The sequence below is a fragment of the Neorhizobium galegae genome (assembly GCF_017877135.1).
GTDB lineage: Bacteria > Pseudomonadota > Alphaproteobacteria > Rhizobiales > Rhizobiaceae > Neorhizobium > Neorhizobium galegae_A.
In genome coordinates this window covers 509,257-566,927 of sequence record NZ_JAGIPH010000002.1, presented here as the reverse complement: position 1 = coordinate 566,927, position 57,671 = coordinate 509,257, and the positions used below count along the sequence as shown (strand labels likewise).

The following is a 57,671-nucleotide window of genomic DNA, read 5'->3' as shown; positions in this document are numbered from 1 at the left end:
AGCGCATGGATGACGCCGAAGGCCTGATTGTCGAGGGTGGTCGGAACCTTGGCCAGCCGCACTGTGCCGTGGGCGGCGTCAAACAGCACCAGATCGGTAAATGTGCCCCCGACATCGATGCCGGCGACAACCGATTGACGTGCGGGTGCATTCCGGGAGTCATCCCCCCGGGGCAAGTGCTGAGACACGGCTGTTCCTCGTTATTTTTATCGTTTGTATACGAACGAGTTAAAGCCGCTTTTTGCTGCCTGTCAAGCTGCAAGACCGACAACCAAAACGACGAAGGCCGCTGCATCGGCAGCGGCCTTCGAACGCGATCCGGTCTGCTCCCGGCGCTCAGGCAACCTGCACCAGATGCCCGTCGGACACCTCGCGATACTGCCGCACCGGCGGCTTGAAACCGACAGGACGGACGGGGCTCTTCAGCTCGTCATTGGAAATGCCGCGGCGGATACCGCGACGGGCGGGATCCGGCACTGGCACCGCCGCCATCAGCTTCTTCGTATAAGGATGCTGCGGATTTTCGAAGACGGCGGCGCGCGGGCCGATCTCGACGATCTCGCCGAGATACATCACGGCGACCCGGTGGCTGACGCGTTCCACGACCGCCATATCATGACTGATGAACAGGAAGGCGAGATCGAGGCTTTCCTGCAGGTCGAGCAGCAGATTGCAGACCTGCGCCTTGATCGACACGTCGAGCGCCGACACGCTTTCATCCGCGACGATCACCTTGGGATCGAGCGACAATGCGCGGGCAATGGCAATGCGCTGGCGCTGGCCACCGGAAAACTCGTGCGGAAAACGCCCCATGATATCGCCGGACAGGCCGACGCGATCCAGCAGATAGGCCGCCTTTTCACGCGCTTCTGCCCGGTTGCCGAGACGATGCTTCAGAAAGGGTTCGGCAATCGCCTGCCCCACGTTCATGCGCGGGTTGAGGCTGGAGAACGGGTCCTGAAAGATCATCTGGATGCTTTTGCGCATCCGCTGCAGTTCCATCGAACCGAGACCGCGCACGTTATACCCATCGAGCTGGATCTCACCGGAGGTCGGCTCGATCAGCCGCATGATGGAGCGCCCGGTGGTGGATTTGCCGCAGCCGGATTCCCCCACCAGCGACAGGGTTTCGCCCTGGCGCAAGTCAAACGAGACGTTTTCGACCGCGTGGATCGCACCGGTCTGGCGGCTGAAAAGGCCCGAGCGCACCGGAAACCGCGTCACAAGGTTCTTCACCTCGAGGATAGGCTGCTGGGTGGACACGGTTCCCTTGCTTTCGACAGGCGCCACCGAAATCCCGGTCTTCGTATCGACCACCGGAAAGCGCAAGGGTGCCGTGCGGCCTTCCATAGAGCCGAGTTTCGGTACCGCCGACAGAAGTGCGCGGGTATAAGGATGCTCGCCGTGGTGAAAAATTTCGGAGGTCGGGCCGGTTTCCACCGCGTCGCCACGGAACATCACCACGGTGCGGTCGGCAATCTCGGCCACCACGCCCATGTCGTGCGTGATGAAGAGAACCGCCATCCCCTCCTCGTCCTGCAATTCCTTGATGAGGTCGAGGATCTGGCCCTGGATGGTGACGTCCAGCGCCGTCGTCGGCTCATCGGCGATCAACAGTTTCGGACGCGAGGCAAGCGCCATGGCGATCATCACGCGCTGGCGCATGCCGCCGGAAAACTGGTGCGGATATTCGTCGAAACGGGTGTTGGCGTTGGGGATGCGCACCCGCTCCAGCATGCGGATGGTTTCCGCCCGCGCCTGCGTCGCCGTCATCCCCTTGTGGCGCGTCAGCACCTCGGAAATTTGCCGGCCGATGGTGAAGATCGGGTTGAGCGAGGTCATCGGCTCCTGAAAAATCATCGAGACCTCGTTGCCGCGCACCGCCCGCATTTCTTTTTCAGAGAGCGCCAGCAGGTTGCGGCCGTTGAGGATCACCTCCCCCTCGATGCGGCTCGAGCCTTCCGCCAGAAGCCGCATGATCGACAGCGACGTCACGCTCTTACCCGAGCCGGATTCGCCGACGATGGCCAACGTCTCTCCGGCAGAGACGTCGAAGGACACGTTTCTCACCACCGGTTTCCAGCCGCCATCGGCACGGAAGGCAGTGGTGAGGTTGCGCACGGAAAGGATCGGTTCTGCGGTCATGACGGGTTCCAGGGCGTGGCAAAGGACGCGCTGTCGCGGCCGCTCGCGATGCGTTCGGCCTCCAGCTTTGCGATCTTGCGGTCGATTTCGCTGCGGTCGATCAGGCCATGCGGATTATCCCGCGTCGGCATGGTCTCGGCCACGTGGATGTAGCGCTCCTGCGCCACATTATAGAGCCGCCAGAGTTCTTCCAGCGGATCGGGATGGTCGTCGGCGCGAAGGCTAAGCCAGGCGTAATCCTGATCGCGGTAGATGGTCAGCGCCGCAGACTGCTTGCCGCGCTTGTCGCCGCCGGCCGCTTCGCCCGCCTCCATGGCGCCGAGCAACCGCTCGGCAAAAGGCGCGCTGGCCAGATCCTTATAGGCGGCCAGCGTCTTTTCGATCACCTGCGGCCCCGCCAGCATATTGCCGGCAACCGAGACATTGTCCTCAATGAGATGGCCGGCCCAATCGATGCATTTGGCGCCGGTGAAGACGGCATTGCGGCCGGTTGCATCGATGAGGTGCAACTGCCGCTGCTGGGCGCCGTCGTCGCGCGCCGTGAGCGTATCGATGATCTCTTGCGGGCTTTTGCCTTGCCCGAGCATCGCAAGCCCATCCGTTCCATAGAGCGGGCTCACAAAGGCTTGCGTGGCGACGGCACCGACGCCGCCGCGCATATAGGGAACGGCCGAACCAACGGCAAAGAAGCGGCTGGCAACGGCAATGCCGAGATGGCCGGTTTCAGGATCGCGTGCAACAATGGACCAGGTCATGGCTCAGCGCCCCACAGCATAGGCTTGCATCAGGCGCGGCGTGGCGGCGGCCCGCAGCAATCCGTCCGCATCCCGGCGCGCCGCCGTCAGGCGTCCTACCGTCCAGTTGTCGGCAACCGTCACCTGATGGCCGCGACGGCGAAGGTCGGCAATGGTCGCTTCGCCAAAGCCTGCTTCCACCATGATATGGCCGGGCTCGGACGTGCGCGGATAAAACGAGCCGGGGAAATGCGTGGTGTGGAACAGCGGAGCATCAATGGAGGCCTGCAGGTTCTTGCCGTGATGGACATAACGCAGGAAGAAGGGCAGCTGCCACTGATCCTGCTGGTCACCGCCGGGCGTGCCGAAGGCAAGCGTCGGGCGGCCCTGGTGGAGGGCAAGCGAGGGGGTCAGCGTCGTGCGCGGGCGTTTACCCGGCGCAAGCGAGGTCGGCAGACCGTCCTTCAGCCAGAACATCTGCGCACGCGAGTTCAGTGCGAAGCCGAGGCCGGGCACGATCGGCGAGGATTGCAGCCAGCCGCCCGACGGCGTGGTGGACACCATATTGCCCCAGCGGTCGATGACGTCGATATGGACGGTATCGCCCTTTTTTTCGGTGAGATGCGACATGGTCGGTTCATAGACCGCGCCCTTGCCGGAAAATTCGGCGAGCATCGCCATGGTCGCATCGCGCTGATGCTCGTATCCGGGCACGGTACCAGGGCGCAGTTCCATGGAAGCGTCCGCCCCCATCAGCTTGCGACGCTCATTGTTGTAGCCATCCGACAGCAGCGTATCCGTCGGGATCTGGCCGAAATCCGGGTCGCCGTAATAGACCTCACGGTCGGCATAAGCGAGCTTCATCGCTTCCACCACATGGTGTACGAAATCCGGGCCGGTCGGGTCCATCGCGGCAAGGTCAAAGCCTTTCAGCAGGGCAAGCGACTGCAACAGGACCGGCCCCTGCCCCCAGGCCGGGGTCTTGGCGACCGTCCAGTCGTTATAATCAAAGGTCTGCGGCGCCTCGATGGTGGCGCTCCAGTTTGCCATGTCGTCTGCCGTCAGCACACCCTTGTGGCGGATACCGCTTGCATCCATCACTTCGGCGGTCTTCAGGTAGGTGTCGATGCTCTCCGCCACGAAGCCGCGATAGAAGGCATCGCGCGCGGCCTCGACCTGCTCTTCGCGGCCAGATTTCGCTTCCGATTCGGCAATGATGCGTTTCCACGTCTCAGCAAGAACCGGGTTCTTGAAGTTCGAATGCGGCTCCGGCGCAGAACCGCCGGGGAGCCAGGTCTCATGCGAGGTCGGCCATTCCTTGGCAAAGAAATCTGCCAGCCCCTTGATGGTGGCCGACACGCGCGGCAGCACCGGATGGCCATGCTCGGCATAATAGATCGCAGGCTCCAGCACCTCGCGCACGGACATCGTGCCGTAGTCGCGCAGCATCAGCATCCAGCCGTCGAAGGCGCCAGGAATGACGGTGGAGAGCAACCCGTCGCCGGGGATGAGTTTTAAGCCTTCCGATGTGTAATGCTCGATGGTGGCGCCGGCGGGAGCCGGGCCCTGCGCACAGATCACCTCAACCTTGTCGGTCTTCTTCGAATAGATGATCGCGGGCATATCGCCGCCGGGACCACAGAGATGCGGCTCGACGATCTGCAGCACGAAGCCGGTGGCGACGGCTGCATCAAAGGCATTGCCGCCCTTTTCCAGAATGCTCATGCCGACGGCGGAGGCAATCCAGTGAGTGGAGGTGACGACACCGAATGTGCCGAGAATTTCGGGCCGGGTGGTAAAGTCAGTCATGTCTCTTGCCTTTGACTATCAATGTTCGCGCGGGTCGAGCGCATCGCGCAGCCCGTCGCCCAAAAGGTTGAAGCCGATCACTACGAGGAAGATCGCAGCCCCCGGCCACATGGCCATCCAGGGCGCCTGGGACAGAAAGTTCTTCGCCACGTTCAGCATCGAGCCCCAGCTGGCCGCCGGCGGCTGCTGGCCAAGGCCGAGAAAGGAGAGGCTTGCTTCGGCGATAATGGCAGTCGCAATGGTGAGCGTCGCCTGCACGATGATCGGCGCGGTCACGTTGGGCAGGATGTAGCGCACCATGATATCCATGTGTCCGAGGCCGACGGAACGGGCGCCTTCGACATATTCCTCCTGCTTGACCGACAGCACCTGACCGCGCGTCAGCCGCACGAAGATCGGCATGGCGGAAAGCCCGATTGCGATCATCGCATTGGTGAGGCTTGGGCCGAGGAAGGCGGCGAGCGCAATGGCCATGATGAGGAAGGGCATGGCCAGAAGCGCTTCGGTGATGCGCGAGATGACAAGATCCACCCAGCCACCGAAATAACCGGCAAGAATGCCGAAGGGCACGCCGATGCCAACGGCAAGCGCCACGGAAAAGACGCCGGCCATGAGGGACGCCTGCGCGCCCCAGATCATGCGCGAGAGAATGTCGCGGCCGAGATCATCGGTGCCGAGCCAATGGGCGGCAGACGGAGCCTTGCGGATGGCAGACCAGCTTGTCGCCACCGGATCAGGAATGGGCAGGATGGGGGCCGCAGCGGCAAGGATCACGAAAAACAGGATGATGACGAGGCCGGCCAGCGCACTGCGGCTCGCCTTCAACTTCTCCCAGGCGCGACTTTTCTCGCGTTTGGCGGTGAGCGGCGCCTGTTCGATCATGGTCATAGGCTTGCCCTCAGACGCGGATTGAGGAGAACATAGAGAATGTCGGCAATGAGGTTCATCAGGATGAAGCCGACGGCGGTGCACATGACGACGCCCTGCACCACGGCGTAATCCCGGTTGAACACCGCATCGACGATCAGCTTGCCGAAGCCCGGAATGGTAAAGATCTGTTCGGTGAGCACCGCACCCGCCAGCAATTCGCCAAACAGCAGCGCCGTCAGCGTGATGACCGGCAGAAGCGCATTGCGAAAGCTGTGGCTGAGGATCACGTCGCGCGGCGACAGGCCCTTCGCACGGGCGGTACGGATATAATCAGCCGAGAGCACGCCGAGCATGGCCGAGCGCGTATGGCGCATCAGGGTGGCGGCAAGTGCCGTGCCGAGCACGAAGGACGGCATGATCATCGTCTGCAGCGAACGCACCGGATCGACGAAGATCGATTCGAAACCGGAGGCCGGCAGCCAGCCGAGATTGACCGAAACGAGAAGGATCAGCATGATGCCGAGCCAGAAATTCGGCACCGACAGGCCAGATAGCGCCACAAGGCTTGCGACGTAATCCAGCACCGTGTTTTTCTTCACCGCCGCCAGAATGCCCATGGGCACGCCGATCACGAAGGCAAAGATCATCGACATGATCGCAAGCTGGATGGTGACCGGCAGTTTCTGCGCAATCAGTTCCGTCACCGGCTGGTTGGTGCGCAGCGAAATGCCGAGATCACCGGTCAAAACGCCGCCGATCCAGGTGACATATTGCACGGGGATCGGGTCGTTCAGACGGTATTTTTCCCGCAGCAGTTCCAGAACCGCCGGATCGCGCTCCTCGCCGGCCATGGCAAGGATGGGATCGCCGGGCAGAAGCTTCTGCAGCGAAAACACGAAGATGGAGATGATCAGCAGGGTCGGGATCGCGACCAGCAGACGTTTTCCGATATAGACAGGCATCAAGGCCATCCTTCACGGGGACTGGGTGGGATGGAGGGCGCCGCAGGCTGAACTCCGCGACGCCCGGAAGGCCGTTCGGCCTCCCTCTTGTCTTTCACTTTAAGGCGATCAGCCCTTCTTCAGGCCGACGAGGCGGATCATGCCGTCCGGCGAGGCGGTGAAACCGGTGACCGACTTCTTCATCGCCCAGATCCACGACTGGTGGCCGAGATAGATGATCGGCATGTCGTCGTTGAGGATGACGCTTGCCGCATCATACTTTTCCTTGCGCACGGCATCGTCCGTCGAGGCACGCGCCTCGTTCAGCAGTTCGTCCACCTTCGGGTTGCAATATTTGGTATCGTTGATGCCGCCCTTGCAGGTGATGAACTGGTGGATATTGCCATCGGGATCGACACGGCCCGACCAGTCGGAGCGCGACAGCTGGTAATTGCCGCGCGTCTGCTCATCGAGCAGCGTGGCAAATTCGGTGGACTTCAGCTGCACGTCGAAACCGGCTTCCGCCACCATCGACTGCACCACCTGCATCATCTGCTGGGCGACGGGGTTGTTGGGGATCTGCATCTCCACGGGTACGCGATCAAAACCGGCTGCCTTCACGAGCGCCTTTGCCTTGTCCACATCGCGGGCCGGAACGGGAAGAGCCTTGTTGAACCAGGGGCTGTTCGGGGGGAACGGCTGGTTGCCGCCGACGGCCGTGCCTTCATAGACGATCTGGTTCAGCGCATCGCGGTCGATGGCGAGCGAAAAGGCCTGGCGCAGGCGCTTGTCCTTGCCGAACGGGTTGTCGGCGCGCGGGCCGTTGCCGATATTGGCGTAAAGCGCCATGTAGCCGATGTTGACGACGTCGGCATAGGTGAGCTTGCTGTCGGACTTGACGGCCGCCGCATCGGTCGGTGCCAATCGCTCGATGAAATCGAGGTCACCCGACTGCAGGTTGGCAAGCCGCACGGTCGAATCCGGGATCGGCAGGTAGGTCACCTTGTCGATGAAGACATTGTCCTTGTTCCAGTAATCGGCGAACTTCTGAAGGACGATACGGTCCTGCTGCACGCGCTCGACGAACTTGAACGGACCGGCGCAGACCGGCTTGGAGCCGAAATTGGCGCCGAGTTCCTTGGCAGCCTTCGGCGAGACGATCATGCCGGCGCGGTCCGACAGCTGGGCGAGAAGCGTCACGTCAGGCTTCTTCAGGGTGAACTTCACCTCAAGCGGCCCGGTCGCCTCGACCTTTTCGACGGAGGACAGCTCGCTCTTGCGGCGCGATTCGGGAAGCGTCAGGTTACGCTCGATAGTGGCAACGACGGCTGCGGCATCCATCAGCGTCTCGTCATGGAATTTGACGCCGTCGCGCAGCTTCATGGTCAGAACCTTGCCGCCTTCCGACCAGGCCCATTCGGTCGCAAGCTGCGGCACGATCTTCAGGTCCGGCGAGACATCCACCAGCTTGTCGCACATGGCGGTATAGACGATGCGGCCAACGAAGGTGCGCGACTGCGCGGGGTCCAGCACGTCGGCATCGTCCTGCAGGCCGATCTTCAGCTCGACGGCGGCAGCTGGCAGCGCTGTCAGCGCGGTGAAGGCAAGCGCCGTGGTAAGGCGCAGAAAACGGGACATGGTCATTCTCCTCTGATCCATTGCAATGGGTTTCTGGCATTCACGGGTGCCGGCTTGTGCCGCCGGCTTTCCCAACCCCGGGCGAGCCGTCCGGGACATGTTCAGGACGCCACTTCCACCGGTTCGGCGGATAGTGCGGGTTCGATGCCATCGAGCGACGTGGCACGGATGAGCCGCTCTTGGAGCATCAGCAGATGCTGGCGCATGGATTCGCCCGCCCGCGCCGGATCGCGCGAAGCAATGGCGTCGATGATGTCGGCATGCTGGGCATAGGCCAAGTTGATGCCATTGTCGGTGCGGGCGCGCTCGCGAATGTTCTGCCAGGCCTCGTTCTGGCGCACATGATTGATCACATCGAAAATGGTGAGGAACAGCCGGTTGCGCGCGCTCTGGGCGATCTGCCGGTGCAGCGCGCCATCCCAGAGCTCCCGCGCATCCGCGTCATCGCTCTTGGTGATCTTGACGGCCAGTTCGCGCATGCGAACCAATTCGGAGGGCTTGGCGCGCAAGGCGGCAAGCTGCGCCAGCTGCGGCTCGATGCGCAGGCGCACCTCCATGATCTCCATGAAATCGGTGCCGGCAACAATTGCTCCGACCTCGCCCGCCAGCGTATCCGGCCGCTGGCCGACAAACGTGCCAGAGCCCTGGCGGCGCCAGACCGCGCCTTCCGCCTCGAGCACCTCGAGCGCCTGACGCACGGCGCGTCGACCAATGCCGAGACGCTCCGACAGCGCCCGCTCGGTGGGCAGTTTGCCATCGGCTCCGAAGTCGCCCTCGTGCAGCAAGGCGCGCAGCTTTTCCAGTGCGTAATTGGCATTGTCGAGGGGTGGCTGCGTCTGTACCATTGTGTGAACCAATTGGCGATTGGTTCATCTTCGGGCAAAGGTCGCCCGGAAGTCAAGCCAGAATCTGAGCACAATCGGATTTGCTTAAATAATATGCATCTGCCTGTGATTATTTTTCTGGAACGTCGTCGCCAGAAGAGAAATTGGTCAGATATCGACGTTATCATTTGACCCAAATCATTTGTTGCGCTGCAATAAGCATCACACCGGAAGACGAGGCACCCTCATGTACCAATACGATCTCATCGTCATCGGCAGTGGCCCTGCCGGCCGCCGCGCCGCGATCCAGGCGGCCAAGCTGGAAAAAAAGGTTCTGGTCATCGAACAGGGTCGACGGGTGGGCGGTGTCTCCGTGCATACCGGCACGATCCCGTCGAAAACGCTGCGCGAAACCGCGCTCAATCTCACCGGCTGGCGCGAGCGCGGCTTTTATGGCCGCTCCTACCGGGTCAAGCAGGAGATCAGCGCCGAAGACCTGCGCCGCCGCCTGCTGATCACCCTTGATCATGAAGTGGAAGTGCTGGAGCACCAGTTCGCCCGCAACCGCGTGCAACAGATGCGCGGCCGCGCCCAGTTCGTCGATCCGCATACGATCGAGGTGGAAAAGGTCGACGGAGAAATCCTGCGGCTGACCAGCGCCTCGATCCTGCTTGCCGTCGGCACCCGGCCGTATCGCCCCAAACACATTCCCTTCGACGGCGATGCCGTGATCGACAGCGACGAGCTTTTGGAAATCAAGGCCGTGCCGCGCTCTCTCGTCGTGGTCGGGGCCGGCGTCATCGGCATCGAATATGCCACGATCTTCAGCACGCTGGACACCCAGGTCACCGTGGTCGAGCCGCGCGAGTCCATGCTCGACTTCATCGACAAGGAAATCGTCGAGGATTTTGCCTACCAGCTGCGGGACCGCAACATGAAGCTGATCTTTGGCCAGACGGTGGAAAAGGTCGAGCGCGAGGATCCGAAAGGCAAATGCCGCGTGACGCTGAAGAGCGGACGCGTTCTACAGGCCGAAATGGTGCTGTTTGCCGCAGGCCGCGTCGGCGCCACCAGCACGCTCAACCTCGCCGCCTGCGGGCTTGAGGCCGACAGCCGCGGCCGCCTGAAGGTCGATCCCGAGACCTTCCAGACGGCAGTTCCCCATATCTATGCCGCCGGCGATGTCGTCGGCTTCCCAAGCCTCGCCTCGACCTCGATGGAACAGGGCCGCATCGCCGCCCGTCATGCGGTGGGCGCCGAGGCCAACGAGCCGCCGCAATATTTCCCCTATGGCATCTATGCCGTACCGGAAATCTCCACCTGCGGCCTCACCGAAGAAGAAGTCATCCAGCGCGGCATTCCCTATGAGGCCGGCATCGCGCATTTTCGCGAGACCTCGCGCGGCCACATCATGGGGCTCGATTCGGGGCTTCTGAAGATGATCTTCTCGCTAAAGACGCGCCGGCTTCTCGGCGTCCATATCGTCGGCGAAGGCGCAACCGAACTGGTGCATATCGGCCAGGCGGTGCTGAACCTCAAAGGCACGGTCGAATATTTCGTTGAAAACACCTTCAACTATCCGACGCTTGCCGAAGCCTACAAGATCGCCGGACTGGATGCCTGGAACCGCATGGGCGAAGGACCGAAGGAAGCACCGGTCGCAACCTCGCAGTCGCTCGACCCGGCAACCCCAAACGATATTCCAGCACCGGCCAAGACAGCCTGACAACAGTCAGCGGATCAGATCAGCCTCGCAGCCTCCATGAGGCTTGCGGGGCTTTTTTATGTCTGGCCCGGACAGGCATAAAAAAAGCCGCCTCGCAGAACGAGACGGCCATTTGAAGAGAAAAGCCGGCGACAGGCGCCGGCTTTCCGAAACGATTAGCGCGAATAGAATTCGACGACCAGGTTCGGTTCCATGATGACGGCGTAAGGAACGTCCGACAGCGTGGGAACGCGAACGAAGGTGGCAACCATCTTGGTGTGGTCGGCGTCGATGTAGTCCGGAACGTCGCGTTCAGCGAGCGACACCGATTCGAGAACCGTGACCAGCTGCTTGGACTTCTGGCGCACTTCGATTACGTCGCCGGCCTTGCAGCGGTACGAACCGATGTTGACGCGAACGCCGTTGACCGTGACGTGGCCGTGGTTGACGAACTGGCGGGCAGCAAACACCGTCGGTACGAACTTGGCGCGATAGACGATGGCGTCCAGGCGCGATTCGAGCAGGCCGATCAGGTTTTCGCCGGTATCGCCCTTGCGGCGGTTGGCTTCGTCATAGGTGGCGCGGAACTGCTTCTCGCGGATATCGCCGTAGTAGCCCTTCAGCTTCTGCTTGGCGCGCAGCTGCACGCCGAAGTCGGAAAGCTTGCCCTTGCGGCGCTGGCCGTGCTGGCCGGGGCCGTATTCGCGACGGTTGACCGGGGACTTCGGACGACCCCAGATATTTTCGCCCATGCGGCGATCGATTTTGTACTTGGATGCAGCGCGCTTGCTCATCGCATTTCCTTTCACAGTTTGGCAGGCCGGACCTTGCGGCGCCAGCCTTCAGGAAACACGCCCTCCTAAGAAGCGCCTCTTTCAAGGCCACCTCTGACAGGTTTCTCACGGAGCGTCCGGAGACAACCACGGGACATGTCGTTGAAACACAGGACATTGCTATCCGGTGCTGGCGCGGTCTTTAGGGGCAAGTCATGAGATTGTCAACATCCGTAGCCATTGCCGACGGGGATAGGCACACCTGTGGCTTGGCACATTCAACAGGACAGCACGATGGCGATGGATGGTGGAAAAAATTGTGCCCGCCCTCTTGAACCACAATTTTGCCATCCCCAGATTTTCGCCAGCACCGGGCCCCTCTGACGTGTACTGCCGGATCGACCCGTGATGTCGGTGCTTCATCAATCAACCTGATCCGGCATGGAAAAATGTCATGGATTTTCTCTGGGTTGATGTCCAGGGGGCCGCCGTCTGGATGTGGCTCACCTTTCTTGCCATCGTGATTGCTCTGCTTGCACTGGATCTCGGCGTTCTTCACAAGAAGAGCAAGGAGATCGGCATCAAGGAGAGCCTTCTGCTCTCCGGCTTCTACATGACGCTTGGCGTCCTCTTCGGTGGCTTCGTCTGGTCGCAGTTCGGCCAGCAGGCCGGCCTTGAATATCTCACCGGCTTCGTCATCGAAAAAAGCCTCGCGATGGACAATATCTTCGTCATCGCGATGATCTTTGGCTATTTCTCGATCCCGCGTGAATACCAGCACCGTGTCCTGCTCTGGGGTATTCTGGGCGTCATCGTGTTGCGCGGCATCATGATTGCAGCGGGTGCGGCCGTCGTCGAAAACTATGGCTGGGTGCTTTATCTCTTTGCGGCCTTCCTCATCGTCACCGGCATCAAGATGCTGTTTTCGAGCAGCGAGCCTTATGATGTCGAGGCAAACCCGATCCTGAAAGTGCTGCGCAAGCGCCTGCCGATCACCGAGCGCCTGCATGGCGAAAAGTTCTTCGTGCGCCAGCCGGACGAAAAAACCGGCAAGCTGAAGACCTACCTTACCCCGCTGATGCTGGCGCTGATCCTCATCGAATTTGCCGACCTGGTCTTTGCGGTCGATTCGATCCCGGCGATCTTTGCCATCACCACGGACCCGTTCATCGTCTACACCTCCAACATTTTTGCGATCCTTGGCCTGCGTGCCCTCTATTTTGCGCTGGCCGCCCTCATCCACCGCTTCGCCTACCTGAAATACGCGCTGTCGGTCGTGCTGATCTTCATCGGCTCGAAAATCTTCCTGGCCGACATGCTGGGCCTTGCAAAAATCCCGCCGCTTGTGTCGCTGAGCGTCACGATCGCCATCCTGGCCACCGGCATTATCGGCTCGCTCTGGGCGACCCGCAACACGCCGGCCACGATCGACAACGGCAAGGTCAAGGCCGACAACTAACACTGCCCAGACCTCTTCAAGCCGCGCCGGTTCCCCCGGCGCGGTTTTTTGTTGCCCCGCGTTCACGGCAAGACGTTCACGCCAAGGCGGATGCGGTCTATAGGTTGGGCTCGCTCCCATGCCAAAACAGGATGCCGCCCATGTCTCTTCCCACCGATACCGTTCTTGATCGTTTCCTGCGTTATGTCGTGATCGACACCCAGTCGGATGCGACATCAACCACGCAGCCTTCGACGGAAAAGCAGAAGAACCTCGGCCGCATCCTTGAGCAGGAACTGAAACTGCTTGGCCTTGAGGACGCGCATCTGGACGAGCACGGCAATGTCTATGCGACCATTCCGGCCAATACCGACAAGACCGTACCGGTCATCTGCTTCTGCTCGCATATGGACACGGCACCGGATTTTTCCGGCACCGACGTCAAGCCGCAGCTCGTCCCCAATTACCAGGGCGGCGATATCCGCCTTACCGGCGACACAAGCCAGGTGATCCGCGTTGACGATCATCCGGAACTGAAGGCGCAGATCGGCCACACGATCGTCACCACCGATGGCACGACGCTGCTTGGCGCCGACGACAAGGCGGGCATTGCCGAGATCATGACGGCCGCCCAGTTTCTGCTCGCCAACCCGCAGATCAAGCATGGCGCGGTGAAAATCCTCTTCACCACCGACGAGGAAATCGGCCGCGGCGCAGACAAGGTGGACCTCCAGAAGCTTGGCGCCCGCTTTGCCTATACGCTCGACGGTTCGACCATCGGCGAGATCGAGAACGAGACCTTTTCCGCAGACGGCGTGACCATTGCCATTTCAGGTGTTGCCATGCATCCCGGCACAGCCAAGGGGAAAATGGAAAACGCCATCAAGATCGCAAGCGCCATCGTCGCCCGCCTGCCGCAGGACCAGGCGCCGGAGACCACCGAGGGAAAGCAGGGTTTCATCCACCCCGTCGGCATCGAAGGCGCAATGGAAGGCGCCAAGCTCTCCCTCATCATCCGCGATTTCGAGGATGAGGGTCTGGCGGAGAAGGAAGAGCTTTTGAAGGCCATCACCGAAGAGGTCATGACCGCCTATCCCGGCTCCACCTACACCTTCACGGTCAGGCAACAATATCGCAACATGAAGCGCGTGCTCGACCAGCATCCGGAAATCATCGAGAACCTGATCGACGCCACCCGACGCGTCGGGCTGGAGCCGCAGATCCACAGCATCCGCGGCGGAACCGATGGCTCGCGCCTCTCCTTCATGGGCCTGCCCTGCCCCAACATCTTCACCGGTGGCCATGCCTATCACTCGCCGCTCGAATGGGTGAGCGTTCAGGATATGGAGACGTCGGTGAAGACGATCGTGGAACTCGTGAAGGTGTGGGAAGAACGGGCAGCCTGAGGCTTGCGATCCGCGGGCAGCCTTTTCCGGCTGCCCTCAACGGACGTTATTCCGCCGCGAACCGATCGACGCGGGCCGGCTCGTCATCGGTCGCATCCGCCATGCCCGGCGCCGTCTGCACGTCGAGATCCGGGAAGGCGACGATGCGTTTGCCGGAAAAATCCGCATGCACCACGACAAGGCCCTGCTCCTCGAAATAGCCGAGCAGCCGGCGGGCGCGGCGCGCCGAATGCGTGCCATAGGCTTTGGCGATGCGCATGTCGGAGGGGCATGGCTCGCCAAGCAAGGCGGCCTTCGCCATCATCAGGAAGACGCCCTGCAGATCGTCCGACACCCGGGCCGACAGCTCGAGCGCCGTCTGCCAGCCGGGGCTCTGGGCGGTATCCTCGTCGACGCCGGCGCGCGAAATCGCCACGCGGCGGCGAAACTCGCCCATCGCCATCGGCGGTCCCGGCAGGCGGCGCATGCGGGCGCGCACCAGGAATTCCTGATAGAGAACCGCATCGGTGCGATAGGCGGCCTGCGGATCGTCGATGATTTCTGACAGCACGGCGGCCACCCGCTCCTCGCGCTCGTCGGCGGTGAGTTCCGGCGGAGACGGGCGCGCGGGATCCGGCGTCATCGGGCTTGCCGCAGGCGTCGAGCGTGACAGTTCGGCCAGGATATCGGTGGTCGGGCGCGGTGCTGGGGGCGCGCGGCGCACGATCGGGCGGGTAAATTCTTCCGGGTCAGGCGTGAAGATCAGGTCTTCGACATCGGCCACGCTATCCGGCAGCGGCATCAGTTTGGGCGAGGACGAGCGCGCCGAAGTTTCCACCTCGCCGATGACGATCGGCAGCGGCCGGCGCGAGAGCGCAGGTCCGAGGGCCACGAAATTCCCGCGCTTCAGGTCGCGGAACATTTCCGCCTGCCGGCGATCCATGCCCAGAAGATCGGCGGCGCGCGCCATGTCGATATCGAGAAAGGTGCGACCCATCAGGAAGTTGGAGGCTTCGGCGGCCACGTTCTTGGCCAGCTTTGCCAGGCGCTGCGTGGCAATCACGCCCGCAAGCCCGCGCTTTCGGCCGCGGCACATCAGGTTGGTCATCGCCGAAAGCGACATCTTGCGCGCATCTTCGGAGACATCGCCGCCGACGGAGGGCGCAAACATCTGCGCCTCGTCCACCACCACCAGAACCGGATACCAGTATTCACGGTCGGCATCGAAGAGGCCGTTCAGAAAGCCGGCGGCCGCCCGCATCTGGTCCTCGATATCGAGGCCCTCGAGCGTCAGCACGCAGGACACGCGGTGCTGGCGGATACGCGTGGCGATGCCGAGCAGTTCGGCCTCCGTGCGCTCGCCATCGACAACCACATGGCCATATTTGTCGGCCAGTGTGACGAAATCGCCTTCGGGATCGATGATCACCTGCTGCACCCAGGGTGCGGACTGCTCCAGCAGGCGACGCAGCAGATGCGACTTGCCGGAGCCGGAATTGCCCTGCACCAGAAGGCGGGTGGCCAGCAGCTCCTCGATATCGAGCTTGGCCGGCTGCCCGCCGGACAGAGTTCCCATATCGATGCCTACCTGCACTGCAAACCTCATCCTCTCTGCGGGCAATGACCCGCTCATCGGCAAGGGCTTTAGCAAATCTTCACCGAGTCGGCGCGCTGAAAGACACGCCCATCAACAGAGAATTCCAGGGCGCGCCTCAGGCCGCACGCCGGAAGCCGAAGGTGATGAGCCCTGCCCCGATCATCAGCGAGCCGCCGGTGCGGTTGACGATGCGCTGCACCTTCGGTTTGCGGATCGTGTCGCGCGCCATGGAGGCCAGCAGCCCGTAGAGCGCGGCGTTGAGGCTGGCGAGAACCAGGAAGGTCGTCTCGAACACCACCATCTGGGCAAACAGCGGTTCATGAAGGTTCAGGAACTGTGGCAGGAAGGCGACGAAAAACACGATGCTTTTCGGGTTGAGCGCCGTCACCACATAGGTGTGGAGGAAAATCTTCAACGGACGCTCGTCCGCCTCCTCAGTCTCCGCAGCCGCCAGCCGTTCCGACACGGGCGCCCGCCACAGCTTGATGCCGAGATAGATCAGGTAGGCCGCGCCGAGCCATTTGAGCCCGGTAAACAGCATGGAAGACGTGGCGAGAAGCGCACCGAGCCCCAGCATGGAGGCGGTCATCGCGGTAAAATCACCCAGGGCGACGCCGGCAACCGTTGCCATCGCCACCTTGCGGCCATGCGACAGCGCATAGGAAATCACCAGCAGGATTGTCGGGCCGGGAATGGCCAGAAGCACCGCGGATGCGGCCACAAAGGCAAGCCAGGTTTCAAGAGACATCGTTTTTCCCCCTCTCGATGAAGGACCAGCAAGCCACCGCGGCGACAAAAGCGCAAGTCCCTGCGAGGGCGATGGCGCCAATCCTTCGATGCGTCGCTATTCGTTTGCGTCATCCTGCCGTAAAATGGCAGCAGTGTTTTCACACGAACCCGGGGACTGGCAGATCGATGGCGCGAACAGACAGGCTTCTCGATCTCCTGCAGATCCTGCGCCGGCACCGGCATCCGGTGAGCGGTGAAGTGCTTGCCGACGAACTTCACGTCTCCATCCGCACGCTCTACCGCGATATCGCCACGCTTCGCGGACAGGGCGCCGATATCCTGGGGGAACCCGGCATGGGTTACGTGCTGAAACCGGGCTTTCTGCTACCGCCACTGATGTTTTCGCAAGACGAGCTGGAGGCGCTGGTGCTTGGCATGCGCTGGGTGTCGAAGCGCACAGGCGGCGCACTGGGTCAGGCGGCCGACAGCGCGCTCGCCCGGATTGCCGCCGTGCTGCCCGATGAACTGCGGAACCGGCTGGATGATAACCATCTTCTTGTCGGACCGGCGCCAGATTCTGGCACTGATACCGTCTTGCTTACCCCGATCCGGCTGGCGATCCGGCGCGAACACACGCTTGCAATGGCCTACGAGGATCAGTCCGGCGCGCTGACGCAACGGATCGTGTGGCCCATTGCCCTTGGCTTCTTCGATCATGTGCGGGTGCTGATCGCCTGGTGTGAAAAGCGGCGGGACTTTCGCCATTTTCGCGCGGATCGCATCGTCAGTCTTGAAGAGACCGGGCAACGCTATCCGCGCCGCAAGACGGTGCTGCTGAAGGAATGGCGCGCGTCCCAGTCCATCCCCTGAGAAGGGTCAGGCCTGCTGCCGGCAGCGATGCACGATCCTGCCACTTTCTGTCAGCAGCCTGATCTACAGGTCTTCTCGTCCACACAGAAGGAGACACTGATGAAACCCGCCAACTTCGTCCTGCTGCATGTTGCTGATCTTGCCGCAAGCGCCGCGTTCTATCACCGGCTGTTCGATCATCGCCCGGTCGAACACTCATCGACCTTTGCCATGTTCGTGATGCCGGGCGGCTTCCGCCTCGGCCTCTGGAAGGCCGACTGCGTAGCCCCGAAGACTTCGGGAGACAGCGGAGCCTCGGAAATCGTCTTCACCTGCGATGAGGATGCCGAAGTCGAGGCGGTTCATGCCGACTGGCGCGGCAAGGGCGTTACGATCCTGCAGTCGCCGGAAATGATGGATTTCGGCCACACGTTTACGGCAGAAGATCCTGACGGCCACCGCCTGCGGGTCTATCACGTGGCCGCCAATCCAGCCTGAAGACCGTCATCCGCAAGGCGCTGCCAGCGATAGCGCATATCAGGCGCCCGTTCCTCGTTGCCGCGCCCGTCGGTTTCCTCGATCGCCACGAAGCCGTGTTTTTCATAAAACAGGCGGGCGCGGATGTTCTGTTGAAAGGTCCAGAGGTCGAGCAGATCATGCTCGGCCTTGGCCTTTTGGAGCAGGATCGTGCCGATCCCCCGCCCCTGCGTCTGCGGCAGAACATAGAGCTGCTCGATGGCGCCTTGGCGGAAGGCGATGACGCCAAGCAACAGCCCGCCGGCCTCGACGCCCCAGATGCAGCACGTGACGAACAGATGTTCGCACCAGTAGGCGCAGTCTTCGGCCGGCGTGTGCAGCCCGGCAAGATCCGGCAATCGCGCATCGAAGGAGGTTCGGTGCACCCGGGCGGCCTTGGCCATGTCGGCAAGGGTCAGTCGTCGAAGGCACGTCATACTGTTGATCTCTTCAGGGTCATGACCGCTTTGATGCGCATCCCCGGCCAGGCGATGGCCGGGGATGCGCGTCCTCAGAGCTTGATCAGCCACAAGGGATGGCGGGGCATCAAGGGCTGCTCCCTCTTCACGTCGAGACCGATGTCCTGACGCATGCGGTCCGAGAGGTGTCGGGTGCTGTTGACGCGTTCGCGCCTTCTCCACACCACCATGGCGACGGTGCCGAGAAGGCGCCATATGCCGACATGCGACAGAAGGTCCTCGACCTTCGAGAACAGGCTTTGCTCAACCACTGATTGATTTTTAGACATAGAGGTTCCGCCCCGGCGCCATGAGGCCGCCAGGTCCTTTCGAGGTTTGAAAAGACGCAAGGCGCTGCAGACAGGAACCCCACGGATTCCGGGCGTCAACAGGTTACGTCATGCAGGTTGGAGAAACGCCAAACGGCCGTGATTTAGGGCCTTATCAGGCCTGGAGACCGTAATGTGGGTGCAGGCCCGCGACACGCGGCAACACCGTTACGGACACACCGCGAGAGAGGCGCATATACGCTGAAATGGTCTTCATCGGTCGCCTCCTGTGTTTGAAATTGCGGATGGCGGCAAAATGCCACGGCTCCAAAAGCCAGACAAGCACACAATTTCGAATTGCAGAGATTTACTCATATTTGTTGCTGAAAGGCAACAAAGGCAAGCGAGGCTCAGAGAACGCGCAGTCCAAAGCCCTGCATCAGCCGCCGCGTTGAAAAATCCGGCTGGCCGGAGGTGAAGACGGCAAAATCCGCCTCCTCCGGATGCACCGCCCCCTCGGTCAGCGGCACGAGCCGGCGGGCCTGGCGGGCGATCGCCTCGGCCGGATCGAGCCAGTCGACCGGCCACGGCGCAAGACGGCGAAAGACATTGGCCATGAACGGATAATGCGTGCAGGCAAGCACGACGATATCGGTGCGGGCTTCGTCCTTCTCGACAAAGCAAGGCGCGATCTCCGCCTTGACCGCCACATCGTCCAGCGCATCACCGCGTATATAGGCTTCCGCCATGCGCGCGAGGTTTTCAGAGCCGACCAGCCGTACATGGCACTGGCTAGCGAAGGACTGGATGAGATCGCGCGTATAGGCGCGCCTGACGGTGCCGGGCGTTGCAAGCACGGAGACAAGCCGCGAGCGTGTGCGCTCGGCAGCCGGCTTGATCGCTGGCACCGTGCCGACGAAGGTCATCTGCGGAAATGCGGCTCTCAATGCGGCACCGGCAAGCGTGAAGGCCGTGTTGCAGGCAATCACGCAGATTTCAGGCTCATAAGTGTCCAGCAGATCGGCAAACAAGGACAGAATGCGCGCCTGAAGCGCTGCCTCCTCCCAGCCGCCATAGGGGAAGCCCATGTCATCGGCCACATAGATGAAACCGCGCTCCGGCATCAGCACGCGCGCCTCGCGCAGGACCGTCAGGCCACCAATGCCGGAATCGAACACCAGCACGGGCTTTGCTGTGGCGGGCGCCCTGGCCTGCGTGTCATCATTCGGATGCCGTGTCATTCCCGTCATCCTGCCCCTCGCCCGATTGCGGCCCCTTGCCCTTGGCCCAGCGTCGCGAGAACCGGTCGAGCGAGGTGAACACGCCCCGCAGAAGACTGATTTCCGGCTCGGTAAATCCCGGACGGGACAGCACGGCGCGCAGGTTATCGATCATCTTCGGCTTCTTCGTCAACGGGTGGAAGTAATTGCGCGCGTCGAGCGCTTCCTCCACCTGCTCGATCATCCCCAGAAGCTGCGATTTGGTGGCAGGCTTCTGATCCACCTGCTGGAAGGGCGTCGCTTCCACATCCTCCATACCGCTCTTCATCCATTCATAGGACATCAGAAGCACGGCCTGGGCGATGTTGAGCGAGGCAAAGGCGGGATTGACAGGAAACGTCACGATCTCGTCGGCAAGCGCCACTTCCTCGTTGGTCAGCCCCCAGCGTTCGCGCCCGAACAGGATGCCGGTCTTTTCGCCGGCGCCGAAGCGAGTACGCAGCGTGGCGGCGGCCGTCACAGGCGCACGCACGGGCTTGAAGCCGTCGCGGTTGCGCGCGGTCGTCGCATAGACGAAATTGAGGTCGGCCACGGCCTCTTCCAGCGTTGCAAACACCGTGGTGCCGGCAATCACATGGTCGGCCTTGGCGGCGGCGGCCTCAGCCTTCTCGTTCGGCCAGCCGTCGCGCGGATTGACGAGCCTCAGTTCCGCCAGCCCGAAATTGGCCATGGCGCGCGCCACCATGCCGATATTCTCGCCGAGTTGCGGCTCGACGAGAATGACCGCCGGGCCTTCGGCAAGAAGGATGCGTTCGCTATTGGTGCCTGCCATGGTCGTCCTGTCCGATCTGCGAGTGCTGCGGGCGCTATATCGCCCTCCGGCCGCCAACTGCAAGCGTTAAGCCTGTGGATCCTGCCATCAGCTGGACAGGCGCAGAAGCGTAATGCCGATCATGTCGAGGCCCTGCTTTGCGCCGCGACTGAGGCTCGGCAGATGGTCGAGAACCTCGCGTCGCGCCTTGAACCCTTCGTAGAACGGCTTTGCCCGCACCTCGCGCGCGGCCGGCAGCTTGGCAATCAGATCGTCGATCACCGCCCGGTCGCGCTCCGGCATGGCCAGTTCCGGCAGCGTCTGCCCGCGGGCAAACATGCGCGCCCAATAGGTACAGGCCAGAAACACCGCAAGCGTCTGGCGCACATGCCCGGGCTTCGTGACGATGGACCAGGCGGCACCCAGTGGGCGGGCAGCCTGGGAGAGATCCGCATAGGCCATGTCCAGCCGGCGCGAACGTTCGATCAGTTCCGCGCCCGGCGCGCCGTTGCGGGCAGCGTTGAGCAGATCGCCTAGAACGTCGTACCAGCGGGCAAGCGCCAGTTCCAGCGTCTCGCGGGTGCGCGAAGGAAACACCACGAAGGCAACGGCCGTGCCGGCCACCGCCCCGATCAGCGTTTCCTCGACACGCAGCAGCAGAAGCTGATGGGTGAGAACACCGATCAGGCCATAGATCACGCAGATGACGATCGACAGGAAGAAGGTCATCACCGCATAGGAGGCCTGCAAGGCATAGAAGGCGAGAAAGATGCCGATGCCGGCAACAATGATGCTTCCGGTCAGATCGCCCTGCAGCATCGAGGCAAGGAAAAGGCCGACGCCGATGCCGGCCAGCGTCCCCGTCGATCTTTGCAGCGCCCGCACGGCCGTATCGCCGCGCGATTTCGTATTGGTGAACACAAGAAAGGCCGTCAGCACCGCCCAGAACCAGCGCTCGCGTGACAGCATCAGGCCGAAGACCATGGCAATGCCGGAGGCGATGGTGATCTGGAGCGCGGCGCGCACCAGCGGGTTGTTCAGCGAGAAATCGCGTGGCTGGCGCTGGCGGCCTTCGCGCGTCGGCGACAGCGAACGGAATTGGTCGCGGGAGCCCTCTTCAATGAGGGCTGCAAAACGCACCCGGATCCGGTGCAGCAGCGCGAAGACGGAAATGTTTTCGCGCAGATGCCGGTCCGGCGTGTCATCCACGATGCTCGTCCATTCGGCAACAGCCTCGTCCTTGCCTTCCAGCACCGCATGGACGAGGCCGAAGGGCGCCGAATTGTAGACGCTGAGAACCACGGCACTTTCGGTTGCCAGATGCAGGTCGAAAATCGCCATGGCGATGTCCATGACGTTCTGGTCGCTCTCGTCCAGCGTGCCGTCGCTGCTGCGCGGAAGAAGCGCTTCCGCCATCAGCGAGACTTCCTTCAGCCGCTCCTGCAGCGCAATCAGCTCGGCGCGGTCCTCGTCCAGCGTCACCTGCGCGCGCGCCAGAAGTGCCAGCCGCACCAGGATGTCGTTGACGCGCCCCTGCATGGCGATCATCGCCTGCAACAGGTCACGGCCGCGATCGTCGGGCAGCAACTGTGTACGCACCACGTGTCCCACGAGCACGGCCACCACCAGGGCAAAGGCCGCAAGCGGCAAGTCGTCCAGCCCCGGCCGCAGATAGGCACTGAGGAAATAGGAGGTGAAGGCGAACATGCCGATGGCAAAGCCGCGCGGACCATAGACGCGCGCAAGGCTTGCGAGAAACACGATGGCCAGGAATGCGAGATCGGAGAGGTAGCGGTGATCCTCCAGCGAGCTTGCCAGCGCAATGCTGCCAAGGCTCGCCAGCCCTCCGAGAAGCCGCGTCACCATCTGGCCGCGGGGCGTGCGATCGCGCACCGCAACACCGCCCTCGATGGAGAGGATGATCGCAAGTCCGAAGGCCATGGGCGGCAGCGGCAACAACAAGCGGTGGATGGCGACCAAGGCCGCCACCGAAAGCCCGATGCCAAGCGTCACACGACCGCCCATTCTGGCGCGCGACAGGGCCGGATCGATCGAATGAAGCCAGTCGATCAGGGAGATTCTCGATGCCATATCGTCTTTTGTGCCATGTGCTGTTGAACGCGACGGCCCGTCAGCCCGTCGCGCATTGAAATCGCGCCTCCGCGCGACGCCGGGGACATCGCGCCCCTGCGCGACGCCGGCAAGGCCGACGTTAAAATACTACTGCTGGCCTTTCGCCAGGCTTTGCATTTCAGCGATCACCGAATCGCGCTCATTGTCGGCAACGCGGTGAATATCATCGATGACCGGCTTGCCGCCTTCCGTCACGACATCGAAATCGACCTCGCTCACGGAGTTCTTGATATCCTCCTCATCGATGCAGGTCCACTGCTTGAAGCGTACCTTCACCGGCGTCACGCCGTCCTTGGCCGCGCCTGGAACGATGGATATGTCCTGCAGCGGGCAACCGTCCTGCGAATTGGTCACCACGTCATAGCCGAAGGGATCACCCGGCTCATTGTTCTCGGTGTCATAGGCCGGATGCTTGGCCGCTTCCTTGTAGGCGGCCTGAAACCGCTTGCTGAACAGTTTGGCGAGCGGATCCGGATCAAAAATGAATTTCCAGCCCGCGTCGACACTTTCCCAGTTCGTCTTGGTGATGGCCATCACCTGGCGCACGGGCTCTGCGACGTCCGCGGCGCCCGCGGTTTCGGTGCTGACAACGGTGGCAAAGGCTGCGAAAAAGAAGGCGAGCGGTGCGGTCCGCATGTGCGTGGTATCCCTGAGTGGCGGTGCCCGGAGATTATCCGGGCCGGTTGATTTGACAATGGCAATTGTTCCACCACGGCTTTGCGTTCGGCTGCGGCAATGCTATAGCGCACGGGACTTCATTCCATCCTATCAGGGGCTTCGGTCCCGTCCATCAAAGAGGCTGATACATGAACAAGATCAAGGTTGCCAACCCGGTCGTCGATCTCGACGGCGACGAGATGACCCGCATCATCTGGCAGTTCATCAAGGAAAAGCTGATCCTGCCCTACCTTGATCTCGATATCGAATATTACGACCTCTCGGTGGAAAACCGCGATGCCACCAACGACCAGGTGACGGTCGATGCCGCCCACGCCATCAAGAAGCACGGCGTCGGCATCAAGTGCGCGACCATCACGCCGGACGAAGCCCGCGTGAAGGAATTCAACCTCAAGGAAATGTGGAAGAGCCCGAACGGCACGATCCGCAACATCCTCGGCGGCGTGATCTTCCGCGAGCCGATCATCTGCAAGAACGTGCCGCGCCTCGTTCCCGGCTGGACCAAGCCGATCGTTGTCGGCCGTCACGCCTTCGGCGACCAGTACAAGGCAACCGATTTCAAGTTCCCCGGCAAGGGCAAGCTGACGATCAAGTTCGTCGGTGAAGACGGCGAAGTGATCGAAAAGGAAGTCTACAACGCACCGGGCGCCGGCGTGGCGCTTGCCATGTACAACCTCGACGAGTCGATCCGGGAATTTGCCCGCGCCTCGATGATGTACGGCCTGATGCGCAAGTGGCCGGTCTACCTGTCCACGAAGAACACCATCCTGAAGGCCTATGACGGCCGCTTCAAGGACATCTTCGAAGAAGTCTACCAGACCGAGTTCAAGGCGAAGTTCGACGAAGTCGGCATCGTTTACGAACACCGCCTGATCGACGACATGGTTGCCTCGGCCCTGAAGTGGTCCGGCGGCTACGTCTGGGCCTGCAAGAACTATGACGGCGACGTCCAGTCCGACACGGTTGCCCAGGGCTTCGGCTCGCTCGGCCTGATGACTTCGGTTCTTCTGTCGCCCGATGGCCGCACGGTCGAAGCCGAAGCCGCTCACGGCACGGTGACCCGTCACTACCGCCAGCACCAGAAGGGTCAGGAAACCTCGACCAACTCGATCGCCTCGATCTTCGCCTGGACGCGTGGCCTTGCCCACCGCGCCAAGCTGGACGACAATGCGGAACTTGCAAAGTTCGCCTCGACGCTGGAAACGGTCTGCATCGACACCGTCGAAGCCGGCTACATGACCAAGGACCTGGCACTCCTCATCGGCCCCGATCAGCCGTGGCTCTCCACCACCGCCTTCCTCGACAAGGTGGACGAGAACCTGCGCGCCGCCATGGCCGCCTGAGCCATCGCAGCCTGAATGCCTTTCTGAAACCCGGCCTTGTGCCGGGTTTCTTTTTTCCGCGGCGTTTCCAGGCCTGCGTCAATGCAGCCGTCCGCATCACCTTTTTGCCAATCGGCTCCCATCGCAGCAGCGGAAACGAATTCGCCTTTGCAGTTGGACGCCAAGCCGGGTCGTGGTAATGACCCGGCCATGAACACGACCTCCTTTTCCCCCATTCACGTCATTGGCGGCGGCCTTGCCGGCTCCGAAGCCGCCTGGCAGATCGCCGAAGCCGGCGTGCCCGTCATCCTGCACGAGATGCGCGGCGTGCGCGGCACGGATGCCCACAAGGGCGACGGGCTTGCCGAACTCGTCTGCTCCAATTCATTCCGCTCCGACGATGCAACGGCCAATGCGGTCGGCGTCATCCATGCGGAAATGCGGATGGCCGGCTCACTGATCATGGCCTGCGCCGACCGCCACCAGGTGCCGGCCGGCGGGGCGCTTGCCGTCGACCGTGACGGGTTTTCCGATGCGGTGACGCGCGCCCTGCATGAGCATCCGCTGATCACGGTTATACGCGAGGAAGTGCAGGGCCTGCCGCCCGCCGACTGGGACCTGACGGTGATTGCGACCGGCCCCCTCACCTCGCCGGCGCTGGCTGCCGGCATCCAGAGCGAGACCGGCAAGGATGCGCTCGCCTTCTTCGACGCCATCGCGCCGATCGTCCACCGCGATTCGATCGACATGGATATCTGCTGGTACCAGTCGCGCTACGACAAGGTCGGCCCCGGCGGCAACGGCCGCGACTATATCAACTGCCCGCTCGACAAGGAGCAGTACGATGCCTTCGTCGATGCCCTGATTGCCGGCGACACGGTGGGCTTCAAGGAATGGGAAGGCACGCCCTATTTCGACGGCTGCCTGCCGATCGAGGTGATGGCCGAGCGCGGTCGCGAAACGCTGCGCCACGGGCCGATGAAGCCGATGGGGCTCACCAATTCCCATAACCCGACGGTCAAGGCCTATGCGGTGGTGCAGCTGCGCCAGGACAACGCGCTCGGCACGCTCTACAACATGGTCGGCTTCCAGACGAAGCTGAAATACGGCGCGCAGGCGGAAATCTTCCGGATGATCCCGGGCCTGCAGAATGCCGAATTTGCACGGCTCGGCGGCCTGCATCGCAACACCTACATCCACTCCCCGACCCTGCTCGACCACAGCCTTACCCTGAAGAGCCGGCCGGGCCTGCGCTTTGCGGGCCAGATCACCGGCTGCGAAGGCTATGTGGAAAGTGCCGCCATCGGGTTGCTCGCCGGCCGCTTTGCCAGCGCCGAGCGCAAGGGCGACAGGATTTCCGCCCCGCCCGCCACCACGGCGCTGGGCGCCCTGCTCAACCACATCACCGGCGGCCATATCGTATCCGAGGATGAACCGGGAAAACGTTCTTTCCAGCCGATGAACATCAATTTCGGCCTGTTTCCCGATCTTGCCCCCGGCTCCATCGTGCGCCCCGAAGGCCTGAAGCGCTTTCGCGGCAAGGATAAGACGATCATGAAACGCCAGCTGATGGCGCGCCGGGCACTTGCCGACTGCGCCACCTGGCTCGGCAAGCCGGCGCCGGTCGTGGACGCGGCCGCCGCCGAAGAGGAAGACGCGGTCGTCTGACCCCTGTCTGACAAGGGTCGGGCCGAAGGGCCCGCCTCAGCGGCTCTCTTCCAGCTGCTGCAGTTCCGGTGCCACGTAATTTCCAAGCAGCCAGAGCGAGACTTCGGCCGCTTCCTGCGCCGTTGAAAAGACAAAGCTGTCGTCCTGGCCCGGTGCGTCGAGAAACTGGATGGTGAGGCCCCGATCACTCTCCATCGGCGTCACCCGCACGCGCCCCGGCTGGATCAGGTGGCAGGCATAGTGGGAGCGGCGGTTGCGCATGATGCCCGCCTTGTTGTCGTGCAGGCGCACGAAGATGGCAGAACCATCCGCCGTCTCATGCAGGTTGCGGATCGCCTCGGTCGGATAGGCGCGGCCGAATTCCAGGATGGCCATGCTCGGATCATGCCGATCGGCGTCCTCCCGCTCGCGGGCCATGCGCGTCGCATAATAGGCAATCAGAATGACCAGAAGGCCGATGATCGCCCAGATTGCCAGTGCCACAGTGCTCTCCTGCTCAGGCCAGCCTTGGGCTGCATATCGCAGACCGTCACGAGGACCGCATTAGCCGGCGAGGCTTGCGCCAGCGTGACAGCAGATAGAGTGGATCAAATTTTCTTCAAGACAAGCGTACGCGCCATGCGCAGCTGTCGGCGCCACTGCGCCTGCTGTAAACCTGCCGTGAGAACACCCGCCTTCAGCTTGACGGCACGCCGCAGCACCGGCTCGACAATGGCCGCCGGCAGGAAGGCGGGAAGCACCGGCGCCGGGATCTGACCGGCATTGCGGGCCTTTTCCAGGTGATCAAGACCAAGCCCCGCAAACGCCTCGATGGCGTGGCCGATATTGTCGCTCTGCCCACCGGCCAGAAACCGGTCCCGGTCAAGCCCGGTGGCGGTGAGGATATCCTGCGGCAGATAAAGCTGGCCGCGCCGTTGGTGCAGCGGCATCAGCAACAAAAACCCGGCAATCGCCTGCGCCACCCCGGCATGTCCGGCAATTTCCGAGCTTGCCATGGCAGACGGCGCGTCGAGCACAAGACCTGCAAGCTGGATCAGGGCGGATGCGGTTTCGCCGGCATAGCCTTCGAGCGCATGGCGGTCCGGCATCGGATCATCATAGAGATCGAAGACCCGTGCTTCGATCATCGCCAGGAGCACCGTGCGCGGCAGGCTGTAGCGCTCGATCGTGTCCATCAGGGCAGCCGCCACCGGATTGGCGCTTGCCTCGCCCTTGGCATCGCCCTCCAGCAGATCACGCCACCATTGCAGGCGGATCTCGCCGGCAAGCGGTTGCTCGGTGACATCGCGCACGCGCGCAATTTCGGCGTGGAAGGCATAGAGGGCCGCCAGCGCCCCGCGCTTGTCTTCCGGCGACAGGAGACAGGCAAGGTAACGGTCGCGGTCGGTCTCCCGCAGTGTCGACAGGCAGATCTGGAAATTATCGGTTGGCGCAGCCGTCACATCGGTCTCCGAACCCTGGGGTCTCCGACCCTTAAAGTTTGCCCCGCGACCGGGGATTTGGCTCAGACGGCGATGAGGGCCGCAGCGACCGGACGCATTTCACCGAGCATGATGTTATACGTGCGCACCGCCGCGCCGGTTCCCATCGAATCCGATGAAATGCCGCGTCCCCTGAACGCCGCCTTCAGCGGCGCCGGTAAGGTACGCAGATCGCGCCCCGTGCCGACGAGAAGAAACTCCACGCCCGTTTCCTGAAGAACGCGCGCAAATGCGTCCACCGTCAGCGCGGCGCCCTCCTCCATGTCCCAGCCATAGATGCCGGAAGGCAGGCACAGCAGAGATCCGCGATGCGACATGTCGGCAAAGCGAAAACCGCCATTGCCATAGGCATCGATGGGTGCACGCCCGGGAAAATGGGCATCGCGGATTTCAGGCGCGCGGGCCAAGGATCAGACGCCCGGCTTGCCGGAGGGCAAGCTCTTGTCCGTCTTGGTCTTGCGGTTCTCTTCCGTATCGAACGCATCGGTGCGCAGCCTGAAGGCAATCAGCACCGGTGCCGCGATATAGATCGAGGAGAAGGTGCCGACCGCCACGCCAAACAGCATGGCGAAGGTGAAGGAGCGGATGACTTCGCCACCGAAGAGATAGAGCGCCGAAAGCGCGATCATCGTGGTGAGGCCGGTCAGAACCGTGCGCGACAGCGTCTGGTTGATCGAGATGTCGATCAGGTCGGACAGCGGCATCTTCTTATAACGCCGGAGATTTTCGCGCATGCGGTCGTAGACCACCACCGTATCGTTCAGCGAATAGCCGACGATGGTGAGGATGGCCGCGATACTCGTCAGGTTGAACTCGATGCCGGTCAACACGAAGAGGCCGAGCGTCAAGATCACGTCGTGCATCGTCGCGATGATGGCGCCGACGGCAAACTGCCATTCGAAGCGGAACCAGATGTAGACGAGGATGAACAGAAGCGCGATGCCGACGCCAAGCGTTGCCGTATAGGTCAGATCGCTCGACACGGAGGGACCGACCACTTCGACGCGACGGAATTCGTAATCGCCCTCCAGATCGCCACGGATACGGGCGAGCGCCGACTGCTCGGCATTTTCGCCGCCGTCCTGCGCCTGCACGCGCACCAGAACGTCCTGCGACGTGCCGAAACCCTGTGCCTGGACTTCACCGAGATTGAGCTGGTCGAGGCGGGCGCGGATATCGGCGATGTTGGCGTCGCCCTGGCGCGCCTTCAGCTCGATGATCGAACCGCCGCGGAAATCGATACCGAGGTTCATGCCGACCGTCACGAAGCTGACGAGCGAGGCGATGGAAAGCGCAGCGGCAATCAGGAAGGTGTAGCGGCGGATCGACATGAACGGCAGGCCGCGACCATCGAACACGCCGGTGCGAACGCCCTTCGGCAGGTGCTTCGGCTTGGCGCGGCGCACCCAGACGGCAAACAGCCAGCTGGTGAAGGTAAAGGCGGTAAAGACGGTGGTGACGATACCGACGGCAAGCGTCACGGCAAAGCCGCGCACCGGGCCGGAGCCAAGATAGAACAGCACCACGGCGGCAATCAGCGTCGTGAGGTTCGCATCGATGATGGTGCCGAAGGCACGCTTGAAGCCGCTGTCGATGGCCGGCAGCAATGAGCGACCGCTTTTCACCTCTTCACGGATACGCTCGTAGATCAGCACGTTGGAATCGACCGCCATGCCCATGGTGAGCACGATGCCGGCGATGCCGGGCAGTGTCAGCGTCGAGCCGATCAGAGAAAGCACTGCGAGGATCATCACGATATTGATGGCGAGCGCGATATTGGCGAGCACGCCGAAGAAGCCATAAAAGGCAAACATGAAGGCGGCAACGGCGACCGCGCCAATGATGGAGGCAACGACACCGGCGCGAATGGAGTCTGCACCAAGGCCCGGACCGACAGTGCGTTCTTCGACCACCGTCAGCGTTGCTGGAAGCGCGCCGGCGCGCAGCAGGACGGCGAGGTCATTGGCGCCCTGGACGCTGAAATTGCCGGAAATCTGGCCGGAGCCACCGATGATCGGTTCGCGGATAACGGGGGCCGAAATCACCTGGTCATCGAGCACGATGGCAAAGGGACGGCCGACATTCTGCTGCGTTGCCTGGGCAAAGCGCTGCGAACCACGCGAATCAAAGCGGAAGGTCACCACCGGCTCGTTGGTCTGCTGGTTGAAGCTTGCCTGCGCATCGACGAGGTTTTCGCCGGATACCAGTGCACGCCGCTCCACGAGATAGGGCACGGCCGGATCATCGGTCGAGTACATGATCTGCGAGGTTGCGGGCGGACGGCCGTTCAGCGCCTCCTGCACCGGCATCGAGGTATCGACCATGTGGAAGGAAAGCTTGGCCGTCTGGTTCAGAAGCGCCTTCAGGCGCTGCGGATCCTGCAGACCAGGGACCTGCACGATGATGCGATCATCGCCCTGGCGCTGGATGAGCGGTTCGGTGGTGCCGAGCTCGTCGACGCGACGGCGCACCACTTCGATCGACTGCGTGACGGCGGACGACATGCGGTAGTCGATGCCCGAATCGGTGAGGCTCAGGCGCAGAAGGCCGTCGCCCGAATCGTCCAGCCTCAGTTCCGTGATGCTGCCACCAAAGGTTCCGGCAGAGACCGGCTGCAGCAGCGGCTTCAGGGCATCGCGCGCCGCCTGCAGCTGCGCCACATCCGTTACCCGAACCTGGATCTGCTGGCCCGTGCCGTTGAGGCCCGTATAGCGCACATTGGCTTCACGCAGCACGTTGCGCACGTCGCCGACGATGGTTTCGAGCCGTTCCTTGACGATATCGCCCCGCTCGATCTTGAGCATGATGTGCGAACCGCCCTGAAGGTCGAGGCCGAGCGTGACCTTCTTGGTGGGGAACCAGCCCGGGAGCTTTGCCAACTGCTCGCTGCTGAACATGTTCGGAGCCGCGATCAGCAGGCTGACGGCAATCACGAACCAGATGAATAGGGTCTTCCAGCGGGAGAAGTATAGCATTGCGCTCTCGATGTTCTGGCAGGGTCAAAAAGGCGCCCGCTTCAGCGGACGCCGAGCCCGGGTAGAGTGTCAGGCCTTCTCGGTCTTGACCGGCTCGCCCTTCACGCGGACTTCAGCCACGTAGGTGCGCAGCACGCGAACCTTGACGTTTTCGGCGATTTCCACTTCCAGTTCCGCGTCATCGACCACCTTGGTCACCTTGCCGGAGATGCCGCCACCGAGAACGACCTGGTCGCCGCGACGGATATTGGACAGGGTTTCCTGGCGCTTCTTGAGCTGCGCACGCTGCGGACGGATCAGGAAGAAATACCAGACCACCATCAACGGTGCGAAGAGGAAAAGCATTTCGAGGCCGGAGCCAAAGGGGGATGCAGAGGTGGCTGCACCTTCGGCCTGGGCAAATGCTTCAGTAATGAACATCGAGAACTCCCGGAATTGGATGACGGAGGCACCCCCCGTTTCAAGCCGCCGGAATATAGTTGCGATCAAGGGGAATGCAACAGAAACGGCGGGCTGGGCGTACCGAATTCAGGCCTCTTACCCTTTCGATGGGGAAAACACCATGCTACCGCCGTGGAAAAGCGTGAAGGCGGCTGAGGCACCGTGCAATCCGGCCCGTGCCGCCGCACCAAGGAGGTGAAGATGAGCGTGGATGCAACCGCAGAACTGATCGCCGAGGTGCGCCGGCTGGCCGATGCGCTCGAGCGTTTGGCAGGCCCCGCCCCCGCCGTCAACGACTGGACGGCCGCCGATTGCTTCGTCTGGGTGCCCGCCAACCGCTACCTGCAGCCTGTGGCGCGTCCGAACCGGGTGGCCCTTGCCCTCATTCGCGGCGTCGACCACGTGCGCGACATCCTGCACGAAAACACGCTGCGCTTTGCTGAAGGCTTTGAAGCCAACAACGTCCTGCTGTGGGGGGCGCGCGGCATGGGCAAATCCTCGCTGGTCAAGGCCGTGCATGCCGATGTGAAGGCATCGACTGGAGCGCCGCTCAAACTGGTCGAGGTTCACCGCGAAGACATTTCCTCGCTGCCCGCCCTCCTCGATATCCTGAAGGCATCCGGAGAGCGCATCATCGTCTTTTGCGACGACCTGTCCTTCGACCACGACGACACGGCCTACAAGTCGCTGAAGGCAGCGCTCGACGGCGGCATCGAGGGGCGGCCGGACAATGTTCTGTTCTACGCCACCTCCAACCGGCGCCATCTGCTTCCGCGCCATATGTTGGAAAACGAGCAGTCGACGGCCATCAACCCGTCCGAAGCGGTCGAGGAAAAGGTGTCGCTATCGGACCGGTTCGGCTTGTGGCTCGGCTTCCACAAGTGCAGCCAGGAGGATTATCTCGGCATGATCGACGGCTACGCCGACCATTTCGACCTCGGCCTGGCGCGCGAAACCCTGCATCACGAGGCCTTAGAATGGGCAACCACCCGCGGCGGGCGCTCGGGCCGTGTCGCCTGGCAATATATCCAGGATCTTGCCGGTCGCCTGCGCAAGCCGCTTCATCGGGCCTAACCTTCTCCGCCCCCAAAAAAACGCGCATGAAAAAAGCCCGGACATGCCGGGCTTTCTCCCATCCCTCGATACGCAAAACAACTGCGAGGGCAATCTTTGTGTCTTAGCGCGGGTGAGCCCGTTGTCTTTCCTATTCCAGGAAGGTCATCGGGTTGACCGGCGTTGCGTCCTTGCGCACTTCGAAATGCACCTGCGGACGCTTTGCATCGCCGCTCATGCCGGATGTAGCAAGCGTCTGGCCGCGCTGGACCTTCTGGCCGCGGCTCACGTTGATATTCCCGGCATGACCATAGACGGTAACCTTGCCATCGTCGTGGCGCACCAGAACCGTGTTGCCGAGCTGCTTCAGGCCATTGCCGGCATAGATGACGACGCCGTTTTCAGCAGCCTTGATCGGCGTGCCCTCGGGCACCGAAATGTCGATCCCGTCATTGCGGTTGCCATCGACATTCGAACCATAAGCGGCAATCACCGCGCCGTTCACCGGCCAGCGATACTTGTCGATACCCGTCGCAGACGGGGCCGGCGTGCTGACATCGGACTTGCTTTCGACGTCGGAAAGGCTTGCGGTCTGGGTATGCGCCGGCTTTTCCGGTGCCTTGGCAGCGGCTGCCTCGTGCGCCGGAACCGAGACGGCCTCGACCTTGGCGGGAGCGGCCGGCTGAGCAGCGGCCGGCTTCACCGCCTCGCCGCCGTTTGCGACCTTCAGCGTCTGGCCGACACGGATGCCGCCATCGGAAAGACCATTGTCCGCCTTCAGGCGATCGATCGGCGTATTGGTCGCACGGGCGATCTTGGCAAGCGTATCACCGGGCTTCACGACATAGGAGCCGCCCTTCGGCGGAACCGGCTGGCCGCCGCCTGAGGGCGGGGTGAGCTTGCCGGCGTCCGCCTGCGTCTTGTCGCGGGAGGTCTGGGCGCCGGGCAGTACCGCCACCTTGTCGCCCTGATCGCGGGCGGGCTTGGGAAGCTTGCCATCGCTTGGCAAGTCGATCTGGCCGGAGGCAACGCGCGCCGGGTTCGAGCGCTCCGCATAGGTCGGGATGATCACCATCTGGCCGGCGGTGAGCGTTCCGCCATTGGCTTTGAGGATTTCCTTTTCCGGCACGCCGTAACGCTGCGAGAGCGTGGCTGCCGTCTCGCCGGGACGCATGGCAATGCGCGGGGCATTGACCGTCGACCAACCGGCCTGCGGAGCGCCTGGCGCCCGCTCGCCACCGGCGGCCGGACGGGCTGCGGCGGCAGGCGCCGGCTGCACCATGGCCTGCTGGCGCGACAGATCTTCGCGGGCCGGCGGCCGGCTGGCGACGCTGTCGGTCGGGGGAGCAAGTTCCGCGCGCTGGATCGCAACCGGGGCTGCGGCGCGCCGGGCCGGCGAAGCGCTGGCTGAACCATAACCACCCTGCTGCGGATAGGTCTGCTGCTGCGCCTGCGGATAAGAAGGCTGTTGCGCGTAACCGCCGCTCGGCTGCGGACTTGCGGAAGCGTAGCCACCGACATCATCCTGCGGCATCGGCGCCGGACCGTAGGCCCCTGCCCCCTGACGCTGCGGAATGGAAGCCGTCGTCATGTCGTCACTTCCGGGCATCAGGCCTGAGAAGCGCGTGGCATCGGAACTGCACCCGGTTGCCGCACTGGCGAGAAACGCTGCCACGGCGACGCGTACGGCTGACTTTCTCATATTCGATGAACTGTTCAAACGCATGACCCGACCTAAACGACGCAACTAACTTGACGATCATTAAAACCCGTTAGTCTTACCGTCGGGTTAAGGCAGGCAGCCACACTGCGTTTTTTTGATAAATTGATAACCATGAATCGGCTTTGCGCATTGGGGGGCCCAGGCGCCGGCCGCGCCGGTTCTCAAAGATGCAAAGCGATATGGGAGGCCAGCGGCAGGTAGGGCGCCGGAAACAGGTCCTCGCGCTCGAATCGGCTGCCGGTCTTGGTGAGGCGAACCATCATGCAATTCTCGCCCTCGGTGATAAGCGGCGCGATCATTGAGCCGCCATGCACCAGTTGCTCGGCATAAAAGCGCGGCATGCTTTCAAAGGCCGCCGTCACCAGGATACGGTCGAAGGTGCCCTCTCCCTGCAGCCCGTGCGTCCCATCCGCCTGGCGGATGATGACATTGCGAAGGCCGAGCGCTTCCATTCGAAGCTGCGCCGCCTTCACCAAGGTGCGGTAGCGCTCCACCGTCAGGACACGCTCGGCGATCCGACCGATCACGGCCGCCAGGAAACCGCTGCCTGTGCCGATTTCGAGCACACGATGGCCGGGCTTCACATGCAGCTGCGCCAGAAGCCTGGCAGCAAGATCGGCCCCTTCCATGAAGGATCCGCACTCGATGGGAATGCTGCGGCTGGAATAGGCGTCGCTCGCAAATTGTGGCGGCACGAACTGGCTGCGCGGCGTCTGCTCGATCGCCGTCAGAAGATCAAGATCGGTAATGCCCTGCGCCCGCAGCCGAAGCACCAGCGCGGCAAACCCCTCTTTCTCGATCATCGCGGCTTTCAAGCATCCACTCCCAGAGCCTGCTGAATAGCATCACGCGCCGAATGATCGGTGAGATCGAGCTTCAGCGGTGTCACCGAAATCCGGTTCATGCTGACCGCATGAATATCGGTGCCGGGCGGGAACTGTCCCGTGCGCGCACCGAATCGCAGCCAGAAATACGGATTGCCGCGCCCGTCATGGCGTTCATCCACGACAAGCCCGAAATCCGTCTTGCCCTGGCTCGTGACTTCGACACCCTCGACCTCATCCAGCGTGCAGGCCGGAAAATTCAGGTTGAGGAACGTGCCGCCGGCAAGATCCGCCTCTATGAGCTTTTCGATCAGCGCCGGGGCATGGGTTTCGGCGATCTCCCAGGGAATGACGCGGGTCTCGCCGTCGCGGCGCACCGCCTGGCTCAGCGAAAGCGAGCGGATGCCCTGGATCGTGCCTTCGATGGCGCCGGCAATGGTGCCCGAATAGGTCACGTCATCGGCAATATTGGAACCGGCATTGACGCCCGACAGGATGAGATCCGGCTTGACGTCCAGCACATGGCGAAGCCCCATGATGACGCAATCGGTCGGCGTGCCGCGCACGGCGTAATGCCGCTCGGCAACCTTGCGCAGCCGCAGCGGCTCCGACAGCGTCAGCGAATGGGCAAGCCCGCTCTGGTCCGTCTCCGGCGCCACGATCCAGACATCGTCGGAAAGACTGCGGGCGATGCGTTCCAGCACAGCCAGCCCTTCGGCATGAATGCCGTCGTCATTGGTCAGCAGTATCCGCATCTCTTTTGCGTCACACGCTCCGTTCGATCCGGGTCAGGCCGCCCATATAGGGCACCAGCACAGCCGGCACGGTGACCGACCCGTCGTCATTCAGATAGTTTTCCATGACGGCAATAAGGCAGCGGCCGACAGCCGTGCCGGAACCGTTCAGCGTGTGAACGAATTTCGGCACCTTGTCGTCCTTCACCCGGTAACGGGCATTCATGCGCCGGCCCTGGAAATCGCCGCACACCGAACAGGACGAGATTTCGCGATAGGTGTTCTGACCCGGCAGCCAGACTTCCAGATCATAGGTCTTGCGCGCGCCAAAGCCCATGTCGCCGGTGCAGAGCGTCATGGTGCGGAAATGCAGGCCAAGCCGCTTCAGCACCTCTTCGGCGCAGGCGGTCATCCGCTCGTGTTCGGCAACCGCACTTTCGGCATCGGTGATCGAGACAAGCTCGCACTTCCAGAACTGGTGCTGGCGCAGCATGCCGCGCGTATCGCGACCGGCAGAGCCGGCCTCCGAGCGGAACGAGGGTGTCAGCGCCGTAAAGCGCAGCGGCAGCTTTTCCTGTTCCAGTATCTCGCCGGAGACGAGGTTCGTCAGCGTCACCTCGGCCGTCGGGATCAGCCAGCGGCCGTCGGTCGTGCGAAACAGGTCTTCGGCAAATTTCGGCAGCTGGCCGGTGCCATACATGGCCTCGTCCCGCACCATCAGCGGCGAGGAGACTTCCGTATAGCCGTGCTCGCTGGTGTGCAGGTCGATCATGAACTGGCCGAGCGCCCGTTCCAGCTTCGCAAGCTGGCCGGTCAGCACCGTAAACCGCGACCCCGACAGTTTTGCCGCGCGGTCGAAATCCATCATGCCGAGCGCTTCGCCGATGTCGAAATGCTCCTTGGCCGGATGGTTCCACAGCGGCTTTTCGCCCACCACGCGCGCCACCACATTGTCATGCTCGTCGCGGCCGACCGGCACATCGTCGAAGGGAATATTGGGCAGGCGCGACAGCACGTCGTCCAGCGCGGCGATTGCCTCGCGCTCCTGCTGTTCGAGCGCCGGCATGGTGTCTTTGAGCGTGGCGACTTCCGCCTTCAGTTTCTCGGCCAGCTCGGAATTCTTCTGCGCCATGGCCGCGCCAATTTCCTTGGAGGCGGCATTGCGGCGCGACTGCATGTCCTGCAGCGCCTGGATCACAGACCGGCGGGTTTCATCGAGGGCGATGATGGCTTGCGCCTGCGGCTCGGCACCGCGCTTGTTTAGCGCCGCGTCGAGGGCTTCAGGGTTTTCACGGATCCACTTGATATCGAGCATCGTCGTTCCAGGTCATCTATTCAAGAGTTATGGCCGATGCGATGCGCCCGGCCGAAAGGAAAGTCCGGCCGAGATATCCTGTTCTGCCGGAACGGATGGTCAGGCCTCGTCGGACTTGGAAGGTTCGGACTTGGCGACACCGGACACCGCGCCCGTCTCGGCCACAGCCTCTTCGGCGCGCTTGCGCTCGACCAGACGTGCAGCATAGATGGAAATCTCGTAGAGAAGGATGGTCGGCAGTGCAAGGCCGATCTGGGACATCGGATCGGGCGGCGTCAGCACCGCAGCCACCACGAAGGCGAGCACGATGGCGAACTTGCGCTTTTCGCGCAGCCACGCGCTCGACAGGATGCCGACGCGGGCAAGCAGCGTCGTCACCACCGGCAGCTGGAAGACGAGGCCGAACGAGACGACGAGCGTCATGATCAGCGACAGGTATTCCGACACCTTCGGCATCAGCGAGATCGCCACTTCTCCGTCGCCGGGCTTCTGCTGCATGGCCAGGAAGAACCACATCACCATCGGCGTGAAGAAGAAATAGACCAGCGCGGCCCCCATCAGGAACAGGATCGGTGAGGCAATCAGGAACGGCAGGAAGGCGGCGCGCTCGTTCTTATAAAGACCCGGCGCCACAAATTTGTAGATCTGCGAGGCGATGATCGGAAATGCGATCACCAGGGCCCCGAACATGGCGACCTTGACCTGGGTGAAGAAGAATTCCTGCGGGGCCGTGTAGATCAGTTCCGATTTCGACACGTCGAGACCGGCCCAGATGACGGCCCATTTGTAGGGGATGACCAGCAGGTTGAAGAGCTGCTTGGCAAAGAAGAAGCAGACCAGGAAGGCCACGAAAAACGCCGCCAGCGACCAGATCAGTCGTGTGCGCAGTTCCATGAGATGCTCGATGAGCGGCTGTGGCTTGTCGTCAATCTCGCCGGTCATGCTTCATCCTTGGGTGTCGTCGATTTCTTGCGCGTCCGTGCGGCGGGCTTCACAACCGCTGGCTCACCGGCCGCCCCGGATTCGGTGCTGGCTGGAACAACGGCAGATTTTGCCGCACGCCGTGGCTTTGCAACGGCAGGCACTGCTGTTTCCAAGGCAGGCGAAACGCCGGCCACGTCAGCGGGCTTTACAGCCGGCTTGCGCGCAGCGCGAGGCTTCCTGGCCACCGTCGTAGGCTCGACGACCGCTGGCGAAACGCTCGCCGGCGCGCTGGTTGCCGGGGCGCTTGCCGCTGGAACTGGGGTGGTCGCGGGGCTCGCAGGAGAAGGCGTTCCGGTCGCTGCACCGGCAACCGGCTGCGCCGGCGTTGCAGCCACGATCGGCGGCGTTTCCGGCAGAGGCAGCGAAGGCGCTGGCATGAGATCCTCGACGGATGTCACCTCCGGGCCTTCCGATTCGACGGACTTCGGAACTTCCGTCGCCTTCTGCAGGTCGTTCCGGATCTCGTTGCCCATTTCGCGCAGCGGGTTCATCGCTTCGCGCAGCGCATTAGCCGGATTGAACCGCTGCGCATCCGAAATGGTCTGGCGCACATCGTCCATGTCCGCTTCCCGCAGAGCCTGGTCGAACTGTGTGCGAAAATCCCCTGCCATCTTTCGCAGGTTGGAAGTCATCTTGCCGAATGCGCGCAGCATCGGCGGCAAGTCCTTCGGCCCGACGACAACGATCAACACGACCGCGATGACAAGTAACTCTGTCCAGCCGATGTCCAGCATTCGCTACGCTCCTGGCGGTGCCGCGCCGAGGCGCGGCTCCGAACGATTATTTCGTTTCTTCACGCTGGTGATCGACCGTCTTGCCGGTCACCGGCGGCGGCGGAGCGTCGTTGGCATCGTCATCCGCCATGCCCTTCTTGAAGCTCTTGATGCCCTTGGCAACATCGCCCATCAGATCGGGGATCTTGCCGCGTCCGAAGAAGATAAGCACGATGATCAGAACGATCAGCCAATGCCAAACACTAAAAGAACCCATGCTACCACTCCATCATTGCGCGTCGCCGTCGATGTAAGACGTTTGCGCTTGATTTTCAAACAACAAAATTTCGTCTCCTACGACCTTTACACTCACGTCTGCGAGACTGCGTGGCAAGGGATCCGCACGGATGTGGGCGGATGGCGGCGGCATCGCGCCACCGGTCTTGCTCAAAGCGCCGCCAGGCCGGGTCCGGAAGCGGCGATCCCGGCTATTCCCCGTCCTCGCCTGCAGGCGTCAGAAGACCCAGCTCTTCCAGATCGAGCTGAGTGATCGGATCCTCCTCCTCCGACAGATCGTCCGCAGACATCGGGATCGGAATGCGAAAGTCCGGCGGAATGCGGCCCGACAGAAGCCCCGCCCCCTTCAGCTCCTCAAGCCCCGGCAGATCGCGGATTTCCTCAAGGCCGAAATGGTCGAGAAAGCGCGGCGTGGTTCCGAGGGTGACCGGACGGCCGGGCGTGCGCCGTCGCCCGCGAAACCGCACCCAGCCGGCCTCCATCAGCACGTCGAGCGTTCCCCGCGAGGTCTGCACGCCGCGAATGTCTTCGATTTCAGCGCGCGTGACCGGCTGGTGGTAGGCAATGATCGCCAGAACTTCGAGCGCCGCGCGCGACAGCTTCCGCTGGTCGTTATCGTCGCGACGGATGACGAAGGAGAGATCGGCCGCCGTGCGGAAGGCCCAGCGATCCTCGACACGCATGAGGTTCACGCCACGCGGCGCATAGAGGCGCACCAGCCGTGCCATGATCTTGCGCAGATCGATGCCGCGCGGCAGACGCTCCAGCAGAAACGCCTCCGACACTGGCTCGGCCGCGGCAAAGATGAGCGCTTCCGCGGTGCGCTCCGCCTCGAGTTCGGAACCGGAGACACCGCTCGCATCCGCCCCTGCCGAATCAGGAACAGACGCAGGTGCCTCGGACGTTGGCTCGTCCGCCTCCTGCAAAACCTCTTGCTCGTCGGGTTGCTGCACGCCGCAATCCTCTATTCGTCGGCAGGATCGGCAACAGGGTCGCCGCCTGTGCCCGTGGAGGGGCGGCCGGTGCCCCGGCGCATATAGATCGGCGCGAACACGCCGTCCTGGCGGATTTCCAGCTTGCCCTCGCGCACCAGTTCCAGCGAAGCGGCAAAGGCGCTCGCCGTTGCCGTCACACGGTCGGCGGGCGGCATATAATCAAGCAGATAGCGCTGCAGCACAGTCCAGTCACCGATCTCGCCCAGCATGCTGGTCAGCAGTTCACGCGCCTCCACCAGCGACCACACCTTGCGCCGCTCGATGGTGACCTGCATCACCGCCTGGCGCTGGCGAAGATTGGCGTAAGCGTTCAGAAGATCGTAGAGATTGGCCTCGAAGGCCGCCCCGTTGCGTTCGGCGATATGCTCGGGCGCACCGCGGGCAAAGACGTCGCGGCCAAGCCGGTTGCGGTTGACGAGTCGTGAAGCCGCCTCGCGCATGGCTTCCAGCCGCTTCAGGCGAAAGGCAAGCGTTGCCGCCATTTCCTCGCCGCTCGGTCCATCCTCCTGGCGCACCTGCTGGGGAATGAGAAGTTTCGATTTGAGATAGGCAAGCCAGGCTGCCATCACCAGGTAATCGGCGGCAAGCTCGATGCGCACGCGCCGGGCGCTTTCGACAAAGGCGAGATATTGCTCGGCGAGGGCGAGCACCGAAATGCGCGCCAGATCGACCTTCTGGGTACGGGCAAGATGCAGGAGAAGATCGAGCGGCCCCTCAAAGCCGCCGACATCGATGACAAGCGCCGGCTCGCTCAGCGCGCGCTCTTCACTCTCCTGCCAAAGCCTGTCCATTGGCGTGGCAGACTGCGGTGTCTCTGCGGCCATGCCTTCAGCCCTTCCTGCCTTCCCGGCACAGACATCCCTCAGGCAACCGGCACGAGGGATGCAAATTCGGCGCGGAGTGCCTCTTCGCTTGCACCGTCAGCCGGCCGGAACGCCCCCTGCACCGCCTGCGCGCGTTGAAGCGACTTGCCCGCAAGCTCCGGCACTTCGCGCACAACCTGGATCATTTCGTCCATCACACCGTTGCAATGCAAGACAATATCGCAGCCACCGGCGATAATATCGGCGGCCCTTTCGCCAAGCGTGCCCTTGAGTGCGTTCATCGAGCTGTCGTCGGACAGAAGCAGGCCGTCGAAACCGATCGATCCGCGCACCACCTCCTCGATCACCGTGCGCGAAGTCGTGGCGGGACGTTCCGCATCGATGGCTGTGAAGACGATATGCGCACTCATCGCCATGACCTCGTCCTTGAGTGCCCGGAACGGGGCGAAATCCTGCGCCTCCAGCTCGGCGCGCGTGGCATTGACCACCGGCAGATCGTGATGCGAATCAGACATGGCCCGGCCATGGCCCGGCACGTGCTTCATGACAGGCAGCATGCCGCCGGCCTTCAGCCCTTCGGAGGCGGCGGTTCCAAGCGCAGTCACCATCGCCGCATCGCCGCCATAGGAGCGGTTGCCGATGGCAGGCGTCGCGCCCTCCACCAGAACGTCCAGCACCGGCAGGCAGTTGACGTTGATGCCGAGTTTGGTGAGGTCGAAGGCGTGCAGGCGCGACATCAGCCATGCGGCGCGAAGGCCGGCGGCCTTGTCTGCGGCAAAGAGCGCGCCGAGCTCGGCTCCGGCGGGATATTTTTGGACGTGCGGTGGACGGATGCGCTGCACGCGCCCACCCTCCTGGTCGATCAGCACCGGGGCATCGGGCCGGCCGATCGAATCGCGCATGGAGGCGACCAGATCGATGATCTGCTGCGGTTCGGCGAGATTGCGGGCAAACAGGATGAAGCCCCACGGGCGCTCGTTCCGATAGAGCGCGATTTCATCGGCCGTCAGGGCAAGGCCGGCACATCCAAGGATCATTGCTTTCGAAGGGCTCATGGGGATTTGTCCTTGGGCGGGAGTTTTTGGGGAAAAGAACAAGGCGACACCAGGCTCATGACCTGGAAAAAGCTTTGGCTGGCAGGGGGCGCGGCTCGTCTGCACTGGACGCAAGCCGGTGGGGCAAGGGGAAGGAAGCCGCCTGGGGCGCAAAGTCCATCCTGCGCTCAAGCAGACGGGGCGTTTCCGCCCCGTTCGTGCCATTCCAGATCTTGCGGTACACGCACATGCCTTAGCGGGCGATCAGGCAGGTGCCGCCTGCGGCGCGGTAGCGTTCGCAGAGCGCTGCCGCTTCGTCCTTGGTGGAGCCGGCAGCGATTCGGACCCGGTAAAAGGTGCCCTTCCCCGCCACATCCGCCCGGGCGATGTCATGCGCGCGCCCACCGATGACGCCGGCAAACTTGCTGGCGATATTGGCGTAGGATTTCTGCGCATCCGCCTCGCTGGGCAGCGATGCCACCTGGATATAGTAGCTGCCAGCGCCGCTTGAGGCCGAAGGTGCGGAAACAGGCGCGGAAGCCTGGATCGGGCGGGCAGCGGCTTCCGTGGTGGTTGCCACCGCATTTGTCGGCTGCCGCGAGGGGCGCGCGGTCGGCACCGGTGCTGCAAACTGCGGTGCCGTGGCGGCCGTATCGACTGCCGCCTGCGTGCCGGTCAGGGCCGCTGTCTGCTCCACATCCACATCTGCAAGCTCCGTAGGCTTCGTTCCCTGCGGCTGAGAAATCGGCGCGATGCCAGCGGCTGAGGCCGGCTCGGTACGGGCGCCGCCGGATGCCGCAACGGTCTCGGCCCGCACAGGGCGTGCCGCTGTCTCGGCCGGGGCCTTGCCCTGGGCCGGCACATCCGTCACCTGCTCGACCAGCGTTCCATCGGGACGCACGATCATGGTTTTCACGCGGCGCGGCATGACCGCCAGCTGATCACCGGCCTGCTGGCCGGACGCTGCGGCCTGGTGCGGCAGAAGGCGCGGATCCTGGGTGTCGCCCACATTCGTGGCCGCCACATCGGCGCCGTCTTCCTCACCTTCCATCGGAAGGTTGTCGGGCATCAGGGTTTTCTGAACGACATCCATCGGCTGCTCGTCGGACGAAATCAGCGCCGACTGCTTGGGGTCGTTCAAGGCGCCGCCTGCGACACGGTCATACACGGCCTTGTCCTGGTTCGGCACCGTCTTGCCACCGGGATTTTCCGGCACCATCTTGATCGCATCGGTATCTGCGGCAATCACCACCGGGGCCGCATTGCCGCCCATGCCGGACCGGCCGCCGGCAAACCAGACATAGGCCGACACGCCAGCCACCAGCACAAGGCCGGCAACCGAGGCCGGCACGATCCAGCGGGCAGCGCTGCGGCGCGGCGCTTCATAATAGGCTTCGTGGTCGCCCTCGTCCTCCTCGGACCCGACAGACCGGCCAGGCTGGATCGGCTGCAGGAGCGTGCGGCGGAAATCCTCTTCCAGCGCGCGTTCGAAATCATCGAACTCATTGGCCGTTGCCGGCGTCTGCGGCGCCGGCGCAACGGCAGCAATCGAGGGGGCCGTCGTCGGCGTTGCGCGGCTCCTGGCCGGCTCCTGCGCAACAGGCGCTGCCGGTGCCGGCGCTTCAAACAGCGAGGCCAGTTCCGAATCCAGATGCAGGTCGAAGTCCGAATGCGGGACCGGACGCTGTTCTGGCTCATGGGCCGGCAGATCCGGAACATTCAGATCCGGAACGCTTTCCAGCATCTCCTCGGTATCGGCAAAGAGCGCGGGATCAAAGGCGTCGGGCGCAAAATCCGGCACCGCCGCAGGGGTTGCCACGACAGGCTGGTCAGCCACCGGCTCCTGCGACATCGCTGCAGCAGACCGGGACGAGGCCAGAAAGGCCGGAACCACGGGGCTGACGGTAGCCGCAGACGAAGCCGGGCGGGCCGCAAACGGATTGGCGGCGGCGGCTGAAGCAGCCGGGGCGGCCGCAGCAGCATCGGCTGCCGGACGCGCAACGGGCTCAGCCAAGAGCGCTTCGCCCTTTTCAGCCACAGTCTGGCGCGGAGGCTCGGCAGCAGGCTTGCCCTGAGGCGCAGAAAAGCGCGGCTCAGCGGCGAGAATATCGGAGAAATCCAATTCGAGCTCTTCAAGCGACAGCTCGAAATCATCTTCGTTCAACAGCTCAAGCGGTGCCGGATCCGCCTTGGACACAGGCGCAGGCGACACATCGCCGCCCCGCCGGAACAGATCAGGTTCGACGGGAGCCTCAGTCCGCGAGGACCGCGACGCATAGTGATCCACGTCGTAGACCGGCTCTTCCAGCGGCTGGAAGCGACCCTTGTCGGCAACACGTGCATCGGACGCGGCAGGCGCTGCGCTTCTAACATCCGTGAGTTCCGTCGCCAGATCGTCATCCGTCAGCAAGGGCGTCTCGAATGCGTCGAGCGCGTCCAGATGCGGCGCGGAGCGCGCAACATCGACGTTCGAATCGGCGTCCGGAGCGCGGCGGGCGGCGGGCGCCTCAGCCACCGGAGCGACCGGGCTTTCTTCCCTATATTGCGGCTGCAGGCGTGGCTCGGCAGCCATCACAGGTTCAACGGTCCGCTCGGGCGCCCGGTTGAAATTGGCAAGCGGCATGCGGAAGCCCGGCTCATAGGCCTTGGCGGGCGGACGCGACGAAGCCTTGCGGGCAACCGGTGCCGGCGCGGCAACCAGCGAGGTTTCCAGTTCGGAAATCAGGTCCAGCTCGAAACTTTCATCCATGACGGGCTGGGGGACGGACGGCTCCGGCAGGACGCGCAGAGGCTCTGCACGTCGCGATTCTGCCTGAAAGTGGAACGGATCGACGCCGCCAAAGGCGGGCTCGATAGCAGCCCCCGGCGCTTCAAACGGCTCACGCAGGCCAAAGCCGCCAAAATCATCCACACGGCCTTGCACGTCAAAGGCTGGAGAAGCCGGAGCAAGCGACTGCGTCGGCACGGCACCCGCATCCAGATCATCGGCAAAGGGATCGACGCCCCGCATCTCAGCGGAGTGAGCCTGCGGCGCATAGACGCGATGCCTGTCACCAGCCTCAGGCGCAGCAAAGTGCGGCTCCTGCGGCAGATTGCCGGATGCTGCGATCGCAGTTGCGTCCAGCGCCAGATCGTCCGCCGGATCAAGGCGGGGCGATTCGTAGCTTTCGAATTCGCGCAGCAATTCGTCTTCAAGATTGAAGGCCGGCTCCTGGCGCGACGAGGACATCGGCCGGGCGGACGAGCGCGGTGAAGACGGCTGCCTCTGCGACGGCCGATCGTCGTAGCCTGCAATCCGCGCAAGCTCCGCCAACGGATCATCATCAGCAAAGAGATCCGGTCCGCTACCGCGGCCAAGTGCAACGCTGTTGTCTGCCATACCTTCGTCCACTCACCTACGCTAACACAACCACCTGCCAGCGCATTATGGGGAAATGGTGGCGGGACTATCGCATCTCGTCCGGTGCGGCTGTCCCCGTAATGGACAACCCGGACTTCAAAACAGAAGCGACGGCGCGCACCAGCCCGAGCCTGGCGATGGTGGAGTTTCGGTCGTTATCCTTAACAAACCGTAAGTCAGGGTTGTCTTTGCCCTTATTCCAATGCGCATGGAAGGAACTTGCCAGATCATAAAGGTAAAAAGCAAGCCTGTGTGGCTCCTGAGACAGCGCTGCGGCCTCAATCAGACGGGGATATTCGGCAATTTTGGCAATCAGCTGGATCTCGGCCGAATCAGTGACATCCGAAACGGCATCGGAGAGATCAACTGATTCGATGTCAAGATCAGGGAACGCTTCGTTTGCCTGGCGGAAAACCGACATGCAGCGCGCATGCGCGTACTGGACGTAAAAGACCGGGTTTTCCTTGGAATGCTCCGTCACCTTGGCAAAGTCGAAATCGAGCGGTTCGGAGTTCTTCCGGTACAGCATCATGAAGCGCACCGGATCGCGGCCGACCTCGTCCACCACCTCGCGCAGCGTGACGAAATCGCCGGACCGCTTCGACATCTTCACCGGCTCGCCGTTGCGATAAAGCTTGACCAGCTGGCAGAGCAGCACGGTGAGCTTGGCCGAGCCGCCGGAGACGGCCCGCGCCACGGCTTCCAGCCGCTTCACGTAGCCGCCATGATCGGCGCCCAGCACATAGATCATCTCGTCATAGCCGCGCTCGAACTTGTCCTTGAAATAGGCAACGTCGGCGGCAAAATAGGTGTAGCTTCCATCGGACTTGATGAGCGGGCGATCGATATCGTCGCCGACTTCGGTGGAGCGGAACAGCGTCTGCTCGCGGTCTTCCCAGTCTTCCGGCAGCTGGCCCTTCGGCGGCGGCAGCGTGCCGCGATAGACATGGCCCTTGAAGGTCAGGTCGTTGATGGCCTGGCGGATGCGAGCTGCACCATCGGCATGCAGCGTGCGCTCGGAATAGAACACGTCATGGTGGACATTGAGCGCCTCCAGATCGGCGCGGATCATCACCATCATGGCGTCGATGGCCCGCTCCTTGACGAGCGGCATCCACTCGTCCGGCGACATGTTGTGCAGCTTGGTGCCGAATTCCTTGGCCAGCGCCTCGCCGACCGGCACCAGGTAATCCCCCGGATAAAGCCCCGCCGGGATTTCGCCGACGGTTTCACCCAGCGCTTCCCGGTAACGCAGGAAGACGGAGCGGGCGAGCACGTCGATCTGCGAGCCCGCATCGTTGATGTAATATTCCTTGGCCACGTCGTAGCCGGCAAATTCCATCAGATTGGCAAGGGCATCGCCCACAACCGCGCCGCGGCAGTGCCCGACATGCATCGGGCCGGTCGGGTTGGCCGAGACGAATTCGACATTGACCTTCTTGCCCTTGCCGACGTTTGAGCGACCATAATCCGTGCCGGCGCGAATGACGGAGGCAAGCAAACGCTGCCAGTAATGTTGCGAGAGCCGGATATTGATGAAGCCGGGGCCGGCCACCGTCACATCCACGATGTCGGCGTCCTCCTTCAGCTTCTCAGCGATGATATCGGCCAGCGCCCGCGGATTGGTGCCGAGCGGCTTTGCCAGCACCATGGCGGCATTGGTTGCGACATCGCCATGGCTTGCATCGCGCGGCGGCTCGATGGTGAGGCGGCTGAAATCGACGAGGTCGCGCTTTTCCCGGATGATGTCGAGGGTCTCGAGGGCGTCTTTGATCCGGACTTCGAAATCAGCGAAAAGGTTCATGGGTCTTCATCCGCGCAAACGACGGCGGGCGCCGTCCTGAGGTTCTGTTGGTGGGGTGCCTAGCCCAATTCGGGGGTATGGTCAAACATCCGGCGATGGGCCTTCACCGCATAGGTGTCGGTCATCCCCGCCAGATAATCGCCCACGTGACGCGCCTTTGCCGCTTCGCCAAGCCCGGCCATGTGGCTGACCCAGTAATGGCTCTGCATCTGCGACGGGTCTGCCATGTAGGCACCGAAGAGATCGGTCACGATCTGCGCCGCGCCTGCCCGGATCCGCATGATGTCCGGGTGACGGTAGATGCGGGAGAACAGCAGCTTCTTGATCGCCCGATCGGTCTTGGCCATGTCGTCGGAAAACGTCGCGATCACTTGGTCTGCGGCGCGGATATCCCCGACATTTTGCGGGCGCAGCGCGTCAAGCCTTGCCTGGGCCACGCCGATCACATCCTCCACCATATGGGTGATCTGGCGGCGCATGATCTCGTTGGCAAAGCGGGCCGGCTCCAGAACCGGATATTTCGCCCTCACCTGCCGCATCATGTCGGCGAGAAACGGCACATCCTCCAGCATCTCGAAGGTGAGATAGCCGGAGCGAAGCCCGTCATCGATGTCGTGGGTATTGTAGGCGATGTCATCGGCAATGGCGGCCACCTGCGCCTCAAGGCTTGCAAAGCTTGCAAGCTCCAGGTCGTTCAGCTCGCAGTAATCGAGAATCGGCTGCGGCACCGGCCCCTTCAACCCCATGCCAGCCGCATCCATCAGTGGCCCGTTGTGCTTGACCAGCCCCTCAAGGCTTTCCCAGGTGAGGTTGATGCCGTCGAACTCGGCATAGCGGCGCTCGAGCTTGGTGACGATGCGCAGCGACTGGGCATTGTGGTCAAAGCCGCCATAGGGTTTCAGCATCTCGTCGAGTGCATCCTCGCCGGTATGGCCGAAGGGCGTATGGCCGAAATCATGCACCAGCGCCACGCCCTCGGCGAGATCCTCGTCGATCTTGAGCGCCCGGGCGAGCGCACGGGCAATCTGCGCCACCTCGATCGTGTGGGTGAGCCGCGTGCGGTAATGATCGCCATCGACGCCGATGAACACCTGCGTCTTGTGCTTGAGCCTGCGAAACGCCGTGGTATGCACGATGCGGTCGCGGTCGCGCTGGAATTCGGAGCGGGTGAGACTGGAGCTTTCGGGAAACAGACGGCCGCGCGACGACCAGGGGTCGGATGCATAGATGGCCCGTTCGCCGGAGCCGAATCCCAGACTGCGTGTATCGATCGTCATGCTCAAACCCGTTTTGCACCTGTCTGCACGACGCAAGGCGCGAAGCACCCATTGACGCCAGATTTAACCCTTCATACCTATAGAGGCACAACGGCGCAAAGCCGATGACGGCAATCTCCGGGCCTTGAACCCGGCAGGAAGGCAAAAAATCATGACTGACACCACCACCGTGACCCTTTCGGAATCCGCAGCCAAGCGCATTGCCCAGATCGTCAGCGCCGATGACGGCGCAAAGGCGCTGCGCGTTTCGGTCGAAGGCGGCGGCTGTTCCGGCTTTTCCTACAAGTTCGACCTGACGCAGGATGAAACCGACGACGACGTGGTGGTTGCCCGCGGCGATGCCAAGGTGTTGATCGACAGCCTGTCACTCGTCTACATGGCCGGCTCCGAGATCGATTTCGTCGACAACCTGCTCGGCCAGTCGTTCCAGATCAAGAACCCCAATGCGGTTGCCAGCTGCGGCTGCGGCACGAGCTTCTCCATCTGAGCATCGCGGATTGAGGAGAACGGCTTTTGCCGCTTCCCAAGATGGGCTCATGCGTTAAAAGGAACCGACGAGAGGTACCCAACGCATGAAAATTGCCACCTGGAACATCAACGGCATCAAGGCGCGCATCGAGAACCTGCGCCAGTGGCTGGCGGATTTTTCGCCGGACATCGTCTGCCTGCAGGAAATCAAGTCGGTGGACGAAGGTTTTCCGCGCCTGGAGATCGAGGCGCTCGGCTATCATGTCGAGACGCACGGCCAGAAAGGCTTCAACGGCGTTGCGATCCTCTCGAAGCGCAAGCCGGACGAGGTGATGCGGGGCCTGCCGGGCGACGACAGCGACGAACAGTCACGCTATATCGAGGCGGTATTTTCCGTGCCGTCCGGCGTCGTGCGGGTCGCCTCGATCTACCTGCCGAACGGCAACCCCTCCGACGATCCGGTCAAATATCCCTATAAGCTTGCCTGGATGGAGCGCCTGCGCCGCCATGCCGAGGAGCGCCTGACGCTGGAGGAGCCGCTGATCCTTGCCGGCGACTACAATGTCATTCCCGAGCCGCATGACTGCTTCGACCCGACCGTCTGGGCAACCGACGCGCTGTTTCTGCCGCAGACGCGCGCCGCATTCCGCAGGCTCGAGCATCTCGGCCTCACCGACGCCGTGCGCGCCACCAGCGACCAGACAAAGCTCTATACGTTCTGGGATTATCAGGCCGGCGCCTGGCAGAAGAACAACGGCATCCGCATCGATCATCTGATGCTGTCGCCGGAAGCGGCAGACCGGCTGCGGGCGACTTCCATCGAAAAGACGGTGCGGGCCTGGGAAAAGCCTTCGGACCACGTTCCCGTGGTCGGATATTTCGATTTCGCCTGAGGCGATCCTGCGAGGCGACGGGCGTTGATTGCGCCTATTCGTCCCCGCCATTGGCGGCAAACTGCTGCGACAGAACGATGGCCGTGCGACGGTCCCGTTCGCTAGAGAGCGAGAAGGCATCCTCCTGCAATTGCTGCATCCAGGGACAATCCTTCTGGCTGCACCGGTCAAGCGCGGCGGTGAGAAACGCAAGGCCGCGCACCGTCTGGCCTTCCTGGAACAGCACATTGCCGAAGACGGCCATGGCGCCGGGATGGCCGCTCTTGCGCGCCTGGTTCAGCCATTTCTTGGCCTGCTGCATGTTGGGTGCGCCCCCCTCGCCGGCCATGATCATCTTCGCCAGCTGAAACTGCGCCTCGGCCACGCCGAAGGTGGAGGCCGCCTGGAAATAGAGCTGGCGGGCCTGCGACAGGTCCACACGCACCGGCGAGCCCGGAATGCCATGCCGGTAATAATCGGCGAGCGACAGCAGAGCATTCACGAAGAAGCCGGTATCTTCCGAGCCCGGCTCGACGCCCTGGCTTGCGATCTCGTTGTAGATCTTGAAGGCTTCAAAGTCGTTCTTCGCCACGCCATCGCCAAAGGCATACATGTTGGCAAGCGCCCAGCGCGAACCTGTATGGCCCTTTTCGGCGGCATATTTATAGGCTTCGACCGCATCCTGCTTCTGGCCGTTCTTATAGGCCTTGAAGCCGAACTTGAAGAGATCGAAGGGGCCGGATTCCTTGCTGACGCCGGAATTGATGTCGAACGCGGCACAGGGGTTGAAGGCTGCCGCCGCCAGCATCAGTCCGGCGGCCCAGAGGCCCATCGAACGGTGAAGAATGAGCGGCATGTTCAGACTTCCTTAACCATGCCGGTGTTTGATCGGACAAAGGGTGAGAGCATTGCTTCTGATGGATGCGCTTGAAATGTGTGGCCGCAGATCACAATGAGGGTCATGCACGTACTCCGAACAAACGATCAATGACGCCGGACCTCACGAACCCGCGACTGACCGGGTTGAGCGGCGCATGCCGCTTCCGGTTGTTCAGAGAATAGACCGCATTTTCGGCAATACTACGACCCGCTTCTGCAATGTGTGGTGTCACGTCGAAAGCCCCGCGAACGCTTGGCTGCGTCCTGGCCATCCACGGCATTTCACTGAAGAATTCGCCCATGTTGCTCCGATATGCGCCCCCGCCCCCGCAAGGTCCGCTCGTCTTGTCGGCCCTATCGCTGCTCCTCGTTTGTGGCGGGAAATAGACATTGGGGCCAACCGCAATACTACGGATGATTGTCGTAAGAATCTGTTGCCGAATCGTCACAAAACGCGAATTCGGCACAGTATTGTCGCGGAGACGAAAAAGGCCCGGACATGCGCCGGGCCATTTCATTGCGGGAGTTCAAGCAGACGTCAGAAGCGCACTTTCAACGATGTGTTGACCGCGGCCACGACATCGTCCTTGAAATTATAGGAGAGGTCATCGCCGTAGGTTACGCCGTTGAGCGATACCGTGCCGGACGATCCGCCGGTCAGGATGCCCAGCACACCTGCGAGGCGAATTTCGACCGTCTTGTTCGGCTGGTAGGCGACACCTGCGCCGAACAGCCAGGTATCGGTCTGTGCGCCGAAGCCTTGCGAGGTTCCCCGATCCCAGGTGACGCTGACGGCCCCGCTCCACTGCTCATTGAACTTGTGGCCTACGCCGCCGGTGACGGTCCAGCCGTCCCGATAGCCGAGGTCGAGCGTCGTCAATGCGGTGGGGCTCGACAGGGTGCAGCTGCTCACGGTGCCCGTCACGCAGAACGGAATCTTCTGGAACTGGCTCCAGTCCGTCCATTTCAGCGAGCCGAAGGCAAGCCAGTCGGGGGCAATCCCGGTCTGCAGCTTCAGTTCGAGCGAATCCGGCGTCCGCTGCTCCCCGAAGACATTGTAGGGCTGCCCGCCATTCAGCGCGGGATTGGCCTGCCTCAAATCAAGCGTGCCCGTGAGGTTGCTGAGGTTGACTTCGCTGTTGTAAACAAGGCTCGCGCGTACGGCGTATTCCGGGATTTCGTAAGCGATGCCGGTCCGCCATCCCCAGCCATGGCCTTCCAGATCCAGACGTCCCACGCCAGACAGGGATGTGGGTACATTGGTGTAATCCTGCACCAGGCGCTCCTTGAAACCGGAGACTTCCTGGTAAAAGGCGCCGCCGATCAAACGCAGCTGCCCCGGCCCCAGATCGAACCGGTAGGAACAGGTCGCTGCGTAGTTGTCGCTCTCGACCTTGGTTTCGATATTGTTGTTGGCGCCGGCCCAGTTGCGGCCCGGATTGGAATGCGCGCCCCAGGGCTGCGAATAGTCAAACATGCAATCGACCGAATCGCCGATCGCCGCCTTGATGCCGAGACGTGGCGCCCAGTAGCCTTCCGTGTCGTCCGAACTGGACGACAAACCGTTGAGGTTACCGCCGCCGGTGCCCGTCCCCGTCCCGTTATAGGGATAGACAGCCGAGGTCGTATAGTTGTCCCTGACGTTTCTCGCCTTGCGCTGAGGCGCGACATAGGTGGTGGTCGCTTCGGCTGCCACAGTCGACGGATCAAACAGCAGATCGATATTATAGCCACCGCGCTCCAGCCCCCCAGCCGATGCACCGGTGTGCAGGGATGCGGCGGCAATGGCGGCCAGCAGACCTCTGCAGATCAATTTTCCTGTCATGTGTGTCTCACTCCCCTGCATATAGAGGAGCGAACCTAAATGCATGTGTTTGAAAGACAACTTGCTAATTTTATGCCGCACCGCAACACCCCACCTGCCCGATTTACGTAAATGTCCGAGGATCAGGAGCCATAAACCCTTTGGGGCGTATTTTTTTCTACTAAATTTGTGAAAACGCAGGTTTTTCTGCAACGGAATTCCTCAATTCGGCACAGGCGTTGCTAAAAAAACACAAATGACACAATCCCCCGGCGCTGCATCTCCGCCGTGACATCGCTGCGTTGCCGCAACTGTTCCAAAACGAAACCGGCCCCGCCTGCAAAACGCTGGCGGGGCCGGTCGATGCATTTGATTCGGGGGCGGTATTATCCGGCTTCGTTGATCCGCTGGAGCGCCGTCGCAAGGCTTGCGCGCTGGACCTCGAGTTCAGCCAGGCGCTCGCGCTCGGCGGCGACGACGTCCGGATCGGCATTGGCGACGAACTTTTCGTTTCCGAGCTTCTTGCGGCCACGGTCGATATCCGCATCCACCTTGCCGAGCGCCTTTTCGATGCGGGCACGTTCCGCGCCAAGATCAATCAGGCTGCCGAGCGGCAGGCAGGCGGTTGCCTCGCCGATGACCACCTGGGCGGCACCCCGCGGAGCCTCCAGCGCAAGCGCAATGCTTTCGACGCGGGCAAGGCGCATGATGGCCGCCTCGTGGCGCTGCAGGCGACCTTCCGTCAGCGCGCTCGCTCCCACCACGATCAGCGGCGCCTTGGCGGATGGCGGCACGTTCATTTCCGAACGCGCCGAGCGCAGGCCGGTGACGAGATCGACCAGCCAGTTGATTTCGGAGGCCGCGGCGGCATCCTCAAAGCCCGGCAACGGCCAGTCGGCATGGCACAGAAGCCGATCGCGGACCGCGCCCTCTCCGGCACTGTGCGCCCAAAGCTCTTCCGTCATGAACGGCATGAAGGGGTGCAGAAGCTTGTAGGCCTCTTCCAGCACATAGGCGACGCAGCCCTGCGCTTCGGCCTTGGCGACCTCGTCCTCTCCGGAGAAGATCGGCTTCAGCAGTTCCAGATACCAGTCGCAGACCTGGTTCCACACGAAGCGGTAGAGGCTGACGGCGGCATCGTTGAAGCGCTGCGTCTCGATTGCCGTCGTGACCTCTGCCACGGTCGCCGACAGCTCGGTGAGGATCCACCGGTTGACCGTCTGGGTTGCGGCCTGCGGCAAAAAGTTCGGGTCGCGCTTGACGCCGTTCATCTCGGCAAAGCGCGTAGCGTTCCACAGCTTGGTGCCAAAGTTGCGGTAGCCGGCGATACGGGCCGGATCGAGCTTCACGTCGCGCCCCTGTGCCGCCATGATAGCCAGCGTAAAGCGCAGCGCATCGGCGCCGTATTCGTCGATGAGGTCGAGCGGATCGATGACGTTGCCCTTCGACTTCGACATCTTCTGGCCGTTCTTGTCGCGAACCAGCGCATGCACATAGACGGTGTTGAACGGCTCGACCGGGTTGCCGTCCTCGTCCTTCATGAAGTGCAGGCCCATCATCATCATGCGGGCGACCCAGAAGAAGATGATGTCGAAGCCGGTGACGAGCACGTTGGTCGGATAGTAGCGCGCAAGCTCCGGCGTCTGGTCGGGCCAGCCCAGCGTAGAGAAGGGCCAGAGCGCGGAGGAGAACCAGGTATCCAGCACGTCTTCGTCGCGCGTCAGGATGGCGCCCGGCTCGAAGTTTTCGAGCTTTTCCTGCACCCAGGCCTTCCACGGCCCTTCATGCGCCAGATAATGCTGGATGGCTGCGTCGAGCGCCTCTTCCTCGGTCTTTTCAACAAAGACCTGACCATCCGGACCATACCAGGCCGGGATCTGGTGACCCCACCAGAGCTGGCGGGAAATGCACCAGGGCTGGATGTTTTCCATCCATTCGAAATAGGTCTTGTCCCAGTTCTTCGGCACGAACTTGGTGCGGCCTTCGCGCACGGAGGCGATTGCGGGTTCGGCCAGCGTCTTGGCATCGACAAACCACTGGTCGGTCAGCATCGGCTCGATGACGACGTTGGAGCGGTCGCCGAAGGGCTGCATGATCTTCTTGTTCTCGACGTAAGGCACGTCATTGCCTTCGGCGTCCTTGACGGTGACCGCCAAGCCTTCCGCATTGATGGTATCGACGATGCGCTTGCGTGCCTCGTAGCGGTCGAGACCGCGGTACTCTTCCGGAACGAGGTTGATGTCATCGACCTCGGTTTCTGAGGGCACTTCGCCGCTTCTGGTGATGGCCAGCGCCTGGGCCGCGCAGACCGCATAGGGCTCGCCATCAGCGCGCATCTGCGCCTGCCCGTCCATGAGCCTGTAGAGCGGAATGTCGTTGCGCTTGGCGACCTGATAGTCGTTGAAATCATGCGCGCCGGTGATTTTCACCGCACCCGAACCGAAGGTCGGATCGGGATATTCGTCGGTGATGATCGGGATCAGGCGGCGCTGCGCCTTCGGACCGACCGGGATCTCGCAAAGCTTGCCGACGATGGCCGCGTAGCGTTCGTCGGACGGATGGACGGCAACGGCGCCGTCGCCCAGCATGGTTTCAGGCCGGGTCGTCGCAATCGAGATATAGTTGCGCTCTTCCTGCAGCGTGACGTTGCCGTCCGCGTCCTTCTCCACATAGGTATAGGTTTCGCCGCCGGCCAGCAGGTATTTGAAGTGCCACATGTGGCCGTCGACTTCGCGGTTTTCCACCTCGATGTCGGAGATCGCCGTCTCGAACTGCGGGTCCCAGTTGACCAGCCGCTTGCCGCGATAGATCAGGCCCTGCTTGTAGAGCGTGACGAACACTTCCAGAACCGCCTTCGACAGGCCCTCGTCCATGGTGAAGCGCTCGCGCGACCAGTCACAGGAGGCGCCGAGGCGCTTCAGCTGGTTGAAGATCAGGCCGCCCGATTCGCCCTTCCACTCCCAGACCTTGTCGATGAAGGCCTCGCGGCCCATCGCACGACGGCCGGGAAGCTGGGCTTCCATCAGCTTGCGCTCGACCACCATCTGCGTGGCGATGCCGGCATGGTCCATGCCGGGCTGCCACAGCACGTCCTTGCCGCGCATGCGCTCGAAGCGGATCATGATATCCTGCAGCGTGTTGTTCAGCGCATGGCCCATGTGCAGCGAGCCCGTCACGTTCGGTGGCGGGATGACGATGGTGAAGGTTTCGGCGTCCGGCTTTGCATTGGCGCCGGCGCGAAAGGCATTGGCCTCGTCCCATGCGGCTGCGATTTTCGGTTCGACGGCGGCGGAATCATAGGTTTTTTCGAGCATTTTCCGACCAGATTTTCGAGTTCTCGTGGCTTGGGTGTAAACAGGACTGGCAAAACCAAGTCAATAAAAAAGGCCGCTTCGAAAAGCGGCCCCTCAAAGGCACTCTGCCCTTCGGCAGGTGTGCGATCAGCGGCGCGGGCCGCGCGCCACCCGTTCGATTTCCTCGCGCACCAGGCGCTCCACAAGCGTGGGAAGATTGTCGTCGAGCCATTCCCGCAGCATCGGCTGCAGCAACTCACGCGCCATGTCTTCCACCGAGCGACGCTCGATACCGTTGAAGATCTCCGCCAGTTCATTGAAGGAGCGGGCGACCTGGGCGCCGGCCTCTTCCGACAACAGCATGAGGCTCGCTGCATCCTCAATTCGCGTCGGCAGCGGCGCGGGCGCGGGTTCCTCGGCGCGCGGGACAGGAGCCGGATCGAAGGCCGGGCTTTCCACGGCTGCCACTCGCAATGGCGGAACAGACGATGGCGCGACCTCTACCGGCCGTTCTGCCGGTGCGCGGACATCGGCCTCGGCACGGGCGTCGGATGACTGAGCCGCGTCCGGCGTCTTTTGGCCGGACGCCGGGCGTTGCGCAATCGGCTCCGGCACGCGGCCTGCGGCGGCGCGAACCCGGGCTGCGACATCGGCCAGCGACAGGCTGCGCTCGGCCGGACGCTCTGCAGCAACAGGCTGCTCCGATGCCGATGACGCCGCACCGCTCACGGACGATTGCGATTCGGCGGCAAAGCGCTGGCGTGCCGCCGCATCGAGCGGCGGGCGAAGCGGCGCCGGCTCGGCATAGACTTGCGAAAACGGCAGTCCCGGATCGTTTGCCGCCCTCTGCGGGATGAAGGATGTGTCCATCTCGTCGGACAGTTCGCCCCCCTCCTCGTCCTCATCGAAAGAGGCGGTGTTGGCGGGTGCTGCAGCCTGTGGACGGCTCAACGCCTGACCTTCGCCGACCGGATCATTGCTCTCGATGATCCGGCGGATCGAGGCCAGGATTTCTTCCATGGAAGGTTCGCGCGCGACACTTGGCTGAGCCATCTTTATCCCCGATTTCGTGATCAGCAGCCATTGTCCGGATGACCCCGGTCAACACGCCGGGCAAACAAGGTGCCGAATCAAAGATCAGTGTACGCGATGCGGGTGCACTCTCACAATTGCCCGGCCCGGTCACGCCCTTGCGATGCACAGCTTTCTCGGCGCGTCCAAGCAATCGGCCCGAAAACCGTGACGGTTTTCGGGCCGATATGTCCTGAAACAGGAGAAGCTCTCACGCCCTGCCCGCGCGACGGGCAGGCAGGCGCAGGTCAGAAAACGAATTCTTTTGCCTTGCGGAAGCCCGGCAGCGGCTTCACCGACGTGTTGAAGAAGGCGCTTTCGGAGACCACGCCATTTTCCTTGCGGAACACCCGCGCGGTCGACGCATTGCCGTAGCCGACCACCGTCACCAGACGGCCGCCATCGCGCAGCTGCTGAAAGACCGGCTCGCTCACCTGCTCGACGGCGCCGTTGATGAAGATCAGGTCATAGGGCGCTTCGGCCGCATAGCCGGCTTCCATGTTGCCCGTGACGACGACGGCATTGTCGCAGCCGAGCGTGGCAAGCGTTTCGGTTGCCTTGGTGGCGAGCCCCGCATCGCTTTCGACGGCAACGACGGCGCTTGCGATGTTGGAGAACAGCGCGGTCGCATAACCGGAGCCACAGCCGATTTCCAGCACCACGTCGTCCTTGGTGACGGCGGCCAGTTGCAGAAGCTTGGCGAGAGGCGAAGCCTCCATCAGATAACGGCCGGGCGCCACTTCGATATCATTGTCGATATAAGCGAGCGCCTTCATCTTTTCCGGCACGAAAGCTTCGCGCGGCACCGTCAGAAAGGCCCGCAGCACGGAATGGGAGGTGACATCGGTGGTGCGCACCTGATTGTCGACCATCTTGATACGTGCTGCTTCGAAATCCA

Annotated in this window: 51 protein-coding genes (2 of these 51 only partly in view); 10 read left to right on the top strand and 41 right to left on the bottom strand. The window is 62.6% G+C overall.

Annotated features, from left to right (window positions below):
• The 8 genes from J2858_RS10140 to J2858_RS10105 all read right to left on the bottom strand — a co-directional run.
• Window positions 1-188 carry the 5' portion of a hydantoinase/oxoprolinase family protein gene (locus J2858_RS10140; protein WP_348635469.1) on the bottom strand. Its footprint begins 1,900 nt before the window's first position, so the window shows 188 of its 2,088 coding nt (coding positions 1-188); it begins with the start codon at window positions 186-188; the stop codon falls past the left edge of the window.
• 148 nt (window positions 189-336) lie between these two features.
• On the bottom strand, window positions 337-2,145 hold the full coding sequence (locus J2858_RS10135) for an ABC transporter ATP-binding protein (RefSeq protein ID WP_210104666.1): 1,809 nt from the start codon (window positions 2,143-2,145) through the stop codon (window positions 337-339).
• Window positions 2,142-2,900 carry a DUF1028 domain-containing protein gene (locus J2858_RS10130; protein WP_210104665.1) on the bottom strand — a complete coding sequence of 253 codons (759 nt, stop codon included), beginning with the start codon at window positions 2,898-2,900 and terminating at the stop codon, window positions 2,142-2,144. The genes J2858_RS10135 and J2858_RS10130 overlap by 4 nt, the downstream gene beginning before the upstream one ends.
• 3 nt (window positions 2,901-2,903) lie before the next feature.
• Complete coding sequence (locus tag J2858_RS10125; protein WP_210104664.1) at window positions 2,904-4,688, bottom strand: gamma-glutamyltransferase family protein; 1,785 nt, start codon at window positions 4,686-4,688, stop codon at window positions 2,904-2,906.
• 18 nt (window positions 4,689-4,706) lie between these two features.
• Window positions 4,707-5,576 carry an ABC transporter permease gene (locus tag J2858_RS10120; protein WP_210104663.1) on the bottom strand — a complete coding sequence of 290 codons (870 nt, stop codon included), beginning with the start codon at window positions 5,574-5,576 and terminating at the stop codon, window positions 4,707-4,709.
• Complete coding sequence (locus J2858_RS10115) at window positions 5,573-6,520, bottom strand: ABC transporter permease (RefSeq protein ID WP_210104662.1); 948 nt, start codon at window positions 6,518-6,520, stop codon at window positions 5,573-5,575. Before J2858_RS10115 ends, J2858_RS10120 begins: the two co-directional genes overlap by 4 nt.
• A 108-nt stretch (window positions 6,521-6,628) precedes the next feature.
• The gene (locus tag J2858_RS10110; protein WP_245365697.1) at window positions 6,629-8,137 is read right to left on the bottom strand and encodes an ABC transporter substrate-binding protein; all 1,509 of its coding nucleotides are present in this window, start codon (window positions 8,135-8,137) and stop codon (window positions 6,629-6,631) included.
• 101 nt (window positions 8,138-8,238) lie between these two features.
• Window positions 8,239-8,982: a FadR/GntR family transcriptional regulator gene (locus J2858_RS10105; protein WP_210104660.1), complete on the bottom strand. Its 744-nt coding sequence runs from the start codon at window positions 8,980-8,982 to the stop codon at window positions 8,239-8,241.
• A 226-nt stretch (window positions 8,983-9,208) separates the two neighbouring features.
• Here J2858_RS10105 and sthA point away from each other — a divergent pair, with 226 nt between their 5' ends.
• Window positions 9,209-10,687, top strand: a complete 1,479-nt coding sequence (gene sthA, locus J2858_RS10100) for a Si-specific NAD(P)(+) transhydrogenase (RefSeq protein ID WP_210104659.1) — start codon at window positions 9,209-9,211, stop codon at window positions 10,685-10,687.
• Between the two features lie 155 nt (window positions 10,688-10,842).
• Here the strand turns inward: sthA and rpsD are convergent, their stop codons facing one another.
• Window positions 10,843-11,460, bottom strand: coding sequence for a 30S ribosomal protein S4 (gene rpsD / locus J2858_RS10095; RefSeq protein ID WP_210104658.1), 618 nt, complete (start codon window positions 11,458-11,460; stop codon window positions 10,843-10,845).
• Between the two features lie 433 nt (window positions 11,461-11,893).
• Here rpsD and J2858_RS10090 point away from each other — a divergent pair, with 433 nt between their 5' ends.
• A complete protein-coding gene (locus J2858_RS10090) occupies window positions 11,894-12,898 on the top strand; it encodes a TerC family protein (protein ID WP_210104657.1) in 1,005 nt (334 codons plus the stop codon).
• Between the two features lie 140 nt (window positions 12,899-13,038).
• The gene (gene pepT, locus J2858_RS10085; RefSeq protein ID WP_210104656.1) at window positions 13,039-14,283 is read left to right on the top strand and encodes a peptidase T; all 1,245 of its coding nucleotides are present in this window, start codon (window positions 13,039-13,041) and stop codon (window positions 14,281-14,283) included.
• Between the two features lie 46 nt (window positions 14,284-14,329).
• Here the strand turns inward: pepT and J2858_RS10080 are convergent, their stop codons facing one another.
• The gene (locus tag J2858_RS10080) at window positions 14,330-15,856 is read right to left on the bottom strand and encodes a helicase HerA domain-containing protein (protein ID WP_210104655.1); all 1,527 of its coding nucleotides are present in this window, start codon (window positions 15,854-15,856) and stop codon (window positions 14,330-14,332) included.
• Between the two features lie 118 nt (window positions 15,857-15,974).
• Window positions 15,975-16,607 carry a LysE family translocator gene (locus J2858_RS10075; protein ID WP_210104654.1) on the bottom strand — a complete coding sequence of 211 codons (633 nt, stop codon included), beginning with the start codon at window positions 16,605-16,607 and terminating at the stop codon, window positions 15,975-15,977.
• A 167-nt stretch (window positions 16,608-16,774) separates the two neighbouring features.
• On the opposite strand from J2858_RS10075, the gene J2858_RS10070 reads away from it, so the two are divergent.
• A complete protein-coding gene (locus J2858_RS10070; protein WP_210104653.1) occupies window positions 16,775-17,458 on the top strand; it encodes a helix-turn-helix transcriptional regulator in 684 nt (227 codons plus the stop codon).
• Window positions 17,459-17,557: 99 nt separating this feature from the next.
• Window positions 17,558-17,935 carry a VOC family protein gene (locus J2858_RS10065; protein ID WP_210104652.1) on the top strand — a complete coding sequence of 126 codons (378 nt, stop codon included), beginning with the start codon at window positions 17,558-17,560 and terminating at the stop codon, window positions 17,933-17,935.
• On the opposite strand, the gene J2858_RS10060 is transcribed toward J2858_RS10065, so the two are convergent.
• From J2858_RS10060 to J2858_RS10035, 6 genes are all read right to left on the bottom strand, one after another.
• The gene (locus J2858_RS10060; protein ID WP_210104651.1) at window positions 17,911-18,390 is read right to left on the bottom strand and encodes a GNAT family N-acetyltransferase; all 480 of its coding nucleotides are present in this window, start codon (window positions 18,388-18,390) and stop codon (window positions 17,911-17,913) included. The two genes, J2858_RS10065 and J2858_RS10060, sit on opposite strands and share 25 nt — an antisense overlap.
• 74 nt (window positions 18,391-18,464) lie before the next feature.
• Window positions 18,465-18,683 carry a DUF1127 domain-containing protein gene (locus J2858_RS10055; RefSeq protein WP_210104650.1) on the bottom strand — a complete coding sequence of 73 codons (219 nt, stop codon included), beginning with the start codon at window positions 18,681-18,683 and terminating at the stop codon, window positions 18,465-18,467.
• 407 nt (window positions 18,684-19,090) lie between these two features.
• Window positions 19,091-19,921 (bottom strand): glutamate racemase, encoded by an 831-nt coding sequence (gene murI / locus J2858_RS10050; RefSeq protein ID WP_210104649.1) that lies wholly within the window; start codon window positions 19,919-19,921, stop codon window positions 19,091-19,093.
• Window positions 19,902-20,732, bottom strand: a complete 831-nt coding sequence (locus J2858_RS10045) for an RNA methyltransferase (protein ID WP_210104648.1) — start codon at window positions 20,730-20,732, stop codon at window positions 19,902-19,904. Before J2858_RS10045 ends, murI begins: the two co-directional genes overlap by 20 nt.
• An 87-nt stretch (window positions 20,733-20,819) precedes the next feature.
• Window positions 20,820-22,802 (bottom strand): FUSC family protein, encoded by a 1,983-nt coding sequence (locus J2858_RS10040; protein ID WP_210104647.1) that lies wholly within the window; start codon window positions 22,800-22,802, stop codon window positions 20,820-20,822.
• A 129-nt stretch (window positions 22,803-22,931) separates the two neighbouring features.
• On the bottom strand, window positions 22,932-23,480 hold the full coding sequence (locus tag J2858_RS10035; RefSeq protein WP_210104646.1) for a hypothetical protein: 549 nt from the start codon (window positions 23,478-23,480) through the stop codon (window positions 22,932-22,934).
• 170 nt (window positions 23,481-23,650) lie between these two features.
• Between J2858_RS10035 and J2858_RS10030 the strand changes: the two genes are divergently transcribed.
• Together J2858_RS10030 and trmFO are read left to right on the top strand one after the other, a co-directional pair.
• Complete coding sequence (locus J2858_RS10030) at window positions 23,651-24,865, top strand: NADP-dependent isocitrate dehydrogenase (protein WP_210104645.1); 1,215 nt, start codon at window positions 23,651-23,653, stop codon at window positions 24,863-24,865.
• Between the two features lie 189 nt (window positions 24,866-25,054).
• Complete coding sequence (gene trmFO, locus J2858_RS10025) at window positions 25,055-26,512, top strand: methylenetetrahydrofolate--tRNA-(uracil(54)-C(5))-methyltransferase (FADH(2)-oxidizing) TrmFO (RefSeq protein WP_210104644.1); 1,458 nt, start codon at window positions 25,055-25,057, stop codon at window positions 26,510-26,512.
• 36 nt (window positions 26,513-26,548) lie between these two features.
• Here the strand turns inward: trmFO and J2858_RS10020 are convergent, their stop codons facing one another.
• The 5 genes from J2858_RS10020 to yajC form a co-directional block, all read right to left on the bottom strand.
• Entirely contained in the window at window positions 26,549-26,995 is a 447-nt protein-coding gene (locus J2858_RS10020) for a hypothetical protein (protein WP_210104643.1), read from the bottom strand.
• 104 nt (window positions 26,996-27,099) lie between these two features.
• Window positions 27,100-27,954 carry a phytoene/squalene synthase family protein gene (locus J2858_RS10015; RefSeq protein ID WP_210104642.1) on the bottom strand — a complete coding sequence of 285 codons (855 nt, stop codon included), beginning with the start codon at window positions 27,952-27,954 and terminating at the stop codon, window positions 27,100-27,102.
• A gap of 62 nt (window positions 27,955-28,016) precedes the next feature.
• A complete protein-coding gene (locus J2858_RS10010; RefSeq protein WP_210104641.1) occupies window positions 28,017-28,400 on the bottom strand; it encodes an Mth938-like domain-containing protein in 384 nt (127 codons plus the stop codon).
• 3 nt (window positions 28,401-28,403) lie between these two features.
• Window positions 28,404-30,968 (bottom strand): protein translocase subunit SecDF, encoded by a 2,565-nt coding sequence (secDF, locus tag J2858_RS10005; protein WP_210104640.1) that lies wholly within the window; start codon window positions 30,966-30,968, stop codon window positions 28,404-28,406.
• A gap of 69 nt (window positions 30,969-31,037) precedes the next feature.
• On the bottom strand, window positions 31,038-31,388 hold the full coding sequence (gene yajC, locus J2858_RS10000) for a preprotein translocase subunit YajC (RefSeq protein WP_210104639.1): 351 nt from the start codon (window positions 31,386-31,388) through the stop codon (window positions 31,038-31,040).
• A gap of 222 nt (window positions 31,389-31,610) precedes the next feature.
• On the opposite strand from yajC, the gene J2858_RS09995 reads away from it, so the two are divergent.
• Window positions 31,611-32,483, top strand: a complete 873-nt coding sequence (locus tag J2858_RS09995; protein ID WP_210104638.1) for an ATP-binding protein — start codon at window positions 31,611-31,613, stop codon at window positions 32,481-32,483.
• A 130-nt stretch (window positions 32,484-32,613) separates the two neighbouring features.
• On the opposite strand, the gene J2858_RS09990 is transcribed toward J2858_RS09995, so the two are convergent.
• The 13 genes from J2858_RS09990 to J2858_RS09930 all read right to left on the bottom strand — a co-directional run bounded on the left by J2858_RS09990 (window position 32,614) and on the right by J2858_RS09930 (window position 48,386).
• Window positions 32,614-34,188: a LysM peptidoglycan-binding domain-containing M23 family metallopeptidase gene (locus tag J2858_RS09990; RefSeq protein ID WP_210104637.1), complete on the bottom strand. Its 1,575-nt coding sequence runs from the start codon at window positions 34,186-34,188 to the stop codon at window positions 32,614-32,616.
• A 158-nt stretch (window positions 34,189-34,346) separates the two neighbouring features.
• Entirely contained in the window at window positions 34,347-34,988 is a 642-nt protein-coding gene (locus J2858_RS09985) for a protein-L-isoaspartate(D-aspartate) O-methyltransferase (protein WP_377296590.1), read from the bottom strand.
• Window positions 34,989-34,996: 8 nt separating this feature from the next.
• Window positions 34,997-35,764, bottom strand: a complete 768-nt coding sequence (gene surE, locus J2858_RS09980) for a 5'/3'-nucleotidase SurE (RefSeq protein ID WP_210104635.1) — start codon at window positions 35,762-35,764, stop codon at window positions 34,997-34,999.
• 10 nt (window positions 35,765-35,774) lie between these two features.
• A complete protein-coding gene (gene serS / locus J2858_RS09975; RefSeq protein WP_210104634.1) occupies window positions 35,775-37,058 on the bottom strand; it encodes a serine--tRNA ligase in 1,284 nt (427 codons plus the stop codon).
• A 99-nt stretch (window positions 37,059-37,157) separates the two neighbouring features.
• Window positions 37,158-38,000, bottom strand: coding sequence for a twin-arginine translocase subunit TatC (gene tatC, locus J2858_RS09970; RefSeq protein WP_210104633.1), 843 nt, complete (start codon window positions 37,998-38,000; stop codon window positions 37,158-37,160).
• The gene (tatB, locus tag J2858_RS09965) at window positions 37,997-38,776 is read right to left on the bottom strand and encodes a Sec-independent protein translocase protein TatB (RefSeq protein ID WP_210104632.1); all 780 of its coding nucleotides are present in this window, start codon (window positions 38,774-38,776) and stop codon (window positions 37,997-37,999) included. Before tatB ends, tatC begins: the two co-directional genes overlap by 4 nt.
• Window positions 38,777-38,822: 46 nt before the next feature.
• Window positions 38,823-39,032, bottom strand: coding sequence for a twin-arginine translocase TatA/TatE family subunit (locus tag J2858_RS09960; RefSeq protein ID WP_210104631.1), 210 nt, complete (start codon window positions 39,030-39,032; stop codon window positions 38,823-38,825).
• Window positions 39,033-39,243: 211 nt separating this feature from the next.
• The gene (gene scpB / locus J2858_RS09955) at window positions 39,244-40,005 is read right to left on the bottom strand and encodes an SMC-Scp complex subunit ScpB (protein ID WP_348635468.1); all 762 of its coding nucleotides are present in this window, start codon (window positions 40,003-40,005) and stop codon (window positions 39,244-39,246) included.
• Between the two features lie 11 nt (window positions 40,006-40,016).
• Window positions 40,017-40,871, bottom strand: a complete 855-nt coding sequence (locus J2858_RS09950; RefSeq protein WP_210104630.1) for a segregation and condensation protein A — start codon at window positions 40,869-40,871, stop codon at window positions 40,017-40,019.
• A 38-nt stretch (window positions 40,872-40,909) separates the two neighbouring features.
• Window positions 40,910-41,926: a beta-N-acetylhexosaminidase gene (nagZ, locus tag J2858_RS09945; protein ID WP_210104629.1), complete on the bottom strand. Its 1,017-nt coding sequence runs from the start codon at window positions 41,924-41,926 to the stop codon at window positions 40,910-40,912.
• Window positions 41,927-42,158: 232 nt separating this feature from the next.
• A complete protein-coding gene (locus J2858_RS09940) occupies window positions 42,159-45,284 on the bottom strand; it encodes an SPOR domain-containing protein (protein ID WP_210104628.1) in 3,126 nt (1,041 codons plus the stop codon).
• 67 nt (window positions 45,285-45,351) lie between these two features.
• A complete protein-coding gene (gene argS / locus J2858_RS09935; protein ID WP_210104627.1) occupies window positions 45,352-47,109 on the bottom strand; it encodes an arginine--tRNA ligase in 1,758 nt (585 codons plus the stop codon).
• Window positions 47,110-47,168: 59 nt separating this feature from the next.
• Window positions 47,169-48,386, bottom strand: coding sequence for a deoxyguanosinetriphosphate triphosphohydrolase (locus J2858_RS09930; protein ID WP_210104626.1), 1,218 nt, complete (start codon window positions 48,384-48,386; stop codon window positions 47,169-47,171).
• Between the two features lie 151 nt (window positions 48,387-48,537).
• Between J2858_RS09930 and erpA the strand changes: the two genes are divergently transcribed.
• Together erpA and xth are read left to right on the top strand one after the other, a co-directional pair.
• Window positions 48,538-48,873: an iron-sulfur cluster insertion protein ErpA gene (erpA, locus tag J2858_RS09925; RefSeq protein ID WP_210104625.1), complete on the top strand. Its 336-nt coding sequence runs from the start codon at window positions 48,538-48,540 to the stop codon at window positions 48,871-48,873.
• 85 nt (window positions 48,874-48,958) lie between these two features.
• Complete coding sequence (gene xth / locus J2858_RS09920; protein WP_210104624.1) at window positions 48,959-49,747, top strand: exodeoxyribonuclease III; 789 nt, start codon at window positions 48,959-48,961, stop codon at window positions 49,745-49,747.
• A 34-nt stretch (window positions 49,748-49,781) separates the two neighbouring features.
• On the opposite strand, the gene exoR is transcribed toward xth, so the two are convergent.
• The 6 genes from exoR to J2858_RS09890 form a co-directional block, all read right to left on the bottom strand.
• Entirely contained in the window at window positions 49,782-50,582 is an 801-nt protein-coding gene (exoR, locus tag J2858_RS09915) for an exopolysaccharide production regulator ExoR (protein WP_210104623.1), read from the bottom strand.
• A 103-nt stretch (window positions 50,583-50,685) separates the two neighbouring features.
• On the bottom strand, window positions 50,686-50,907 hold the full coding sequence (locus tag J2858_RS09910; protein WP_210104622.1) for a hypothetical protein: 222 nt from the start codon (window positions 50,905-50,907) through the stop codon (window positions 50,686-50,688).
• Between the two features lie 236 nt (window positions 50,908-51,143).
• Window positions 51,144-52,430, bottom strand: a complete 1,287-nt coding sequence (locus tag J2858_RS09905; RefSeq protein ID WP_245365695.1) for an OmpP1/FadL family transporter — start codon at window positions 52,428-52,430, stop codon at window positions 51,144-51,146.
• Between the two features lie 365 nt (window positions 52,431-52,795).
• A complete protein-coding gene (locus J2858_RS09900) occupies window positions 52,796-55,723 on the bottom strand; it encodes a valine--tRNA ligase (RefSeq protein WP_210104621.1) in 2,928 nt (975 codons plus the stop codon).
• A gap of 126 nt (window positions 55,724-55,849) precedes the next feature.
• Window positions 55,850-56,755 (bottom strand): PopZ family protein, encoded by a 906-nt coding sequence (locus J2858_RS09895; RefSeq protein ID WP_210104620.1) that lies wholly within the window; start codon window positions 56,753-56,755, stop codon window positions 55,850-55,852.
• Between the two features lie 266 nt (window positions 56,756-57,021).
• Window positions 57,022-57,671 carry the 3' portion of a protein-L-isoaspartate O-methyltransferase family protein gene (locus J2858_RS09890; RefSeq protein ID WP_210104619.1) on the bottom strand. It continues 4 nt past the right edge of the window, so the window shows 650 of its 654 coding nt (coding positions 5-654); its start codon lies beyond the right edge, outside the window; its stop codon occupies window positions 57,022-57,024.

Excerpts from the sequence above, each read along its gene's own strand:
- J2858_RS09995 (WP_210104638.1), top strand. The coding sequence starts at position 31,611 with ATGAGCGTGGATGCAACCGCAGAACTGATCGCCGAGGTGCGCCGGCTG.
- xth (WP_210104624.1), top strand. The coding sequence starts at position 48,959 with ATGAAAATTGCCACCTGGAACATCAACGGCATCAAGGCGCGCATCGAG.
- J2858_RS09905 (WP_245365695.1), bottom strand. The coding sequence starts at position 52,430 with ATGACAGGAAAATTGATCTGCAGAGGTCTGCTGGCCGCCATTGCCGCC.
- J2858_RS09910 (WP_210104622.1), bottom strand. The coding sequence starts at position 50,907 with ATGGGCGAATTCTTCAGTGAAATGCCGTGGATGGCCAGGACGCAGCCA.
- yajC (WP_210104639.1), bottom strand. The coding sequence starts at position 31,388 with ATGTTCATTACTGAAGCATTTGCCCAGGCCGAAGGTGCAGCCACCTCT.
- tatB (WP_210104632.1), bottom strand. The coding sequence starts at position 38,776 with ATGCTGGACATCGGCTGGACAGAGTTACTTGTCATCGCGGTCGTGTTG.
- J2858_RS09990 (WP_210104637.1), bottom strand. The coding sequence starts at position 34,188 with ATGCGTTTGAACAGTTCATCGAATATGAGAAAGTCAGCCGTACGCGTC.
- J2858_RS09960 (WP_210104631.1), bottom strand. The coding sequence starts at position 39,032 with ATGGGTTCTTTTAGTGTTTGGCATTGGCTGATCGTTCTGATCATCGTG.
- argS (WP_210104627.1), bottom strand. The coding sequence starts at position 47,109 with ATGAACCTTTTCGCTGATTTCGAAGTCCGGATCAAAGACGCCCTCGAG.
- surE (WP_210104635.1), bottom strand. The coding sequence starts at position 35,764 with ATGCGGATACTGCTGACCAATGACGACGGCATTCATGCCGAAGGGCTG.
- J2858_RS09940 (WP_210104628.1), bottom strand. The coding sequence starts at position 45,284 with ATGGCAGACAACAGCGTTGCACTTGGCCGCGGTAGCGGACCGGATCTC.
- sthA (WP_210104659.1), top strand. The coding sequence starts at position 9,209 with ATGTACCAATACGATCTCATCGTCATCGGCAGTGGCCCTGCCGGCCGC.
- J2858_RS09895 (WP_210104620.1), bottom strand. The coding sequence starts at position 56,755 with ATGGCTCAGCCAAGTGTCGCGCGCGAACCTTCCATGGAAGAAATCCTG.
- J2858_RS10115 (WP_210104662.1), bottom strand. The coding sequence starts at position 6,520 with ATGCCTGTCTATATCGGAAAACGTCTGCTGGTCGCGATCCCGACCCTG.
- J2858_RS10035 (WP_210104646.1), bottom strand. The coding sequence starts at position 23,480 with ATGCGGACCGCACCGCTCGCCTTCTTTTTCGCAGCCTTTGCCACCGTT.
- nagZ (WP_210104629.1), bottom strand. The coding sequence starts at position 41,926 with ATGAGCCCTTCGAAAGCAATGATCCTTGGATGTGCCGGCCTTGCCCTG.
- murI (WP_210104649.1), bottom strand. The coding sequence starts at position 19,921 with ATGACACGGCATCCGAATGATGACACGCAGGCCAGGGCGCCCGCCACA.
- J2858_RS10030 (WP_210104645.1), top strand. The coding sequence starts at position 23,651 with ATGAACAAGATCAAGGTTGCCAACCCGGTCGTCGATCTCGACGGCGAC.
- J2858_RS10070 (WP_210104653.1), top strand. The coding sequence starts at position 16,775 with ATGGCGCGAACAGACAGGCTTCTCGATCTCCTGCAGATCCTGCGCCGG.
- J2858_RS10090 (WP_210104657.1), top strand. The coding sequence starts at position 11,894 with ATGGATTTTCTCTGGGTTGATGTCCAGGGGGCCGCCGTCTGGATGTGG.
- J2858_RS10065 (WP_210104652.1), top strand. The coding sequence starts at position 17,558 with ATGAAACCCGCCAACTTCGTCCTGCTGCATGTTGCTGATCTTGCCGCA.
- serS (WP_210104634.1), bottom strand. The coding sequence starts at position 37,058 with ATGCTCGATATCAAGTGGATCCGTGAAAACCCTGAAGCCCTCGACGCG.
- J2858_RS10040 (WP_210104647.1), bottom strand. The coding sequence starts at position 22,802 with ATGGCATCGAGAATCTCCCTGATCGACTGGCTTCATTCGATCGATCCG.
- J2858_RS10110 (WP_245365697.1), bottom strand. The coding sequence starts at position 8,137 with ATGTCCCGTTTTCTGCGCCTTACCACGGCGCTTGCCTTCACCGCGCTG.
- exoR (WP_210104623.1), bottom strand. The coding sequence starts at position 50,582 with ATGCCGCTCATTCTTCACCGTTCGATGGGCCTCTGGGCCGCCGGACTG.
- secDF (WP_210104640.1), bottom strand. The coding sequence starts at position 30,968 with ATGCTATACTTCTCCCGCTGGAAGACCCTATTCATCTGGTTCGTGATT.
- J2858_RS10105 (WP_210104660.1), bottom strand. The coding sequence starts at position 8,982 with ATGGTACAGACGCAGCCACCCCTCGACAATGCCAATTACGCACTGGAA.
- erpA (WP_210104625.1), top strand. The coding sequence starts at position 48,538 with ATGACTGACACCACCACCGTGACCCTTTCGGAATCCGCAGCCAAGCGC.
- J2858_RS10075 (WP_210104654.1), bottom strand. The coding sequence starts at position 16,607 with ATGTCTCTTGAAACCTGGCTTGCCTTTGTGGCCGCATCCGCGGTGCTT.
- J2858_RS10125 (WP_210104664.1), bottom strand. The coding sequence starts at position 4,688 with ATGACTGACTTTACCACCCGGCCCGAAATTCTCGGCACATTCGGTGTC.
- J2858_RS09930 (WP_210104626.1), bottom strand. The coding sequence starts at position 48,386 with ATGACGATCGATACACGCAGTCTGGGATTCGGCTCCGGCGAACGGGCC.
- pepT (WP_210104656.1), top strand. The coding sequence starts at position 13,039 with ATGTCTCTTCCCACCGATACCGTTCTTGATCGTTTCCTGCGTTATGTC.
- trmFO (WP_210104644.1), top strand. The coding sequence starts at position 25,055 with ATGAACACGACCTCCTTTTCCCCCATTCACGTCATTGGCGGCGGCCTT.
- J2858_RS10060 (WP_210104651.1), bottom strand. The coding sequence starts at position 18,390 with ATGACGTGCCTTCGACGACTGACCCTTGCCGACATGGCCAAGGCCGCC.
- J2858_RS09950 (WP_210104630.1), bottom strand. The coding sequence starts at position 40,871 with ATGGCCGCAGAGACACCGCAGTCTGCCACGCCAATGGACAGGCTTTGG.
- tatC (WP_210104633.1), bottom strand. The coding sequence starts at position 38,000 with ATGACCGGCGAGATTGACGACAAGCCACAGCCGCTCATCGAGCATCTC.
- J2858_RS10120 (WP_210104663.1), bottom strand. The coding sequence starts at position 5,576 with ATGACCATGATCGAACAGGCGCCGCTCACCGCCAAACGCGAGAAAAGT.
- J2858_RS09985 (WP_377296590.1), bottom strand. The coding sequence starts at position 34,988 with ATGATCGAGAAAGAGGGGTTTGCCGCGCTGGTGCTTCGGCTGCGGGCG.
- rpsD (WP_210104658.1), bottom strand. The coding sequence starts at position 11,460 with ATGAGCAAGCGCGCTGCATCCAAGTACAAAATCGATCGCCGCATGGGC.
- J2858_RS10135 (WP_210104666.1), bottom strand. The coding sequence starts at position 2,145 with ATGACCGCAGAACCGATCCTTTCCGTGCGCAACCTCACCACTGCCTTC.
- J2858_RS09900 (WP_210104621.1), bottom strand. The coding sequence starts at position 55,723 with ATGCTCGAAAAAACCTATGATTCCGCCGCCGTCGAACCGAAAATCGCA.
- J2858_RS10130 (WP_210104665.1), bottom strand. The coding sequence starts at position 2,900 with ATGACCTGGTCCATTGTTGCACGCGATCCTGAAACCGGCCATCTCGGC.
- J2858_RS10045 (WP_210104648.1), bottom strand. The coding sequence starts at position 20,732 with ATGGCAGGCACCAATAGCGAACGCATCCTTCTTGCCGAAGGCCCGGCG.